This window comes from Phytoactinopolyspora halophila (assembly GCF_003287285.1).
Taxonomy (GTDB): Bacteria; Actinomycetota; Actinomycetes; order Jiangellales; family Jiangellaceae; genus Phytoactinopolyspora_A; species Phytoactinopolyspora_A halophila.
Map to the genome: position 1 here is coordinate 57,672 of NZ_QMIG01000019.1, position 49,509 is coordinate 107,180.

45 protein-coding genes (1 of these 45 cut by a window edge) are annotated in these 49,509 nt (G+C 66.2%); 29 read left to right on the top strand and 16 right to left on the bottom strand.

Annotated features, from left to right (window positions below):
• On the bottom strand, positions 1-142 hold the start of the coding sequence (locus DPM12_RS16200; protein WP_112259379.1) for a glutamate--cysteine ligase. It extends 1,070 nt beyond the left edge of the window; the window shows 142 of its 1,212 coding nt (coding positions 1-142); it begins with the start codon at positions 140-142; its stop codon lies off the left edge, out of view.
• Positions 143-256: 114 nt separating this feature from the next.
• Positions 257-1,501: a class I SAM-dependent methyltransferase gene (locus DPM12_RS16205; protein ID WP_170313709.1), complete on the bottom strand. Its 1,245-nt coding sequence runs from the start codon at positions 1,499-1,501 to the stop codon at positions 257-259.
• Between the two features lie 152 nt (positions 1,502-1,653).
• Here DPM12_RS16205 and DPM12_RS16210 point away from each other — a divergent pair, with 152 nt between their 5' ends.
• The gene (locus DPM12_RS16210) at positions 1,654-2,619 is read left to right on the top strand and encodes an aldo/keto reductase (RefSeq protein WP_112259380.1); all 966 of its coding nucleotides are present in this window, start codon (positions 1,654-1,656) and stop codon (positions 2,617-2,619) included.
• 86 nt (positions 2,620-2,705) lie between these two features.
• Here the strand turns inward: DPM12_RS16210 and DPM12_RS16215 are convergent, their stop codons facing one another.
• Positions 2,706-4,412 carry a serine/threonine-protein kinase gene (locus tag DPM12_RS16215; protein ID WP_112259381.1) on the bottom strand — a complete coding sequence of 569 codons (1,707 nt, stop codon included), beginning with the start codon at positions 4,410-4,412 and terminating at the stop codon, positions 2,706-2,708.
• A 304-nt stretch (positions 4,413-4,716) separates the two neighbouring features.
• Between DPM12_RS16215 and groES the strand changes: the two genes are divergently transcribed.
• Positions 4,717-5,016, top strand: a complete 300-nt coding sequence (gene groES, locus DPM12_RS16220) for a co-chaperone GroES (protein WP_112259382.1) — start codon at positions 4,717-4,719, stop codon at positions 5,014-5,016.
• A gap of 127 nt (positions 5,017-5,143) precedes the next feature.
• Positions 5,144-6,760 carry a chaperonin GroEL gene (groL, locus tag DPM12_RS16225; protein ID WP_112259383.1) on the top strand — a complete coding sequence of 539 codons (1,617 nt, stop codon included), beginning with the start codon at positions 5,144-5,146 and terminating at the stop codon, positions 6,758-6,760.
• Between the two features lie 85 nt (positions 6,761-6,845).
• Here groL and rocD read toward each other — a convergent pair whose 3' ends face one another.
• Together rocD and ddaH are read right to left on the bottom strand one after the other, a co-directional pair.
• The gene (rocD, locus tag DPM12_RS23650) at positions 6,846-8,057 is read right to left on the bottom strand and encodes an ornithine--oxo-acid transaminase (RefSeq protein WP_112259384.1); all 1,212 of its coding nucleotides are present in this window, start codon (positions 8,055-8,057) and stop codon (positions 6,846-6,848) included.
• A 9-nt stretch (positions 8,058-8,066) separates the two neighbouring features.
• The gene (gene ddaH, locus DPM12_RS23655) at positions 8,067-8,951 is read right to left on the bottom strand and encodes a dimethylargininase (protein WP_112259385.1); all 885 of its coding nucleotides are present in this window, start codon (positions 8,949-8,951) and stop codon (positions 8,067-8,069) included.
• Between the two features lie 135 nt (positions 8,952-9,086).
• Between ddaH and DPM12_RS16240 the strand changes: the two genes are divergently transcribed.
• Both DPM12_RS16240 and DPM12_RS16245 read left to right on the top strand, forming a co-directional pair.
• Positions 9,087-9,536, top strand: coding sequence for an Lrp/AsnC family transcriptional regulator (locus tag DPM12_RS16240; RefSeq protein WP_112259386.1), 450 nt, complete (start codon positions 9,087-9,089; stop codon positions 9,534-9,536).
• Between the two features lie 303 nt (positions 9,537-9,839).
• On the top strand, positions 9,840-11,240 hold the full coding sequence (locus DPM12_RS16245; RefSeq protein WP_112259387.1) for a C40 family peptidase: 1,401 nt from the start codon (positions 9,840-9,842) through the stop codon (positions 11,238-11,240).
• 56 nt (positions 11,241-11,296) lie between these two features.
• Here DPM12_RS16245 and DPM12_RS16250 read toward each other — a convergent pair whose 3' ends face one another.
• Complete coding sequence (locus DPM12_RS16250; RefSeq protein WP_112259388.1) at positions 11,297-12,175, bottom strand: helix-turn-helix transcriptional regulator; 879 nt, start codon at positions 12,173-12,175, stop codon at positions 11,297-11,299.
• Positions 12,176-12,225: 50 nt separating this feature from the next.
• Between DPM12_RS16250 and DPM12_RS16255 the strand changes: the two genes are divergently transcribed.
• Positions 12,226-12,648, top strand: coding sequence for a DUF2000 family protein (locus DPM12_RS16255; protein ID WP_211659052.1), 423 nt, complete (start codon positions 12,226-12,228; stop codon positions 12,646-12,648).
• A gap of 93 nt (positions 12,649-12,741) precedes the next feature.
• Here DPM12_RS16255 and DPM12_RS16260 read toward each other — a convergent pair whose 3' ends face one another.
• Entirely contained in the window at positions 12,742-13,236 is a 495-nt protein-coding gene (locus DPM12_RS16260) for an inorganic diphosphatase (protein WP_112259389.1), read from the bottom strand.
• A gap of 137 nt (positions 13,237-13,373) precedes the next feature.
• Between DPM12_RS16260 and dacB the strand changes: the two genes are divergently transcribed.
• From dacB to folE, 6 genes are all read left to right on the top strand, one after another.
• A complete protein-coding gene (gene dacB, locus DPM12_RS16265) occupies positions 13,374-14,768 on the top strand; it encodes a D-alanyl-D-alanine carboxypeptidase/D-alanyl-D-alanine endopeptidase (protein ID WP_112259390.1) in 1,395 nt (464 codons plus the stop codon).
• Positions 14,769-14,794: 26 nt separating this feature from the next.
• Complete coding sequence (locus tag DPM12_RS16270; RefSeq protein WP_112259391.1) at positions 14,795-15,928, top strand: zinc-dependent metalloprotease; 1,134 nt, start codon at positions 14,795-14,797, stop codon at positions 15,926-15,928.
• A gap of 82 nt (positions 15,929-16,010) precedes the next feature.
• The gene (tilS, locus tag DPM12_RS16275; RefSeq protein ID WP_112259392.1) at positions 16,011-17,060 is read left to right on the top strand and encodes a tRNA lysidine(34) synthetase TilS; all 1,050 of its coding nucleotides are present in this window, start codon (positions 16,011-16,013) and stop codon (positions 17,058-17,060) included.
• Between the two features lie 30 nt (positions 17,061-17,090).
• The gene (gene hpt / locus DPM12_RS16280; RefSeq protein ID WP_112259393.1) at positions 17,091-17,642 is read left to right on the top strand and encodes a hypoxanthine phosphoribosyltransferase; all 552 of its coding nucleotides are present in this window, start codon (positions 17,091-17,093) and stop codon (positions 17,640-17,642) included.
• A 255-nt stretch (positions 17,643-17,897) separates the two neighbouring features.
• Positions 17,898-19,916: an ATP-dependent zinc metalloprotease FtsH gene (gene ftsH, locus DPM12_RS16285; protein ID WP_112259394.1), complete on the top strand. Its 2,019-nt coding sequence runs from the start codon at positions 17,898-17,900 to the stop codon at positions 19,914-19,916.
• 5 nt (positions 19,917-19,921) lie between these two features.
• Positions 19,922-20,524, top strand: coding sequence for a GTP cyclohydrolase I FolE (gene folE / locus DPM12_RS16290; protein WP_112259395.1), 603 nt, complete (start codon positions 19,922-19,924; stop codon positions 20,522-20,524).
• A 61-nt stretch (positions 20,525-20,585) separates the two neighbouring features.
• Here the strand turns inward: folE and purB are convergent, their stop codons facing one another.
• Positions 20,586-22,019, bottom strand: a complete 1,434-nt coding sequence (gene purB / locus DPM12_RS16295) for an adenylosuccinate lyase (protein WP_112259426.1) — start codon at positions 22,017-22,019, stop codon at positions 20,586-20,588.
• A 159-nt stretch (positions 22,020-22,178) separates the two neighbouring features.
• Here purB and DPM12_RS16300 point away from each other — a divergent pair, with 159 nt between their 5' ends.
• The 13 genes from DPM12_RS16300 (at position 22,179) to purM (ending at position 37,314) form a co-directional block, all read left to right on the top strand.
• Entirely contained in the window at positions 22,179-22,973 is a 795-nt protein-coding gene (locus tag DPM12_RS16300; protein ID WP_211659053.1) for an LLM class F420-dependent oxidoreductase, read from the top strand.
• Positions 22,970-23,857, top strand: coding sequence for a phosphoribosylaminoimidazolesuccinocarboxamide synthase (locus DPM12_RS16305; RefSeq protein WP_112259427.1), 888 nt, complete (start codon positions 22,970-22,972; stop codon positions 23,855-23,857). The genes DPM12_RS16300 and DPM12_RS16305 overlap by 4 nt, the downstream gene beginning before the upstream one ends.
• 35 nt (positions 23,858-23,892) lie before the next feature.
• Positions 23,893-24,144, top strand: a complete 252-nt coding sequence (purS, locus tag DPM12_RS16310) for a phosphoribosylformylglycinamidine synthase subunit PurS (RefSeq protein ID WP_170313712.1) — start codon at positions 23,893-23,895, stop codon at positions 24,142-24,144.
• Positions 24,141-24,818 carry a phosphoribosylformylglycinamidine synthase subunit PurQ gene (gene purQ / locus DPM12_RS16315; RefSeq protein WP_112259397.1) on the top strand — a complete coding sequence of 226 codons (678 nt, stop codon included), beginning with the start codon at positions 24,141-24,143 and terminating at the stop codon, positions 24,816-24,818. Before purS ends, purQ begins: the two co-directional genes overlap by 4 nt.
• Before the next feature lie 29 nt (positions 24,819-24,847).
• Entirely contained in the window at positions 24,848-27,121 is a 2,274-nt protein-coding gene (purL, locus tag DPM12_RS16320; protein ID WP_112259398.1) for a phosphoribosylformylglycinamidine synthase subunit PurL, read from the top strand.
• A gap of 42 nt (positions 27,122-27,163) precedes the next feature.
• Positions 27,164-27,955, top strand: a complete 792-nt coding sequence (locus tag DPM12_RS16325) for a maleylpyruvate isomerase family mycothiol-dependent enzyme (protein ID WP_158542923.1) — start codon at positions 27,164-27,166, stop codon at positions 27,953-27,955.
• Between the two features lie 78 nt (positions 27,956-28,033).
• The gene (locus tag DPM12_RS16330) at positions 28,034-29,083 is read left to right on the top strand and encodes an Rv2578c family radical SAM protein (RefSeq protein ID WP_112259400.1); all 1,050 of its coding nucleotides are present in this window, start codon (positions 28,034-28,036) and stop codon (positions 29,081-29,083) included.
• A gap of 127 nt (positions 29,084-29,210) precedes the next feature.
• Positions 29,211-29,420 carry an LPXTG cell wall anchor domain-containing protein gene (locus DPM12_RS16335; RefSeq protein ID WP_112259401.1) on the top strand — a complete coding sequence of 70 codons (210 nt, stop codon included), beginning with the start codon at positions 29,211-29,213 and terminating at the stop codon, positions 29,418-29,420.
• A gap of 66 nt (positions 29,421-29,486) precedes the next feature.
• Positions 29,487-30,827 carry a dipeptidase gene (locus tag DPM12_RS16340; RefSeq protein WP_211659055.1) on the top strand — a complete coding sequence of 447 codons (1,341 nt, stop codon included), beginning with the start codon at positions 29,487-29,489 and terminating at the stop codon, positions 30,825-30,827.
• 245 nt (positions 30,828-31,072) lie between these two features.
• The gene (locus tag DPM12_RS16345) at positions 31,073-32,557 is read left to right on the top strand and encodes a DEAD/DEAH box helicase (RefSeq protein ID WP_158542924.1); all 1,485 of its coding nucleotides are present in this window, start codon (positions 31,073-31,075) and stop codon (positions 32,555-32,557) included.
• Between the two features lie 216 nt (positions 32,558-32,773).
• Positions 32,774-34,609, top strand: a complete 1,836-nt coding sequence (locus DPM12_RS16350) for a SpoIVB peptidase S55 domain-containing protein (RefSeq protein ID WP_112259404.1) — start codon at positions 32,774-32,776, stop codon at positions 34,607-34,609.
• Between the two features lie 94 nt (positions 34,610-34,703).
• The gene (purF, locus tag DPM12_RS16355) at positions 34,704-36,233 is read left to right on the top strand and encodes an amidophosphoribosyltransferase (RefSeq protein ID WP_112259405.1); all 1,530 of its coding nucleotides are present in this window, start codon (positions 34,704-34,706) and stop codon (positions 36,231-36,233) included.
• 22 nt (positions 36,234-36,255) lie between these two features.
• Complete coding sequence (purM, locus tag DPM12_RS16360) at positions 36,256-37,314, top strand: phosphoribosylformylglycinamidine cyclo-ligase (protein WP_112259406.1); 1,059 nt, start codon at positions 36,256-36,258, stop codon at positions 37,312-37,314.
• 161 nt (positions 37,315-37,475) lie between these two features.
• Here the strand turns inward: purM and DPM12_RS16365 are convergent, their stop codons facing one another.
• Positions 37,476-37,676, bottom strand: coding sequence for a DUF3073 domain-containing protein (locus tag DPM12_RS16365; protein WP_112259429.1), 201 nt, complete (start codon positions 37,674-37,676; stop codon positions 37,476-37,478).
• 170 nt (positions 37,677-37,846) lie between these two features.
• On the bottom strand, positions 37,847-38,959 hold the full coding sequence (locus tag DPM12_RS16370) for a Glu/Leu/Phe/Val dehydrogenase dimerization domain-containing protein (protein WP_112259407.1): 1,113 nt from the start codon (positions 38,957-38,959) through the stop codon (positions 37,847-37,849).
• A gap of 371 nt (positions 38,960-39,330) precedes the next feature.
• Here DPM12_RS16370 and DPM12_RS16375 point away from each other — a divergent pair, with 371 nt between their 5' ends.
• Positions 39,331-39,558: a BldC family transcriptional regulator gene (locus tag DPM12_RS16375; RefSeq protein WP_112259430.1), complete on the top strand. Its 228-nt coding sequence runs from the start codon at positions 39,331-39,333 to the stop codon at positions 39,556-39,558.
• Between the two features lie 253 nt (positions 39,559-39,811).
• On the opposite strand, the gene DPM12_RS16380 is transcribed toward DPM12_RS16375, so the two are convergent.
• Positions 39,812-41,836 carry an MSCRAMM family protein gene (locus DPM12_RS16380; protein WP_112259408.1) on the bottom strand — a complete coding sequence of 675 codons (2,025 nt, stop codon included), beginning with the start codon at positions 41,834-41,836 and terminating at the stop codon, positions 39,812-39,814.
• Between the two features lie 591 nt (positions 41,837-42,427).
• Here DPM12_RS16380 and DPM12_RS16385 point away from each other — a divergent pair.
• The 3 genes from DPM12_RS16385 to DPM12_RS16395 are packed head-to-tail and all read left to right on the top strand — an operon-like array spanning position 42,428 to position 45,280.
• On the top strand, positions 42,428-43,684 hold the full coding sequence (locus tag DPM12_RS16385; RefSeq protein WP_112259409.1) for an MFS transporter: 1,257 nt from the start codon (positions 42,428-42,430) through the stop codon (positions 43,682-43,684).
• Positions 43,665-44,174, top strand: coding sequence for an RNA polymerase sigma factor (locus DPM12_RS16390; protein ID WP_112259410.1), 510 nt, complete (start codon positions 43,665-43,667; stop codon positions 44,172-44,174). Before DPM12_RS16385 ends, DPM12_RS16390 begins: the two co-directional genes overlap by 20 nt.
• On the top strand, positions 44,171-45,280 hold the full coding sequence (locus tag DPM12_RS16395) for a hypothetical protein (protein ID WP_112259411.1): 1,110 nt from the start codon (positions 44,171-44,173) through the stop codon (positions 45,278-45,280). The genes DPM12_RS16390 and DPM12_RS16395 overlap by 4 nt, the downstream gene beginning before the upstream one ends.
• 68 nt (positions 45,281-45,348) lie before the next feature.
• Here DPM12_RS16395 and DPM12_RS16400 read toward each other — a convergent pair whose 3' ends face one another.
• The 5 genes from DPM12_RS16400 to DPM12_RS16420 all read right to left on the bottom strand — a co-directional run bounded on the left by DPM12_RS16400 (position 45,349) and on the right by DPM12_RS16420 (position 48,918).
• The gene (locus tag DPM12_RS16400; protein WP_112259412.1) at positions 45,349-46,494 is read right to left on the bottom strand and encodes an RNA polymerase sigma factor; all 1,146 of its coding nucleotides are present in this window, start codon (positions 46,492-46,494) and stop codon (positions 45,349-45,351) included.
• Between the two features lie 6 nt (positions 46,495-46,500).
• Entirely contained in the window at positions 46,501-46,908 is a 408-nt protein-coding gene (locus DPM12_RS16405; protein ID WP_112259431.1) for a YciI family protein, read from the bottom strand.
• Between the two features lie 215 nt (positions 46,909-47,123).
• Complete coding sequence (locus DPM12_RS16410) at positions 47,124-47,357, bottom strand: PIN domain-containing protein (protein WP_112259413.1); 234 nt, start codon at positions 47,355-47,357, stop codon at positions 47,124-47,126.
• Positions 47,357-47,593 (bottom strand): FitA-like ribbon-helix-helix domain-containing protein, encoded by a 237-nt coding sequence (locus DPM12_RS16415; RefSeq protein WP_211659056.1) that lies wholly within the window; start codon positions 47,591-47,593, stop codon positions 47,357-47,359. The genes DPM12_RS16410 and DPM12_RS16415 overlap by 1 nt, the downstream gene beginning before the upstream one ends.
• Before the next feature lie 599 nt (positions 47,594-48,192).
• Entirely contained in the window at positions 48,193-48,918 is a 726-nt protein-coding gene (locus DPM12_RS16420; RefSeq protein WP_112259414.1) for an NYN domain-containing protein, read from the bottom strand.
• Positions 48,919-49,509 lie beyond the last annotated feature (591 nt).

Below are 49,509 nucleotides of genomic sequence, written 5' to 3' on the forward strand. Positions count from 1 at the left end.
GCTCGTCGGAGCCGTCGGGGCGGATCTCTCCGAGAATCTCGACGGCGCCCGACGTCAGCTCGCGGGTGTGGAGGTCGATCAGCTGGAGTTCCCATTCGATGCCCAGACTCGCCCTATCTGACGGGGTGAACGGGATCTCCATCTTTGGAGTGTGACACGGAGTTAGCGATCACGAAATCCCCCTCCCATGATCATGAACAGTTAGGGGTGCGTGGAGGACGCATAGTGTTCATGATCAGCGGAGGGGTGGGTGGGATTATGAGAGTGGCGTGGCGGCGATGACGGTGGCGCGTCCGGCGACCCGAGTGACGACGAGCGTGGCCGACGCGGTACCGTCCGGGCGCAGCGTCCGGCGGAGCTGATCCGGCTCCACATCGACACCGCGTTTCTTGATCGTCAATGTCCCGATGCCGCGTTCACGCACGTATCGACGCAGCTTCTTCACGTCGTAGGGAAGAACGTCGGTGATTTCGAAGCCACGGGCGAACGGGGTCGGCGCGAGAGTGTCGCTGCTGATATAAGCGATCGACGGGTCGAGCAACCAGCCACCCGTCAGCGCCGCCACGGCCGTCACCAGACCGGATCGGATGACGGCGCCGTCGGGCTCGTAGAGAAAGCGACCGGGTGGCCCGATCTCGGCGGTTCCCGGGTCGTCGGCGTCGGTGAGCGCGTTCACGCTCCGTGAGCTCGGGCCGGGGCAGAAGGCCGGGTCGGCTTCCCGCTTGCACGGGTCGGCTTCACGGTTCGACACGAGGATCGTCGCCCGGCACCGCACCCCGGGCTCGGCGAGCACGCCCGACCAGAGCGCGGCCTCCTTGACGTCGCCGTCGTCCGAGATCCACTCGGCCTCCACGCCGGCCGGGATCCGATCACGGGGAATGCCGGGCGCGACCTTGACGCAGGAATCCTCCGCGAGCAGGTCCAGAACGAACGGCCACGAGGGTTGGTAGGCGTCTACGTCGAAGCTGCGCCCGCGCGCCGTGCGTCGTGACGGATCACAGGTCACGACGGTGAACGGTGTACGGTCCACGGCCGTGGCATCAGCCGTGAGGACGCGGGCACGTGCGCCGAGGCCGAGAGCCTCGATGTTCAGGCGTGCGATGTCCGCTGTGAGCTCATCCGCTTCGATCCCGGTGACATCGAGACCGGCACGGGCAAGCGAGATGAGATCGCCACCGATCCCACAGCACAGGTCGAGGGCGGGACCGGTCGCGCTGGCGATCCGTGCTGCCCGGTGAGTGGCGACGCTGGCCCGGGTGGCCTGTTCGTAGCCGTCCACGGTGAAGAACATCCGGGCGGCGTCGTCGGGCGCGAATTTCGCGACCGCGCGGCTGCGCAGCCGCGCCTGGGTCAGCGCGGCGGCGACCAGCTCGCCGTCATGGTGTCGCCGAAGGCGCGTGCCCAGCGCGAATTCGTTCTCGATCGCGTACGAGCGGGTCGCTTCCTCGAGTAACGCCCGACCGTCCGGCGACGTCAACCTCCGCAGTGTCTCGACGTTCACCGTCTCACCCTGGCAGACGGCGGGGTCCGGGCCGCACGGGCGGCCAGTGGCACTCGTCGACCGGAGCCATCAGAGTCTTGACGTGGAGTGCACTCCAGCCACGAAACTTGGCGACGGCGACACGTTGGGTTGCGACAGAGGAGAGGGCTGCCATGCAGACACGTACGTTCGGCCGGCTCGGCCACGTCAGCGCGTTGACGCTGGGAGGGGGCGGGCTCGGCCAGGTCTGGGGGCCAACGAGCAGGGATGAAGCGGTCTCTACAGTGCGGGCGGCCGTTGACGCCGGCATCGATTTCGTCGACGTCGCGCCCGGCTACGGCGACGGCGAGGCCGAGCGCGTGGTGGGTGAGGCGTTCGCCGGAGTGATACCCGACGGCGTTCGGGTCTCGACCAAGTCCCACGTGGGGCGCGTCGATCCGGAGAATGTACGTGCCGTTCTCGAGAACTCGCTCGACGACAGCCTGGCACGGATGCGGGTGCAGCACGTTGACCTGTTCATCCTGCACGGACACATCGTCGAGCGCGATGATCAAGGGAACGAGGGGCGCACTCCAGCCGGTCTGTTCCGGGAGGCGGTGCGGCCGGCGTTTGACGATCTGGTGCGCCGGGGCCGCATCGGGGCATGGGGGATCACCGCAGTGGACATACCCGAGACCGTCATCCGCGTGCTCGACGAGGAACCGGTGCCCGCGGCTGCCCAGTGCGTGACCAATCCGTTGGATTCCCCGGGTGATCTCATGTGGTCCGAGGAGGACCCGCGGCCGCGGGACATCATCGCCACAGCACGCCGCCGCGATATCGGTGTCATGGGCATACGTGCCGTTCAGGCCGGGGCATTGACGGACGGACCGGATAGGGAATTGCCAGCCCAGCACCCGACGCAGCGCGACTTCCGGCGCGCCGAGCCGTTACGCGAACTCGCTCGCGAAGCCGGCGTCTCGATCGCTGCCCTGGCGCACCGCTATGCCCTGTCGATGGACGGCGTGGACACGGTTGTCCTGGGGGTGAAGAACCGTGCCGAGCTGCGAGAGTGCCTCGAAGCGGAGGCCGCTGGCCCGCTAGATTCCGATCTCGTCGAGGCGATCGAAACGCGGTTGCCCCGGCGCGCAGCCACGTGATCGTCGTCGACGGTGCACATGTCCATGTAGGTGATCGTTGACGATCAGGAGGGTCTGGTCAATCGAGAGGCATGGCCAATCGGGGATCAATCTTCTAGCGGCCGGAGAACGGAGAGCGCCCGTTCACCGCGACGGCGATCGATCTCGCCGTCCTCGATCCACTCCTCGATCTCCTCGACCAGGTCCTCGGCCTCATCCGCCTGCTTCTCCGAGTTCTTCGCTTTCAGTATCTCGCGCAGATCGGACAGCAGGTCGTCCGCGTCGTCACCCCAGTCCCTGGTGGTTACGGCGATCTCGCCGTACAGGTCGAGGGCTTCGTCTAGTGCCGGATCGGAGGGCCGGCTGACCTCTGTGAGCACGGCGACGACGGTTTGCCCGGTGCGGGCATCGAGTTCGTCGTCGGCCATCCACGTGGCCACCTTCTCGACGAGTTTCTGGGCCTGTTCCGCGCGCTTGCGCCCGTCGCGTTGCTCGTAGAGCTTCTCGACCTGGTTGACCAGGTCCTCGGCCTTGTCGCCGTGTGCCTGGGGGTTGCTGGCCAGCATCGTCATCAGCTCGTCGAGGGTCGCCGGCACGGCCGGGCTGTCGTCGGGCTGGGGAGAGCCCGTCTCGTCGCCGCCATCCCCATCCGGTTCCTCCGACGCGGCATCGGTGACCGGTTCCGTATCGTCCTCCCCGCCTTGCCCGGGTTCCGGTCCGGAACCATCGGCGGCGGCATCCTGCGCCGAGGCGCCGGGCTCCCCACCGGAGCCGTCATCACCGAGCAGGAAGATCCCGGTGACCAGCGCGGCGATGCCGGCTGCCGACGCCACGGCGAGCCATATCCGCTGGGCACGTGGCCGGACGCGGCTCGAGATCTGCTGGCTCGACGCCTGCTGGTTCGGGTGGGCTGCCGGTGACGCTGCTGCAGAGATGCTGAGCACCCGCGTGGACTCGTTGCGTTCCGCGGGTTCCGATGGAGGCGGCGGTGGCGGTGCCGTCGCGACCGGATTGTCCAGGGCCCGGCGCATGGCCTCGGCGTCGTCGAAACGGTCGGCCGGATCCTTGGCCAGAGCCCGCTCTACCACGGTGGCGAGCCATGCCGGTGTTTCAGGTGCTGCCGTGGTGAGCGACGGCACCGGATCGTTCTGATGGGCGAGCGCTTCGGCGAGCGGAGTGTCGGCGGTGAACGGCGCGTCCCCGGCGAGACATTGATAAATGACCACACCTAGGGAATAGATGTCGCTGGCCGGTGTGGCGGGCTGACCCAGTGCCTGCTCTGGTGCCAGGTACCGTGGAGTGCCCAGGAGCTGGCCAGTACCGGTGAGACCGGTGGTGGTCTCGGCCAGTGCCTTGGCGACGCCGAAGTCGACGAGTTTCGCCTCGCCGGTCTCCGGAAGCAGGATGTTAGAGGGTTTGACGTCACGATGAACGAGACCGTGTTGATGAGCGGCGTGCAGTCCGGCGAGCACGGCGTCAGCGATGGTGATGGTTTCGTCGCGCGGAATCCGCTGCTCGGCCTGCAGCCGATCGGCCAGGCTGCGACCCTGTACGAGCTCCATGACGATGAACGGTTTGCCCTCGGATTCGCCAGCGTCGAACACGGTCACGGTGTTCGGGTGGTGCATGCCCGCGGCTGTCCGGGCCTCGCGCAGCAGCCGCTCGCGGCTGGTGGGATCGGAGGCGAGCGTGTCGTGGATCAGTTTGACCGCTACCCGCCGTCCGAGCATGTGGTCATATGCGGCGACGACTTGAGCCATGCCGCCCGTGCCCAGCGTTTCGCCGAGCTCGTACCGGTCAGCTAGTACAGCCATCGAACGTACCTACATTCGCGAGTCTCGTCGGATCCGTCATCAGGTCTGCGTCGGCGTTTGCCATCGCCGCGTACGCTACTGGTCGCTGCCGTGTACCTTGGCTTGGACGAGTCTAGCGGTCGATTTCCGGGGCGCGACTAGCACTCACCTTGACCGAGTGCTAATCGTTCGATTAAGTTCAGCATTGGCACACTCGTATGGAGAGTGCCAACGGTCGATCCCGCTGGTTCCCGCGACGGCAGCGGCACGCGGCCGGACCACCTGAAGCTATCCGCGACATCCCGCGAAAGGGGAGGTCAGACTAGTGTCGGTCTCCATCAAACCACTCGACGATCGTATTGTCGTCAAGCCGCTCGAGGCGGAGCAGACTACTGCCTCCGGGCTCGTCATCCCGGACACGGCCAAGGAGAAGCCCCAGGAGGGCGAGGTCCTCGCCGTCGGTGAGGGCCGTTGGGACGACGCCGGTTCCAAGCGCATCCCGCTCGACGTCAAGGTTGGCGACGTCGTGCTCTACTCCAAGTACGGCGGCACCGAGGTGAAGTACAACACCGAGGAGCTGCTGATCCTGTCCAGCCGTGACGTGCTCGCCGTCGTCCAGAAGTGACGGGTTGAGCTGAGGACGTACGTCCGGCGCCCCGGTTGGCAGCGGGTCTGAACGAGTCCCTGCCGGTTCGTTCGAGCCGGTGCCGTACCGGGGCGTCGGCATTCGACGCGGAAGGACGTGTAAGACCATGCCCAAGATTCTCGAGTTCGACGAGAACGCTCGTCGTAAGCTCGAAAGCGGCGTCGATGCCCTGGCGAACACCGTGAAGGTGACGCTGGGTCCCAAGGGCCGCAACGTTGTCATAGAGAAGAAGTACGGCGCCCCCACCATCACCAACGATGGCGTGACCATCGCTCGTGAGGTGGAGCTCGAGGACCCGTACGAAGACCTGGGTGCACAGCTCGCCAAGGAAGTCGCCACCAAGACCAACGACATCGCCGGTGACGGGACCACGACGGCTACCGTCCTCGCGCAGGCGATGGTGCACCGTGGTTTGCGGGCGGTGGCTGCCGGCGCCGGCCCCATGTCGATCAAGAAGGGTATCGACGCCGCCGTCGACGCGGTGTCGGATCAGCTGCTGAGCCAGGCCAAACCGGTGACGGACAAGGAGTCCATTGCGTCGGTGGCCGCGATCTCCGCCCAGGACGAGACGATCGGCGAGATCATCGCCGAGGCCTTCGACAAGGTCGGCAAGGACGGTGTGATCACCGTCGACGAGTCGCAGACCTTCGGCACGGAGCTCGAGTTCACCGAAGGTATGCAGTTCGACAAGGGCTTCTTGAGCCCGCATTTCGTCACCGACGCCGAGCGGCAGGAGACGGTCCTGGAGGATGCCTACATCCTCATCAACCAGGGCAAGATCTCGGCGGTGGCCGACATCGTGCCGCTGCTGGAGAAGGTCATCGAGCAGGGCAAGCCGCTGCTCGTGATCGCGGAAGACGTCGAGGGCGAGGCCCTCGCGATGCTCGTCGTCAACAAGATCCGCGGCACGCTCAGCTCGGTTGCGGTCAAGGCACCTGGCTTCGGTGACCGCCGCAAGGCCATGCTGCAGGACCTGGCGGTGCTGACCGGCGGCCAGGTCGTCTCCGAAGAGGTCGGTCTCAAGCTCGACCAGGTGGGTACCGAGGTTCTCGGTACCGCTCGCCGCGTCGTCGTCACCAAGGACGAGACCACGGTGGTCGACGGTGCCGGTTCGCAGGCCGACATCGATGGCCGGATCGCTCAGATCCGTGCGGAGATCGAGAACTCCGATTCCGACTGGGATCGGGAGAAGCTGCAGGAGCGTCTCGCGAAGCTGGCCGGTGGCGTCGGCGTCATCCGCGTGGGTGCGGCGACGGAGGTCGAGCTCAAGGAGCGCAAGCACCGCATCGAGGACGCGGTGTCCGCGACCCGTGCCGCCATCGAGGAGGGCATCGTGCCCGGTGGTGGTGCCTCGCTGCTGCACGCGCGGTCGGTCCTCGATAACGGCCTGGGCCTGACTGGCGACGAGCGTGTCGGTGTGGAAATTGTCAGGGACGCGCTGTCCGAGCCGCTGCGCTGGATCGCCGACAACGCTGGCGAGAACGGCTACGTGGTCGCGTCCAAGGTTGCCGAGGGCACCCCTGGACACGGTTACAACGCACTCACCGGCGTCTACGGTGACCTGCTGGGTGACGGCGTGCTCGACCCGGTGAAGGTGACTCGCTCTGCGGTCGCCAACGCGGCGTCCATCACGGCCATGCTGCTCACGACGGAGGTTCTCGTCGTCGACAAACCGGAGGAAGAAGAGGAGACGGCCGGCCACGGCCACGGCCACGGCCACTGATTATCCTTCTCGGCTTCATCTCTTCGATCGGGGTCTGCGTCGCCCGTGCCACACGGGTGGGGCAGACCCCGATGTCGTCGGACCGTCAGCGGAGCACGCGCGCGAGCGCGTCGACGGCCATGTCGATCTCCTCGGGGGTGATGACGAGCGGCGGCGCGAGCCTGATGGTGGAGCCGTGCGTGTCCTTGGCGAGGATCCCTTCGGCGAGCAGGGCCTCGCATGCTTCCCGCCCAGTCATGAGTGCCGGGTCGATGTCGACGCCGGCCCACAGCCCCCGGCCGCGGACATCGTGCACCCCGCGCCCCACGAGCGGCTGCAACCGATCCATCAGATGTGCGCCCAGTTCGGCAGCCCGCGCCTGCCATTCGCCGGTGTGCAACATCTCGACGACGGCCTGCCCCGCGGCGCAGGCCAACGGGTTTCCACCAAATGTGCTGCCGTGCTCACCCGGGTGAATCACGCCGAGCACGTCCGCGTCGCCGACGACAGCGGAGACGGGAACGATGCCGCCGCCGAGTGCCTTGCCCAGCAGGTACAGGTCCGGTACGACGTTCTCATATTCGCACGCGAACGTCGTACCGGTGCGGCCGAGGCCGGACTGGATCTCGTCGGCGATGAACAGCAGCCCGCGAGCGTCGCAGAGCTGGCGAACCCGGGAGAGGTAGCCATCCGGTGGCACGACGACTCCCGCCTCGCCCTGGATCGGCTCGATCAGCACGGCCACGGTCGTGTCGTCGATCGCGTCTGCCAGCGCGGGCGCGTCGCCATACGGTACGACATGGAATCCGGGCGTGTACGGGCCGAAGTGCGTGCGTGCCGCATCGTCGGTGGAGAAACTGACGATGCTGATGGTGCGCCCGTGGAAGTTGCCGTCAGCGACGATGATGGTCGCTGAATCCTCGGGCACGCCCTTGACCTCGTATCCCCACTTTCGCGCGACCTTGATGCCCGTCTCCACGGCCTCGGCGCCGGTGTTCATCGGCAAGACGAGATTCTTGCCTGTCAGGGCGGCGAGCTGCCCCGTGAACGGGCCCAGCAGATCGTGATGGAACGCGCGGCTGGTCAAGGTGATGCGTTCGAGTTGTGCCCGGACAGCATCGACGATGACCGGATTGCGGTGCCCGAAATTGATCGCGGAATAGGCCGCCAGGCAGTCCAGGTACTGGCGTCCCTCGACGTCGGTCACCCAGGCACCCGTGCCCTCGGTGATCACCACGGGTAGTGGATGGTAGTTGTGTGCCGTGCTCTGCTCGGTCAGGGAGATGAGCTCGTCGGTGCGGTTGGCGTGAATGGTCATCGAGGGCTCCTATCGAGAGCGGGACGCTGCGGCGTCGTGGGGGGTCGTACCCTCGTCGGTTCGTGCGTATCGCCGGGTCGGATGGTTCGTGACCGGGGGATGTAGTTCAAGGGTGGCGCACTTGACCCCGCCTCCCGCCTTGAGAAGCTCGGACACGTCCACGGAGATGGGCATGAACCCGGCGTCGGAGATCCGTGCCGCCAGGCTGTCAGCTTGGGCAGCCATGACGACGTGCCGCCCGTCACTGGTGCCGTTGAGACCGAGAACCATCGCGTCATGCTCGGTGGCGTGCACGGCATCTGGATAGTACGTTGCCAGGGTGCGCTGGCTCTCCTCGGAGAATGCCGCCGGATAGTAGGCGATGGTCTGCTCGTCGAGTACCAGAAGTGCCGTGTCGAGGTGGTAGAAGCGCGGATCGACGAGCTCCAGGCTGACGACCGGCAGGTCGAACAGCTCGGCGAGCTCGTCGTGCGATCGCGAGCTGGTACGGAATCCGGACCCGGCCAAGACGTGCCGCCCGGTCCAGGCGAAATCGCCTTCACCCTCGTTGACCTCGTGCGGGACGTGGACGTGGATGCCGTGATCGCGCAGCCACCGGCGATGTGCCGGTGCTTCCGCCTCGCGCACGGGTTCGCGGAAGCGGGCGCCCAGGGCCTGGTCGCCAATCACGAGTGCTCCATTCGCGGTGAAGACCATGTCCGGCAGCTCGGGCTGCGGTTCCAGCACGTCGACTCGATGCCCGAGACGCTCGTAGGTCTCACGCAACGCCGTCCATTGAGCTATGGCGCGGTCCCGGTCGACCGGCCGGGTCGGATCCATCCAGGGATTGATGGCATATGTCACGTCGAACCACGTGGGCGGGCACATGAGATAGTGCCGAGCTGCGTGTGTCATCACACCTTGAACCTATGGAGCCGATCAGAGCAATGCCAGACCCGAATATTGTTCATTAGCAAAACATCATTGCGTTGATTCGCCACGCGATTGTCAAATGTTGCGCCGGGCAGCGTCGTCGATGACCATGACACGATGCAGCTCGACGAGGTCGATCGCCGTATCCTCCAGGTGCTCTCCGAGGATGGCCGGGCCAGCTATGGTGCGATTGGTGCCGAGGTCAATCTCTCCGCGCCTGCCGTGAAGCGACGTGTTGACCGCCTGCGCGAACGCGGCGTGATCACCGGGTTCACGATCGGTGTCGATGCTGCTGCGAGTGGCTGGACCACAGAGGCCTATGTCGAGCTCTTCTGTAACCGCCGCACGGCCGGAGCGGAGATTCTGCGCCGGGCCGAGACCTATCCGGAAGTCGTCGAGGCGTTCACCGTGACCGGCGACGCCGATGCCCTGCTGCATGTCTTCGCGGCCGACATGCAGCACTTTGAGCGGGTGCTGAGTGAGATTTCGGCCGAGCCGTTCGTGGCCCGCACCCGGAGCGTTCTGGTGCTCTCACCGCTGCTTCGCCGGAACAATCTCATCATGTGAGATGCCCTGAAGCGGTGCGATGTGCCGGGAGCTGATCGCGCTCTGGCGCACTCACCTGGCGTTTCGAAAATGACATATATGTGATTAGTCAAGACGACACGCCGTGTTATGGGTGATATTTGTGTGGTTCGTGTTTCCGTCTGTGGCAAAAGTGGTTACTCTCGTCGAGATGTGACGTCTGGCGACGGGGAGGTCAGCCACATGCAAGTCGGACCACCAGCTCGCACGAGAGCTCGATCTCTCGTCACAGGTGTCCTGGCGGGCTTTGCCGCCGGGAGCCTCGTCGTTGCTCTCGTCGCTCCCATGGCATCAGCCGAGCCGACCTATCCGTCCGAGGAGGAGATCGAAGACGCCCGCGAGGCAGAACGGGCTGCTAGCGCGGCAGTAGCAGATGTCGAGGCCGAGCTTGCCGCTATCGAGGCCGAGCTCGCTCGCCTGCACGTGGATGTCGCCAAGGCGGTCGAGGCACACAACGGTGCGTGGATCGCCCTCACCGAGGCGCAAGAGGCCGAGGAGGAAGCGCAGAAGCGCGCGGACGAGGCCGCAGCGCGGGCGGACGAGTCTCGAACGAACCTGAGCCAGGTGGTTGCGGCCGCCCATCGGCATGGTGGCGAGCTGGCCAACGTCGGCATGCTCCTCCAGGCCTCGGACGGCGAGGCGCGCGACGGTGCCCTCTTCGACCGCATGGTTGCCTTCCGATCGGCCACCTCGTCCCAAGCCGGTGCATTCGAGCAGGCCGCCGAGGCTACGGCTGCCGCTGACGCCGCAGCCGCCGAGGCCCGCGAGGCAGTGGCGCGGCGAGAGCGGGCCGCGGAGCGCGCTGAAGAGGCGGCGGCCGAGGCGGCCCGGCGCGTCCGAGAGCACGAACAGGCAGCTGCCGCAGTCGAGGCGCAGCGCGAGCTGATGCTCGAAGAGCTGGCCTCGGCACGCGGGACGACGGCCGCTCTCGAAGAGGAGCGGCGGCAAGCGATTGCCGACGAAGAAGCGGCCGAACGCGAACGAGATGCTCGTGAGGACGGTTCTGGCGACGATGCGGATGGCGGTGGAGAACACGGCGATCCGACCCCCGAGGCCACCGATGACCCGGAACGCGACGAGTCCGATGATTCGGAAGACTCCGACGAGTCCGATGACGAGCGTGAGGACGACGACCAGCGCGAGGACGACGACCAGCGCGAGGATCCCGAGCCCACGATGTCGCCGACTCCGACGTCGAGCCCCACCCCCACGCCGACTCCGACGCCCACACCAACTCCGACGCCCACTTCTAGCCCGACCCCTACTCCGTCGCCCACGGAGACCGACCCGCCGGACCCACCGGACCCGCCCGATCCGCCGCGCGGCGCCGAGGACGCCGTGGCCTATGCGCACGACCAGATCGGCAAACCATACGAGTGGGGTGGTGCCGGGCCGCACGCGTTCGACTGCTCGGGGTTGACGATGCGTGCCTGGGAGGCGGGAGGCAAGAGCTTGCCACACTGGAGCGTGGCCCAGGCCGAACTCGTGGACCGGATCTCTTACAACCAGATGCGTCCAGGTGACCTGATCTTCTGGTCGGACAACGGTGAGGCATCTGGCGTCTACCACGTCGGCCTCTACATCGGCGACGGTCAGATGATCCACGCACCACGGCCGGGTAAAGACATCGAAGTGCAGAACGTCTTCTACTGGCACGATCCCGCGTTCTACGGCCGCGTGCCCTGAGCCGCCGGGCCGGTGGGTCGTCGTGACCACTGTGCGCCCGTCGCCCGGAGCGCTGCTCAACCGCCGCGTGAGTGGCGGGCGTACCGGCCCGGCGTGATGCCGAGAAAGCGGGTGAAGTGCCGATTCAGGTGGGACTGATCGTAGAAACCCACCGCGAGGGCGACGTCAGCCGATACGTGCCCGGCGAGGAGCAGGCGTCTGGCCAGGTCGACGCGGCGGCCGGTGGCATACGTGTGAGGAGGCAGCCCGAACGTTCTCGTGAAAGAGCGCACCAGGTGGGCAGGATGCGCGTGGAGGAGCTGGGATGCTTCCTCCAGAGTGACCCCGTGGATCGTGTGAGCGTCCAGGAGATCACGAAACTGATCGGCGAGGCGTCGGCGCTCGGCGGCGCGCTGATTGCTCGCGAGCGTGCTGCCCGCTACGAGCGTGCTGCCCGTCGCGGATTCCCGTGCCTGCCACCCGAGACGGCGGTACAGCCGATCCCGGATCAACGCCAGCCGCCCCTCGGCCTCGAAGGCATCTCCCGGGTTTTCGAGGGTGAGATGGAGCTGGTCGATCCGGTGTCGAAGCCGGGCGTCGGCGATACCGGGGTGGTCGACCGCGGCACCGATCAGCTCGGCAGAGAGCACGGTTTCGTCGATGTATAGAACGCGTTTGCGAAATCCCCGGTGGCTCGCGGCCCGGCCGTCATGCGTCACGTGTGGAGGCAAGAGCGTGACCGTGGACGTCACGGCTCCGTGATGGTGCCGGTCGAGGTCGTAGCGGATGGCGCCGTCGTCGACGATGAGCAGTGTCCACGCATCATGCGCGTGCGGTGGGTAGGCGTGCTCGACGAAGTGCGCGTGAAACACCTCGGTGATACCTGGAACTGCCGGGCGCCAGGCCCGGATCGCGGCGGTTGCGCCACGGTGCCGGCGTCCTTCGCGAGTGGCCACGTTAAGAACGTACAAGACCCGGCTGCTCCGAACCGAGCAGGCTGGAGGCCGTGAACGAGCAGATTCGATTCGACACGAAGATCGCTGTGTTGCTCCGCGACGACCTGGAGCTTTGGCAACGCCTGAACGCGACGGCCTTTCTGGCCAGCGGCGTATGCAGCGCGACCCCGGAGCTCGTCGGGGATCCGTACGAGGACGCCGACGGTACGGCGTACTTGCCCATGTTCGGCCAGCCCGTGCTCGTGTTCGTGGGTGACGGGCGGACCCTGAGTTCCGCGCACGGTCGCGCACTGCGTCGTGGCCTGCGTATGGCCGTTTTCACCAGTGACCTGTTCAGTACGGGCAACGATCGCGACAACCGGGCTGCCGTGAAGGCGGTGTCGCGAGATCGACTCGATCTCGTTGGCCTGGCACTTCATGGTCCGAAGAACGGTGTCGACAAGATCCTCAAAGGCGCCACACTCCACCCCTAACCGCCGCCTCTGAATGATCATGTTTGGTACGTTTCCTCGGGCCGTAACACGACTGCAGACGTGTTACGGCCCGAGGAAACGTACCAAACATGATCATTCGGACGGTGGCGGATCGGTGGCGCGGGTGAACGACGCGTGGATCTCCTTCTCGGCGTTGGCGCGGTCGACCCACGCTGCGCCTTCCACCGACTTGCCGGGTTCGAGGTCCTTGTACACCTCGAAGAAGTGCTGGATCTCGAGCCGGTCGAATTCGGCGACGTCGCCGATGTCGTGGTACTGATCCTTCCTGGGATCGTCCGAGGGCACACACAGCACCTTGTCGTCGCCGCCGGCCTCGTCAGTCATGCGGAACATGCCGATGGCGCGGCACCGGATGAGGCACCCGGGAAAGGTCGGTTCTTCGATGAACACGAGCGCATCGAGCGGGTCGCCGTCCTGTCCCAGCGTGTTCTCGATGAATCCGTAGTCGTGCGGGTACCGGGTGGACGTGAACAGCCTGCGGTCGAGGCGGATGCGGCCCGTTTCGTGGTCCATCTCGTACTTGTTCCGGCTTCCCGCCGGAATCTCGATGGTGACGTCGAACTCCACCAGTGTGCCTCTCTGCGTCTCGAGTGCGGGTGCCCTGACGGCGTCTTACCAGTGTCCCGTACCGTGATGAACAACGCGCCGTGGCCGCGTGTTGAGTATGTCACCGCAGGACGAGCCATCACGACGAGAGGAGCCGAATGTCCGGGCGGAAGATCGCCGTCATCGGTGGGTCGGTGCTCGTCGCCGGTTGCCTGACCGCTGTTGGGCTTTACGCCACGGACACGCTTCCGACTGAATCGCGCGAGGCCAAGGCTGGGGCCTCGGTGCCGAAGGGGCCGATCCACCCGAACTGGGACACGGCTGGTGCCGTGCTGGAGACCTCTGCTGTCGAGGAGGCTTCGGCATCCAGCACGGGCGATCTCGGCGATGCGCTGGAAGACCTCCTCGACGAGCCGGCTCTAGGCGAGAGCGTGGGTGTCTCGGTTGTCCCGCTCGGAGGCGGCGACGCGGTGTACCGGACCGATGCGGACGGCGCGCACACGCCGGCGAGCACCCTGAAGATTCTCACCGGAACGGCCGTGCTCGACGTGCTTGCCCCGGATCATCGATTCGTCACCCGCGTAGTCCTCGCTGATCAGGCCGACGGCGAGGAGGTCGAGATCACGCTCGTGGGCGGCGGTGACCCCCTGCTTGCCTCCACCGAGGATGAGACGTCGCTTCCCGGGGCCGCCAGCCTCGATGAGCTGGCAACGGCCACGGCCGCGGCGCTCGACGATGCCGGGGCGTCGGCGGCCCGGGTGACGTTCGACGACGGGCTCTTCTCCGGGCCGGCTGTCGATCCGGACTGGCGTTCCACGTACGTGCCGGGCGGCGTCGTGGGTCCGGTGAACGCGTTGTCCGTCGACGGAGCGCGTGCGACTCCCGGGATGCGTGAGCGAGTGGACGACCCCGCGCGCACGGCGGCCGAACGGTTCTCCGACATGCTCGATGCCAGCGGCATCGACGTTCGCGGTGACGATCCCGAACGGGTCACCGCCGATCCGCAGGCGCCCGATCTCGCGTCGGTGTCCTCGCCCCGGCTCTCCACGATCGTCGAGTACATGATGTCGACGAGCAACAACGACGTCGCCGAAGCCCTGTTTCGGCATGTGGCTGTGGGGCGCGGGCAGCCCGGGACCTCGGAGGATGCCTCCGGTGCCGTTACCGATGTGATCGCAGGCCTCGGCGTGGACATGGACGGAGTACGCATTCTCGACGGCAGCGGGCTGGCACGAGGCAACACGGTCACTGCCTCGTCGCTGGTGACGGTGCTGGGTATCGCTGCGGACGCGGAGCGGCCGGACCTGCGCCCGGTCCTCACCGGCCTGCCGGTTTCGGGTTTCAACGGCACGCTGGCCGATCGGGCGGTCGACAACGGCGCCGGCTATGTCCGGGCAAAGACGGGAACGCTCACCGGGGTACACAGCCTGGCCGGCCTCGCGGTCACGGCGCAGGGAACGGTCTATGTGTTCGCTCTCCTGGCCGACGACGCAGACCACGGCGTGGAGGCGCGCGCGGCGCTCGACGAATTCGCGGCTGCGCTCGTGTCGTGAAGCCGCGCTGACGTAGCGTGAATGCCATGACGATGAGTGACGCCGAGCCTGAGCTCGTGGATTGGGATCTGGCGGATCGAACCGCCAAGCGTTTGATGAGTTCAGGACCATCGGTCACGGAATCCGAAGCTCGTCGGGTCGTCTCCGAGTTGCGCGGCTTCGCGGCCGACGCCGAAGGTCACGTTCGCGAGGTCACGGGTCTCGACGGTTCGGTGGGTACCGCGCCAGTGGTGATCGTCGATCGTGGCGGCTGGGTTGCTGCGAACACGCAGAGCCTGCGCAGCGTTATCGCGCCGCTGAGCCGCAAGATTCACCAGAACCGCCAAGAACGAGGGGGATGGCCGTTCGACCAGGTCGGTCCGAAGGCGACCGGTATGGAGACCGGAGCGTTCCTCGCTTTTGTCGCGAGCCGGGTATTGGGCCAGTTCGACCCCTTCTGGGTAGCGTCCGGTGACGATGCCGGTACGTCCGCCGGCGAGCATCGGGGACGGCTGCTCTTGGTGGCCCCCAACGTCGTTCAGGTCGAGCAGGAGCTGGCCGTCGTCCCGCGGGATTTCCGCCTGTGGGTGTGCCTGCACGAGGAGACTCACCGCGTGCAGTTCACGGCGGTGCCGTGGCTGCGTGAACATCTCGCGAGTGAGATCGAGCAGTTCGTGGATGCCACGCAGCTCGACAGTGGGATCTTGGCCGCGAACGTGCGAGACATCGTGCGTGCGCTCATCGAGGCGGCGCGCGGCGAGCGGAACGGGGTGAACATCCTCGATGTCATTCAGTCGCCGGAGCAGCGTGCGATCGTGAAGCGGGTCACAGCGCTCATGTCATTGCTTGAGGGCCATGCCGATGTGGTGATGGACCAGGTGGGTCCCCAGATCATTCCTACGGTCGAGACCATCCGGCGTCGTTTCCAGCGTCGCCGTCGCGGATCGAGCGGGTTCGATCGGGCAGCGCGGAAGGTGCTGGGTCTGGAGGCCAAGATGCGTCAGTACCGTGACGGCGCCAAGTTCGTCGACGAGGTGGTGCAGCAGGTGGGCATGGCCGGCTTCAATCGCGTGTGGGAGTCTCCCGAGACGTTGCCGACTCCGGACGAGATCGGTGACTCTGCCGCGTGGGTACGGCGTGTACACGGAGGACGGTCGCGGGGTGCTGGCGAGCCGCAGTAGTGCGGGGTACCGGTTCCCGGTCTCGTGCCCGTTCATGTCCCGCTCTCTCATGCCTTTCGAGGCCGGGCGGGTGAGGTGAGGGATGGCCGAGCCCCGGCTGGACGTGCGCCGTGCGGTGCGCAACGAGTTGCACCGGATCGTGCGAGACGGCGCGCAGGATCGGGAAGGGGACGGGCGTGACGAGAGCGGGCGTGACGAGGACGGTCTGGCGTCGATGCCCCTCGTGCTCGTTGCCTGCTCCGGTGGCCCGGACTCGCTGGCGTTGGCGGCGGCGCTGGCACATCAAGCCTCGCGCGCGGGCGTTCGGGCAGGTGGCGTGAGTGTCGATCATGGCCTCCAAGAGGGCTCGGCGGATCGGGCACGGGCGGTGGGCGCGGTGCTGGTGGGCTTCGGCCTGGAGCCGGTCGAAACCATCCACGTGCGGGTGCCTGCCGGTGTCGGTGGTCCGGAAGGACGCGCGAGACGGGCCCGGTATGCGGCGTTGGAGAGCGCGGCGGCGCGGCATGGGGCATCGGCTGTCTTGCTCGGGCACACGCTGGATGATCAGGCGGAGACCGTGCTCCTGGGGCTGGCGCGAGGCTCGGGTCCACGGTCCCTGGCTGGCATGGCCGAGCGGACTGGGATCTATCATCGTCCGCTGCTGCGGCTCACCCGTGATGCCGTCCGCGCGGCCGTGCCCGGTGACGTGAAGCCGTGGGAGGATCCGCACAACACCGACAGTGCTTACGCGCGCGTGCGCGTGCGTAAGCGGGTGTTACCGGTGCTGGAGGAGGAGCTAGGGCCGGGTATCTCCGCGGCGCTCGCACGAACAGCGGACCTGTTGCGTGCCGACGCGGACGCGCTCGACTCGTCGGCAGGTTCGGCTCGGGCGGCGGCCGCGACGACGGCGGCCGGTGGTGCCCCCGCCTATGACGTGGGAACGCTCGTGGGGCTGTCGAAGGCCGTCCGGTGGCGCGTGTTGCGTGCGGCCGCCATTGATGCCGGCTGCCCCCCGACCGATCTCACGGCCGCACACATCGAGGCGATCGATATGTTGATCACCGGCTGGCGGGGCCAAAAGGGTGTCGATTTACCGGGAGCGATCCGGGCGCGACGACGCGGTGGTTTGCTGAGGTTCGACGCGCTGAACTGATCGACGCGGCGGTATGGCAGGCTGCACAGCGTGGAACCGCAGCATGTTGAGGGCGACATCGAGAAGGTTCTCCTCACCGAGGACGACATCCAGAACCGCGTGTCCGAGATGGCCGCCGAGATCGAGCGCGACTACGAGGGCAAGGACGTCCTCTTCGTCGGCGTGCTCAAGGGTGCGATCATGATCATGGCCGATCTCTCCCGGCGCCTCACGCGGCACGTGGAGATCGACTGGATGGACATCTCGTCGTACGGTTCGGGAACTCGTTCCAGTGGAGTCGTCCGGATTATCAAGGACCTCGACATGGACATCACCGGGCGGAATGTGCTGGTGGTGGAGGACATCGTCGACACCGGGTTGACCCTGTCGTGGTTGGTCTCGAACCTGCGCTCCCGTGGGCCGGCTTCGGTTGAGATCTGCGCGCTGCTCCGCAAACCCGAAGCTGCCAAGACCGCCGTGGACGTCCGTTACGTCGGGTTCGACATCCCGAATTCGTTCGTCGTCGGCTACGGTCTGGACTTCGCCGAGAAGTATCGCAACTTGCGCGTCATCGCCACGCTTGCGCCGCACATGTACTCTTAGAGGTGTCGAGCATGCGGGTTGTACGAGCGTCCGGGGCCAAGGTCGGGTCTCTGGTGTGGGAGACGAGCGGACACGGCCGTTTCCGCGCGGTGCGAGACAATCCCGTAAGATCATTGCCGAATGGTCGGACAATGCTCGTCCAAGGTATCGTCGTAACGGTCCGAACTCCAACGGTCGGGCGGGACGTCCCGTGTGTCGCCTCGGACCGGAGTGCACCGACTCAGCAGGAGGAACGGGGATCGAAAACCCCGCATCATGAACGCTAAGCGATTTGTTCGACCGGCGATCTGGCTCCTCATGTTCGTCCTTGTGGCGATCATGGTGAACAATTTCCTGACCGGTGGTGACGACCCCCAGGAGATCGACACCGTTCAGGCGAGGGGGGAGATCGAAGCCGGAAACGTCGAGTCCGCCCTGGTAACTGGCGGTGAGGTTCAGCGCATCGAGCTGACCTTGCAGGACGGCGAGGAAGTCTGGGCCTACTACGTCGATGGCCAGGGCATCGAGCTCGTCGATCAGCTGCACGAGATGCACGAGTCCGGCGATCTCCCCGGTGGATACAACGTCGACATTCCGCAGAGCAACCCGTGGGTTGCAGTGCTCGGCACGGTCTTGCCGCTATTGCTCCTGGTCGCGCTGATCATCTTCTTCATCAGCAGGATGCAAGGCGCCGGTGGCCGGATGATGCAGTTCGGCAAGAACAAGGCGAAGCTTGCGTCCAAGGATGCGCCGAAGACGACGTTCGCCGACGTCGCCGGCGCCGACGAAGCGGTCCAGGACCTTCACGAGATCAAGGACTTCCTCCAGGATCCGGCGAAGTTCCAGGCGGTCGGGGCGAAGATCCCCAAGGGTGTATTGCTGTTCGGCCCGCCTGGTACCGGTAAGACGTTGCTGGCGCGTGCGGTCGCCGGAGAGGCAGGAGTGCCGTTCTACTCGATCTCCGGTTCCGACTTCGTGGAGATGTTCGTCGGTGTTGGTGCCTCGCGGGTGCGCGACCTGTTCAAAGAGGCCAAGGAGAACTCTCCGGCCATCGTCTTCGTTGACGAGATCGACGCCGTCGGCCGGCATCGCGGTGCCGGTATGGGTGGTGGCCACGACGAGCGGGAGCAGACGTTGAACCAGCTCCTGGTCGAGATGGATGGCTTCGACGTCAAGACCAACGTCATCTTGATCGCGGCGACCAACCGGCCCGACATTCTCGACCCGGCCCTGCTGCGTCCCGGTCGCTTCGACCGGCAGATCACGGTGTCGGCTCCGGATCTTGAGGGGCGGCATCGGATCCTCGAAGTACACGCCCGGGGAAAGCCACTGGCTCCCGACGTCGACCTGCGGACGGTGGCCCGGCGCACGCCCGGATTCAGCGGTGCCGACCTCTCCAACGTGCTCAACGAGGCCGCGCTGCTCAGCGCCCGCAACGACTCGAAGGTCATTACCGCGAAGTTCTTGGACGAAGCGATCGATCGTGTCGTCGCGGGTCCGCAGAAGAGCTCGCGTTTGATGAAGGACGAGGAGAAGCGCATCACGGCCTATCACGAGGGCGGTCACGCGCTGGTGGCGGCGGCGTTGCACCACACGGACCCGGTGCACAAGGTGACGATCCTGCCGCGTGGCGGTGCGCTGGGGTACACGATGGTGCTTCCCGACGAGGACAAGTACTCCACGACCCGCAACGAGATGCTCGATCAGCTGGCCTACATGATGGGTGGCCGGGCCGCCGAGGAGCTCGTGTTCCACGACCCGACAACGGGCGCGGCCAACGACATCGACAAGGCGACGACGCTGGCGCGGCGCATGGTCACGCAGTACGGCATGACCGAGCGCCTGGGGGCGATCAAGTTCGGTTCGGACAGCTCGGAGCCGTTCCTCGGCAAGGAGATGGGCCACCAGCGCGACTACTCGGAGGAGGTCGCCGGACAGGTCGATGAGGAGGTGCGCAACCTCATCGAGAACGCCCATCAGGAGGCATACGACATCCTCGTGAGGAATCGCGACATCCTCGACACGCTCGTACTCGGGCTTCTCGAACACGAGACGCTGAACAAGGAAGAGGTCGCGGAGATCTTCGCGGGAGTCCGCATGCTCGACGATCGTCCACCGTGGACCGGATCGCCACGCCGCAAGCCTTCGGATTTCGGGCCGGTGGAGATCCCCATGAAGATCTCTCCGAACGGTTCCGAGGCGTCGGACGAGCATGAGGGAGACGACGCAGGTACGTCCGAGGAGCAGCCGCCCGTCGATGGGAGCACTCCGGCGGACGAGACGACCGGGAGCTGACATCCGTGACGAAGCCTGCGCGGCCGGCCAACTCGACGGCTGGTGCCTTCGATCACGAGCGGGTCGAAGCGGCGGTCCGTGAGCTGCTCGTGGCCATCGGTGAGGACCCCGAGCGAGAAGGGCTCGCCGAAACGCCGCAGCGAGTAGCCCGTGCCTACGCCGAGATGTTCAGTGGGCTGCGAGAGGATCCGGCGCAGGCACTGACGACGACCTTCGAGTTGGGCCATGACGAGATGATCCTCGTCAAGGACATCGAGATCACCTCGACGTGCGAGCACCACCTCGTACCGTTCTACGGTCACGCCCACATCGGTTATGTGCCGGGGAACGACGGCCGCATAGCCGGGCTGTCGAAACTCGCCCGCCTGGTCGATGTCTTCGCCAAGCGGCCGCAGGTACAGGAGCGGCTGACAACGCAGGTCGCAGACTCGCTCGTCGATTTGATGAAGCCGACGGGCGTCATCGTCGTCATCGAGGCGGAACACCTGTGCATGACCATGCGAGGCGTGCGCAAGCCCGGCTCGAAGACGGTGACCAGCGCGGTACGGGGGCAGCTGCGTGACCCGGCGACGCGTTCGGAGGCGATGAGCCTGATCATCGGCCGCTAGGTTCGTGGCACGCGGCATATCCCGCTTGTCCCGCTCGCCTCGAGCGCGCCTGCTCGACGGATCACAGGATCGGCGAGGGCGTGTAGGCCGTGGCATCGGGATGGGCGGCCGCGATCTCCTCGACCCGCCGGATCACCTCAGCCACCTGTGTGGTTGCTGCTCCCGTGAACCGCATCGGCTCGCGCACCAGCGCGTCGACGTCGGCCCGCGTCAGCCCCAGGCGGGAATCGGCGGCGATCCGGTCGAGCAGGTCATTGTGTTCGACACCGCGCTCGCGGAGGTCGAGGGCGACGTCGACGGCGTGCTCCTTGATGATTTCGTGGGCCCGTTCCCTCCCGGTGCCGGCCTTGACGGCTGCCATGAGAATCGACGTGGTGGCCAGGAACGGCAGGTAGCGGTCGAGTTCGCGGCCGACCACCGCGGGGTAGGCGCCGAACTCGTCCAGGATGGTCAGGAACGTCTCCAGCAGGCCGTCGATGGCGAAGAATCCATCGGGCAGCGCGACTCGCCGGACAACCGAGCAGGACACGTCCCCCTCGTTCCATTGTGCCCCGGCCAGCTCGCCCGCCATCGACACGTAGCCGCGCACGACGACGGTGAGCCCGTTGACTCGTTCACACGAGCGGGTGTTCATCTTGTGTGGCATCGCGCTCGACCCGGTCTGCCCTTGCCGGAACCCTTCGGTGACGAGATCGTGGCCGGCCATGAGGCGGATCGTCGTCGCCAGGCTCGACGGGCCGGAGGCGCAGTGCAGGAGCGCGGACATGACGTCGTGATCCAGGGAACGTGGGTAGACTTGCCCGACGCTGTCCAGCACGCGGCCGAAGCCGAGATGGGTGGCGATGCGGCGTTCGAGTTCGGTGAGCTTGGCGGCGTCGCCGCCAAGAAGGTCCAGCATGTCTTGTGCGGTGCCGACCGGTCCCTTGATCCCGCGAAGCGGGTAGCGGTCGATCAGCTCGCTCAGCCGCTCGTAGGCGGCCAGTAGCTCCTCCGCGGCCGAGGCAAACCGCTTTCCCAATGTCGTGGCCTGGGCAGGCACGTTGTGACTGCGCCCCGCAAGCACCAGGTCGGAGTACTCGCCTGCGCGCGCGGCCAGGCGAACGGCGACGGCGACGAGCCGATCGCGGACGAGCCGCAGCGCGTCCCGGATCTGGAGTTGTTCGACGTTCTCGGTGAGGTCACGGCTGGTCATCCCCATGTGGATGTGCTCGTGTCCGGCCAGCGCGTTGAATTCTTCGATCCGAGCCTTGACGTCGTGTCGCGTGATTCGTTCCCGGGCCGCGATGCTGTCGAGATCGATGTCGTGGACGACGGCTTCGTAGGCATCGATGATCTCGTCGGATACGTCGACCCCGAGATCGCGCTGGGTACGCAGCACGGTCAGCCAGAACTGGCGTTCCAGCACGATCTTGTGGTGCGCGGACCACAGTTCTGCCATCTCTGGTGACGCGTACCGGCTGGCGAGGACGTTGGGTATGGAGGGATTCTCGGACACGGGTTCCATTCTGTCGTACCGTTCCCGGTATAGCTGGCAGCGGACCGACCTCACGAGGGCAATCTCGTTGTGGGTAAGGTCGCACTCGTCAGCGTCAGGCTGGGCCGTGCGATGAGCCCGGCGACCCAAGCGGTATATCGCGACGAAGGGATTGAGCACGTGAGCCGTCCGATTCGCATTGGTGTCCAGATTCAACCCCAGCACGCGGACTACGAACAGATCCGCCGGGCGGTCGCCGAGGCCGAAGAGGCCGGCGTCGACATCGTCTTCAATTGGGATCATTTCTTCCCGCTCAGCGGGGATGCCGACGGCAAGCACTTCGAGTGCTGGACGATGCTCGGGGCGTGGGCCGAGGCGACGTCGCGGGTGGAGATCGGCGCCCTGGTCTCCTGTAACAGCTATCGCAACCCGGACTTGCTCGCGGACATGGCCCGCACGGTCGATCACATCAGCAACGGTCGCTTGATCCTGGGTATCGGCGCCGGCTGGTTCCAGCGGGATTACGACGAGTACGGCTACGAGTTCGGAACCCCGGGCTCCCGGCTGGCCGATCTCGCTCAGGCGTTGCCCCGGATCCGCGAGCGGTGGACGAAACTGAATCCGCGTCCGCAACGAGACATCCCCATCTTGATCGGGGGCGGAGGTGAGAAGAAGACGCTGCGGATGGTGGCCGAGCACGCGTCCACGTGGCACAGCTTCTCCGACGCGCAGACCCTCGAACGCAAGAGCCATATCCTGGCGGATCACTGTGCCGATGTGGGACGAGATCCGGCCGAGATCGAGCGTTCGACGGGCGTTCCCGCCCTGTCCACCAGCTCTCCCGAGGACATGGCGGCGGGGCTGCTCGCGGCTGGCGCCACGCTGTTCACGATCGGGGTGTCCGGGCCCAACTACGATCTCGGCGCGGTCCGGGAGTGGGTGGCCTGGCGCGACCAGCGCAACGCCCCGGCATGAGCGCGCCACCACTGCCGGGATACCGGCACATCTACTCGGGCAAGATCCGCGATCTGTACCGGCCGGAAGGAAGCGACGATCGCCTGCTGGTCGTGGCCAGCGATCGGATCTCCGCATATGACCACGTGCTGGACACGCCGATCCCGGACAAGGGCCGCATCCTGACGGCGATGTCGTTGTGGTGGTTCGAGCAGCTGGCCGATCTCATGCCGAACCACGTCGTGTCGACGGACGTGCCTGCCGCGGTCACGGGCCGTGCGGTGCTGGTGGAGCGTCTGGAGATGGTGCCGGTCGAATGCATCGCCCGGGGCTATCTGACCGGCTCCGGGCTCGCGGAGTACCGGGAGCGCGGCTCGGTGTGCGGCATCCCGTTACCCGATGGGCTGCAGGATGGATCCCGGCTGCCCGAACCGTTGTTCACCCCGACGACGAAGGCTGCCATGGGGGAACACGACGAGAGCGTGGATTTCGCGTACGTGGTGGACGTCGTTGGTGCCGAGCTCGCCGAGCGGGTGCGGACCTTGACGCTAGAGGCGTATGCGCGGGGCGAGGCGATCGCGCGCGAGCGGGGCATCATCCTCGCCGACACCAAATTCGAGTTCGGGGTACGGCCCGACGGCTCGGTGGTCCTGGCCGACGAGGTGTTGACGCCGGACTCGTCGCGGTTCTGGCCACGAGATCAGTGGCAGCCCGGACGTGCCCAGCCATCGTTTGACAAGCAGTTCGTCCGGGATTGGCTGGCCTCGCCGGAGTCCGGGTGGGATCGTTCCAGTGACGAGCCGCCGCCCCCGCTGCCCGATGGGATCGTCGAACGGACTCGCCGACGATACGTCGAGGCGTACGAGAGGTTGACCGGCGACACGTTCGCGCAGCAGGTATCCTAGGCGTGCCCGCATCGTCATCGAACCGTGCAAGGAGTCTGCCGGTGCCCCGCGTCGTCGTCGACGTCATGCTCAAGCCCGAGATCCTCGATCCACAAGGCAAGGCCGTCCACGGCGCGCTGGAACGGTTGGGTTTCGACGGCATCTCCGCCGTCCGGCAAGGTAAGCGCTTCGAGATCGAGCTCGACGGCAAGGAGGCATCAGACGCCGTCGCCGAGATTGAAGAGGCCGCTTCCACGTTGCTGGCCAACCCCGTCATCGAGGATTTCGACGTGCGGGTGGAGCCGTGACGATGAGAATTGGTGTCGTCACCTTTCCCGGTTCGCTGGACGATGGCGACGCGCTGCGTGCGGTACGGCTCTCCGCCGGTGAGGCGGTGCCGCTGTGGCACGGTGAGCCGGATGTGCGCGACGTCGATGCCGTCGTCTTGCCCGGCGGGTTCGCCTACGGTGACTACCTGCGTTGCGGAGCGATCGCCCGGTTCGCGCCGATCATGGAATCGGTGATCGACGCAGCACGTGGCGGTATGCCCGTACTGGGTATCTGCAATGGCTTCCAGGTGCTGTGCGAGGCCCATCTCCTCCCCGGGGCCCTCGTCCGTAACGATCGCCGCAAGTTCGTCTGCCGTGATCAGCGGTTGCGAATCGAGAATGCGAGGACGCTGTGGACGTCCTCCTACACGGCGGGCCAGGAGATCGTCGTTCCGGTGAAAAACGGCGAGGGCGGCTACGTCGCCGACGAGCCGACGCTGGATCGGCTGGAGGCCGAGCGGCGCGTGGTGGCCCGCTATGCCGGGGAGAACCCCAACGGTTCGTATCGCGACATCGCCGGGGTGGTGAACGAGCGTGGCAACGTCGTCGGTCTCATGCCCCATCCCGAGCATGCCGTCGACGAGCTCACCGGCCCCAGTACCGACGGGCTCGGTTTCTTCACGTCGGTGCTGGAGAGTGTGGTGGGGGCGTGACGAGCGAGGGACGAGTGAGGAGCCCGAGCGTGACCGTGGACACCATCGAGAACGCCGCGAAAACGCCGGACGATCCGCAGCCGTGGGCGGAGCTCGGCTTGAAGGACGACGAGTATGCGCGTATCCGCGACATTCTCGGCCGTCGGCCGACGAGTTCGGAGCTCGCGATGTACAGCGTGATGTGGTCCGAGCACTGTTCGTACAAGTCGAGCAAGGTGCATCTGCGCCGGTTCGGCGAGCTTCAGCAGGAGACGTCGGTCGGCAAGCTGCTGGCCGGTATCGGCGAGAACGCCGGTGTGGTGGACGTCGGGAATGGTTACGCCGTCACCTTCAAGATCGAGTCGCACAATCATCCGTCGTATGTGGAGCCGTACCAGGGAGCGGCGACGGGCGTCGGCGGAATCGTCCGGGACATCCTGGCGATGGGTGCGCGGCCGGTGGGTGTCATGGACTCGTTGCGTTTCGGCCCGCTGGATGCCCCGGACACGCAGCGGGTGCTGCCCGGTGTGGTCGCAGGCGTCGGGGGATACGGCAACTGCCTGGGCCTGCCCAACGTCGGCGGGGAAGTCGTGTTCGACCCCACGTATGCCAGGAACCCGCTGGTCAACGCCTTGTGTGTGGGTGTGATGCGGCACGAGCAGCTGCATCTGGCCAAGGCGTCGGGCGTGGGTAACCAGGTGATCCTCTACGGCGCCCGTACGGGTGGCGACGGCATCGGCGGGGTATCCGTGCTGGCCTCGGAGACATTCGAGGATTCGGACGGATCCGCGGGATCGTCGCGCCGGCCAAGCGTGCAGGTCGGCGATCCGTTCATGGAGAAACTCCTCATCGAGTGCACTCTCCAGCTGTTCTCGGAGGGGCTGATCGCCGGAATCCAGGATCTTGGCGGTGCGGGCTTGTCGTGCGCGACGTCCGAGCTGGCCAGCGCGGGCGATGGTGGCATGCACGTCGTGCTGGATCGGGTGCCGCTGCGGGATTCCACGCTCGCTCCGGAAGAGATCTTGATGAGCGAGTCGCAGGAACGGATGATGGCCGTCGTCGAGCCAGCGAGCGTCGAGCGGTTCATGGAGATCTGCCGCACGTGGGACGTGCGTGCCGACGTCATTGGCGAGGTCACCCCGGCTGGCCGGCTGACCGTCGAGTGGCGAGGTGAGACCGTCGTGGACGTTCCGCCGCGAACGGTCGCGCATGAGGGGCCGGTCTACCAGCGGCCGTACGAGCGGCCAGCGTGGCAGGACGACCTGGAGGCTGCGTCGCCGTCGTCGTTGGCCCGTCCGTCCGGTGGTGACGCGTTACGCGAGACGCTGATCCGGATGGCCGCCTCCGCCAACCTGTGCTCGCGGTCGTGGGTCACCGACCAGTACGACCGCTACGTGTTGGGGAACACGGTGCTGGCGCAGCCCGACGACGCCGGTGTCATCCGGATCGACGAGGAGTCCGGCCTGGGCATCGCGATGGCGACGGACGGCAACGGGCGATACACCAAGCTCGACCCGTACAGCGGCGCGCAGCTGGCGCTTGCCGAGGCCTACCGCAACGTGGCCGTGACGGGCGCGCGGCCGCTGGCGGTCACCGACTGTCTCAACTTCGGCTCCCCCGAGGATCCCGGCGTGATGTGGCAGTTCGCCGAGGCGGTGCGCGGGCTGGCGGACGGCTGCCAGCAGCTCGGAATGCCGGTGACCGGAGGCAACGTCTCCCTGTACAACCAGACCGGCGACACTCCCATCTTGCCCACCCCGATCGTTGGCGTGCTGGGTGTCGTCGACGACGTTCGCAGCCGTATTCCGTACGGGTTCCGGGAACCGGGCCAGATCATCTACCTGCTCGGCGCGACCCGTGACGAGTTCGGCGGGTCGGAGTGGGCACACGTGGTGCACGGTCATCTGGGCGGCGCGCCACCCGCGGTGGATCTTGACGTCGAGCGTGAGCTCGCTGACCTGCTGTATCACGCGTGCCGCGACGGTCTCGTCACGAGCGCGCACGACCTCTCCGACGGCGGGTTGGGCCAGGCATTGACCGAGTCGGTGTTGCGGCACGGCATGGGCGCGCGGGTGTGGGTTCCGGATGATCTCGATCCGTTCGTCTTCCTGTTCTCGGAGTCGAGCGCCCGGGCGGTGGTCTCCGTGCCTCACGGCGAGGAGGTGCGGTTCACCAGCTTGTGCGAGGGCCGCCGGTTCCCGCACGCGCGGATCGGCGTCGTCGACGACGCGGGAGTGCTCGAGGTGCAGGGCCAGTTCAGCATCCCCCTGGACGAGCTGCGCCGGGCCCACGAGAGCCGGTTAGCTCAGACGTTCGGGGACTGAACGGCGTCAATCCACCATGTGTCGACACGGTACCGTGTGGACGTGGCGAAACGTTCCGATCCCGGTACGGCATGGTCGGCATATCGTGAGGCCCACGAGGAGCTTCGCACCTGGCTCGACGGTCTCCCGGACACCGCGTGGCCCCGGCAGAGTTGCCTGCCCGGATGGACCGTCGCCGAACTCGCAGCACACATCGCTTCCGTCGCCGATTCCGTCGTCGCCGTGAAAGCGGCGTCCCGGGAGAGCACGGCGAAGAGCATCGGGGAGTACCTTGCGGCGTACGCCCCTGCTGCCGATGTCATCGCAGGCCGGGCGCGGGAGGCCGCGGAGAGCGCGGCTCACGAGCCGTCGGCGCTCCTGCAGACCATCGACGAGCGGTTCGCCAGCGCTGCCGAACACGTCGAGGAGCTCGGCCTGCGCGACCGGGTCGTCGAGGGCCGGCGTGGGCCGATCCGGCTGGGCGATTTCCTGCTGACGAGGGTGATCGAGATCGTCGTGCACGGAGACGACTTCGCGCGTTCCCTCCCGGAGAGCGGTGCACCCCGGCTGCCGCGTGCGGCGAGCCGGATGGCCGTCCGTGCGCTGCTGGAGGCGCTGGCCGAGCGCGCACCGGGCCGCAGCGTCGAGGTTCGGGTCCCACCCCACGCGGCGGTCCAGTGTGTCGAAGGACCCCAGCACACGCGGGGAACGCCGGCGAGTGTCGTGGAGACCGATGCGGCGACCTGGATCCGCCTTGCGTCGGGACGGGTCAGCTGGCAGGAGGCCGTGGCAGAGGGCCACGTATCGGCGAGTGGGGAGCGCGCCGACCTGTCCGCGTACGTCCCCCTCCTGTGACGGGTACACGCTTTCGTATCAGGGTGCCGCGGCGCGGGACGTTGGCAGAGCGCGGGAACGTGTGTTCGAATATGACGTATGCGGTGGGCTCATCAGACGATCGATGCTCTCGATGCCAAGACCGACGAGGCGCTTCCCGGTCTGCCGCGCATTCCGGGTCTGGTGCGTAGCGTGCGTACCCCGGAGTTCGCCGGGGTGACCTTTCACGAGGTCGCGGCGCGCAGCGTGCTCAACAAGGTGACCCCCAGTTCACAGGTGCCGTTCGGGTGGACAATCAATCCTTATCGAGGCTGCACACACGCTTGCAGGTTCTGCTTTGCGCGAGGTAGCCACGAGTGGCTCGAACTGGACGCCGGGCAGGAGTTCGACACGGAGATCGTGGTCAAGGTGAACGCCCCGGACGTTCTCGCGCGCGAGGTCGCTCGGCCGTCGTGGTCCCGTGATCATGTGGCGCTCGGCACCAACACGGACCCCTACCAGCGCGCCGAGGGGCGCTACCGGCTCATGCCCGGCATCATCCGCGCCCTCGCCGGTTCGGGGACACCGTTTTCCATCCTCACCAAAGGCCCGCTGCTCAAGCGTGACCTGCCGCTACTGATGGAGGCGTCGGCATCGGTCGACGTCAGCGTGGCTGTTTCGATCGCCATGCTCGATCGGCGGCTACACGAGAGCATCGAGCCGGGAACGCCGTCCCCGCGGGCCAGGCTCGATCTCGTCCGGGCCATCCGTGCGGAGGGATTCGAGTGCCGGGTGATGCTCGCACCGGTGATGCCGTGGCTCAACGATTCCGCCGAACAGCTGGAGGAGATCGTCACGCACCTGGCCGATGCCGGTGCCAGCGCGGTCACGACGATTCCCCTGCACCTGCGTCCGGCTACCCGCACGTGGTTCATGCGCTGGCTGGAGGCAGAGCATCCCGAGCTGGTCCCGCGTTACCAGGAGTTATATCGGCGGGGAGCGTATCTGTCCGAGGAATACCGAGCTGCACTGCGTGCGCGGGTACAGCCGATCTTGCGACGTCACGGTCTCGCCGCCCGGAACGATGAGCAGCGTTCGAGCTGGAGGCGGAGCGAGACCGGGCGGCGTCGTCCGGTTCCCGAGCCGGACGGGCAACTCCGGCTGATCTAGGCCGGAGGGCGGGAGTTATGCTCCATACGGAAAAGACGATCTACGTCACCCCGGAACGCACATCATTGTCCGGGGAGGGTAGCGTGTTCCCAACTGCCGGATCTGTCTCTCATCGTGGAGGTTGCCGATGCGTCTGGTCAGGCGTATGCACCGCATTGTCGTACCCGCTGTGCTGGGTACTGTCGGTACCGCGCTCGCTGTCGCTCCGGCGGCTGCGGTCGGTGCCGGTGGCCCGTTGCCGGACACGGGATCGTCCGTCCTGTGGTGGGTCGTTGGAGCCGTTGTCGTGCTGGCGGCCGGGGGTGGCCTGTACGCGCTGTCCCGGCGGGGCAAGTAGGAGAGCGCCCAGACGGGCGATGATCTCCTGGCGCGAGATGGCTGGTTGAGGATGGAACGTCATTCGGTGAGCGACATACGGGCCGCGATCGAGGCCGGTTTTCCGGCCGTGCGTCACGAGCTCGAGCAGCTCGTACGGTATCCCAGCGTCAGTGCCGACCCGGCGGCGGCGAGCGCGGTTGACGAGAGCGCGGAAGCCGTCGCCGAGCTGGCGCGTGGTGCCGGTGCGGCCGATGTTCAGGTGCTCTCGGTTCCCGGTGGCAAGCCGGCTGTCGTGGCTCACTGGCCGGCTCCCGAAGGCGCCCCGACGGTGTTGCTCTACGCCCATCATGACGTCCAGCCACCCGGTCCGGCCGAAGAATGGGCCAGCGAACCGTTCGAGCCGGCCGAGCGTGACGGCCGGCTGTACGGTCGCGGCGCGGCTGACGACAAGGCAGGTGTCCTGGCGCACATCGCGGCGTTGCGTGCCTTCGACGGGCGTCCGCCGGTCGGGGTCACCCTCTTCGTCGAAGGCGAAGAGGAGATCGGTTCACCGACGTTCTCCACGTTTCTCCAGACCTATCGCGACGCGCTGCGCGCCGACGTGATCGTCGTCGCGGATTCGGTGAACTGGAGCACCCAGACGCCGGCGTTCACCACGAGCCTGCGCGGTCTCGTCGATTGTGTGGTCGAGGTGCGCGTGCTTGAGCACGCCGTGCACTCGGGAATGTACGGAGGACCCGTTGTCGACGCGCTCACGTCCCTGTGCCGGCTGCTGGGGAGCCTGCACGATGCCGACGGTGACGTCGCCGTGCCGGGGCTGCGCGTCGGCACGGTTGCCGATGTCGACTACCCGGTCGAGCGATATCGTGCCGAGGCGAGCGTGCTCGACGGTGTGCAGCTGTCGGGGACCGGAACGCTGGCCGAGCGGCTGTGGGTCAAGCCCGCCATCTCCGTGGTCGGCATCGACGCTCCGACGGTGGCCGGGTCGGCCAACGTGCTCGTCCACGAGGCCCGCGCCAAGATCAGCATGCGGCTCGCGCCCGGTCAGGATCCGCGGGTTGCGCTCGATGCGCTGCGGGAGCACCTGCAGCACCATGCCGAGTTCGGTGCCCAGGTCACGGTCGTCGACGGCGCCGTGGCCAGCCCGTCCGTGATGGACACCACATCGGCGGCCTTCGCGGCGGCAACGGACGCATTCACCGAGGCGTTCGGCGAGGATCCGGTACGCATGGGTATGGGTGGTTCCATCCCGTTCATCGCCGAACTCGAGCGTGCCTTTCCACAGGCGACTGTACTGGTCACGGGTGTCGAGGATCCGGACTCTCGGGCACATGGCGTGAACGAGAACCTGCACCTTGGCCAGTTTGCCACGGTGTGCCTGGCCGAAGCGCTGCTCCTGCAACGGCTGGCGGGCATCACCGAATGATCGCGACGCGGCGGCGTCGACACGACATCCGATCAGGTATGCTGGTATGAGCCAGCGGCCGGGTCCAGATGGATTCCGGCCGTTTCAGTGCCCGGTTTGCGAACGCGTCGAGGTCGGTCCTCGAACGCTTCGCAGGACGTTGCGAACGTCTCGACAAGTCGGGTACTTCGCATCCTTCGGCGTATCATGCACCGCGCCCGCGGTCGCGTGCGGATGCGGTCCCGACCCGTAACCGGAGCATATCCATGACTCTCAACCAGTCCACGCTGTCCCCGAAACGCCCGGCGCGGCGCAACGGCGCGGCGTCTCAACGCAACGAACGGCGCGGCGAACAGCGCTTTTCCGGCAATCGCAAGCGTCGCGGCGGGCCCACGCGGGATCGCCAGGGCGCTGATCCCGCCCGCCAGGCAGCCATCGACGAGTTCGACGTCACGACGTCCGCGTTCACCACGCTGGGAGCGCCGGAGCGGATCGTGAAGATCCTCGGGGTGGACGGCGTCGTCGAGCCGACCGCCGTCCAGGCCGCGGTGATTCCCGATGCCCTGCAGGGTCGCGATGTGCTCGGCCGGGCGCGGACCGGATCGGGTAAGACGCTGGCATTCGGTTTGCCGATCTTGATGAGGCTGGCCGGAAACAAGAGCCGCCCGAACCATCCGCGAGCCTTCGTCATCGTCCCGACCCGTGAACTCGCCAAACAGGTCACAGGTGCGCTGGAGCCGCTGGCGGAAGCGCTGCGGCTGCGGATGGCAACCATCTACGGCGGAGCTCCATACGATCGCCAGATCCGCCGGCTCGATCGTGCCGCGGATATCGTCGTGGCTACCCCCGGGCGGTTGAACGATCTGGTCGAGCGCGGAGCGTGCCATCTCGACGAAGCCGAGATCGTGACACTCGACGAGGCGGATCACCTGTGTGACCTCGGCTTCTTCCCTGTGGTCGACGAGCTGCTCGGGCAGACGCCCGCCGGCGGGCAGCGCATGCTGCTGTCGGCAACGCTCGACGGCGACGTCGATCGGCTGGTGAAGCGCCACCTCAGCGATCCGGCGCGGCACGAGATCGACCCCGATGCGGGTTCGATCGAGACGATGGACCATCACGTGCTCGTCGTGGGGTCGCACAACAAACTGAGGACGACGGCGGCATTGCTGCATGCCAACCCGCGCAGCATCGTCTTTACGCGAACCAAGAGTGGTGCCACCCAGCTTGCCGAGGAGCTCGAAGGGGCCGGCGTCACCGCGGTCGACCTGCACGGTGACCTGTCCCAGCGGGTGCGCGAGCGTAATCTGGATCGCTTCCGCCGTCGCCAGGTGACGACGGTCGTCGCGACCGACGTCGCGGCGCGCGGCATCCACGTGGACGGGATCGATCTGGTGGTCCATTTCGATCCGGCCGGGGAAGCGAAGTCGTACTTGCACCGGTCGGGACGTACCGCCCGCGCGGGAGCGTCCGGTGCGGTCGTGACCATGGCGACGGCCGGCCAGGCGCGCGGGCTGGGTGATCTTTTCCGGCGAGCCGGCGTGGAGGCACGGCACGTCGACGCGCGCTCGGTGACGGGCGGCCCGATGACCGTCGAGTCGCTGGCAGACGCACCCGAAATGGCGGATAAGGCACCCAGCCAGCGTGGTGACCGGAATGGGAATGGCGCCGGGCGGCCGCGTCGGTCGTCGGGCCGGTCCCAGGGGCGCGGTCGGCCGGGTCCTCGTCGCTCGGGTCCGCGCGTTCGGAGCTGATCTCCTGCGCACACGCATCGGTCCGACGTAAGACGTCGGGCCGCGTCCGCGACGCGCCCTTCTGAGCATCGGACCGGATCGCACGAGTGCCCGACACGCCCGGGCGGACAACGATCATGACCATGTGGATGACATATCGTCATGTCTTGTCATTGGCCGCCCCGGGCGTCGTCGTGGCGCTCTGGACCGGTCAGCAGCTCGACGTGAAGGAGCACGATGCGTACTCACCGTCATGCGGGTCGGCGCCGGCATGCCCTGGGGGCGATGGCCGTGTGCGCGGCACTGATCACTACTGGTGCCGTTTCGAGCACGTCGGCGACCGGGAGTTCCTTCGACCCCTGCCCGGAGCCCTTCCCAGCCACGGAGCTCGCTGAAGGCATGCAAGCGACGGGCTACACCGTGGAGAAAGGGACCGAGCCGGAGCCGTTCACGGCGACGGTTGTGGGCGTCGTCGAGGACGGCATCGGACCGGATGCCGACATGATCGTCGTCGAGACCGATTCACCGGCCATCGAACGAGCCGGCGGCATCTGGTCGGGGATGTCCGGTTCTCCGGTCTATGCCAGCGACGGGCGCCTGATCGGGGCCGTGGCGTACGGGTTCTCGTCCGCTCCGTCCAAGATTGCCGGGTTGACTCCCGCGGCCGACATGGTGGACATGCTCGATCTGCCCGGATCGAGCATGTCCACCACACGTCCTGGCGAGCCGACAGTTGCGCTGCCGGGCCCCGTCCAGGAGCGCCTGGTGTCCTCGGGTTCCGTGACGGCGGATCAGGTGACGTCGGGCATGCGGCGCCTCCCGTTGCCCCTGGCGGTCTCCGGGCTGCACAACGAGCGCCTGACGGCCTTCGACGAACGGATGGAGGCAGCGTTCCCGGGTGTTCACGCCTATCCGGCTGGTGCGGCGGATCCGGGCGAATCCAGTGAGCCGACCGAGATCGTTCCGGGTGGCAACGTCGCAGCAGGCGTCGCCTATGGCGATGTCACCTCGGCCGCGGTGGGAACGACGACAGCGGTTTGCCAGACAGATCGCGTGCTCGCGTTCGGCCATCCGTCGCTGTGGTCCGGCGCCACGACGATGAGCATGCATCCCGCCGAAGCGGTGTTCGTGCAGCGGGACGACACGTTTGGTTCGTTCAAGGTCGCCAATCCACGAGGCGTCGTCGGCACGTTCGACCAAGATCGGCTCGCCGGAGTGCGGGGACAGCTCGATGGCGGTCCGGCGGTCGTGCCCATCACCTCGACGGTGCGCTCAGCCGAGCACGGTACCTCCCGGGACGGGACGACGTCGGTCACGGTGGCCGACGCGCTGCCGGACATGGCGTCGTTCCACGTGCTGGCCAACATCGACGCGGTGTTCGACCGGATCGGGGCAGGCACGGCCGAGATCGGCTGGACCATCGAGGGCACGCGGTCTTCGGGTGCGCCGTTCGAATTGGATGTCACCAACATGTACGCGAGTACGAGAGACATTGCTTTCGAATCGGTAGGCGATTCGGTGGAGCACGTGAGAGCGATCCAGGAAAACGAAGTCGAGGACGTCACGGTCACCGGGGTGACATACGACGTGAACCTGAGTGCCGAGTTCACCCGGTACTCCGTCGACACGCTGCTCGTGGGAATGCCGGACGGTACGACGCGGACCTCGTCGCAGTCGTCGCCGCTGCCGGTGGCACCCGGCGATGAGCTGGACCTCCGCGTCGAACTGGCGCCGTATCAGGGCATCGGCGGTCAGGAGACGGTCGAGCTGACCTTGCAGGTTCCGTCCGATGCGCCGGAAGGTGTCGGGCAGATCGAGGTCATCGGTGGTGCCGAGTCCGACGATCAGGAGTTCGGCGACAATCCCGACGGCAATCTCGCCGCCAAGGACTTCGACGAGCTGCTCGCCACGCTGGAAGATCTTGAGCCCAACAACTCGGTGACCGGCACACTGAACGTTACAGGTGCGGACGGGGCGCGGGTGCGGGAGCTGTCGTCCGAGCGAGTGACCGTGGACCAGATCGTCGTCGGGATGGAGACGTTCCCGATCGAGGTCGTGGTTTCTGACGACTAGCCAGCCGGAGTGCTTGGGAGGCGTCTCGGGGGACCCGGGAGGCCTCTCGGGGGAATCGTGTGGGTCACGGACAGCTGGCACGTACACTGAAGGCGTGGCGCACGGGGAGGCACAGCTCAGCGAGGAAAGCGACCATCTCGAGGACGGCCCCCAGGACGCATGCGGCGTCTTTGGCGTCTGGGCTCCGGGGGAAGAGGTCGCCAAGCTGGCGTATTTCGGTCTGTACGCGTTGCAGCACCGCGGTCAGGAGTCCGCCGGGATCGCTGTCGGCAACGGCGACAACCTGCTCGTCTACAAGGACATGGGGCTGGTGAGCCAGGTCTTTGACGAGTCGGCGCTGAACACGCTGCGCGGACACGTCGCCGTCGGGCATACCCGCTACTCCACCACCGGCGCCAGCGAATGGCAGAACGCGCAACCCACGCTCGGCGCCACGCCGGCCGGAACGGTGGCGCTCGGCCACAACGGCAACCTCACCAACACCGCCGAGCTCCTGGAGCTCGTGCGGGAGCGGGTCGGCTCGCACGTAGGCGAGCTGCGGTATGGCAATACCACGGACACCGCACTCGTCGCGGCGCTGTTCGGCTCGTATGCCGGCCGAACACTCCAGGACAGCGCGGCCGCCGCACTGGCCCACGTGCGCGGGGCCTTCTCCTTCGTCTTCTGTGACGAGTCGACCCTGTACGCGGCGCGAGATCCGCAGGGGGTGCGCCCCCTCGTGCTGGGCAGCCTCGAACACGGCTGGGTCGTGGCGAGCGAAACCGCCGCGCTCGACATCGTCGGCGCTTCGGTCATCCGCGAGGTGGAGCCAGGCGAGCTGATCGCCGTCGACGCCGACGGGCTACGGTCGCGGCGGTTCGCTGAGCCCGACCCCAAGGGGTGTCTCTTCGAGTTCGTCTACCTGGCCCGGCCCGACACGAACATCTCCGGACGATCGGTGCACGAGACCCGGGTCGAGATCGGCCGACGGCTCGCGCGCGAACATCCGATCGACGCTGACCTGGTGATTCCGGTTCCCGAGTCCGGGACCCCGGCGGCTGTGGGTTATGCCGAGGAGTCCGGGATTCCCTACGGTGTGGGCCTGGTCAAGAACTCATATGTGGGCCGGACGTTCATCCAACCGTCCCAGACACTCCGGCAGCTGGGTATCCGCCTCAAGCTCAACCCGCTGCGCGAGATGGTTGCAGGTAAGCGGTTGATCGTCGTGGACGATTCGGTCGTGCGTGGCAACACGCAACGGGCGCTGGTGGGGATGCTGCGCGAGGCGGGTGCTACCGAGGTCCACGTCCGTATCTCCAGCCCACCGGTGAAGTGGCCGTGCTTCTACGGCCTCGACTTCGCCTCGCGTACCGAGCTGATCGCGAACGGGCTGTCCGTCGACGAGATCCGCCACTCGATCGGTGCGGACTCGCTGGGATACGTTGCCCTCGACACGTTGATCGAGACCACGACGGTCGCGAAGAAGGATCTCTGCCGCGCCTGCTTCGACGGTGTCTATCCGATCGAGGTGCCGAGGGCACAGCATGCTGGCGTGCTCGACGACCCGCAGCTTTCGGAGCTTCCAGTAGATACGCCTGGCGGGCCCGAGATCACGTCCCGTGAGGCGTACGTCGGAACGATCTGATCGGTGGCGGTAGGAGCTGGCTATGACCCACGGCGAGGGCGTCACATACAGCAGCGCGGGCGTGGACATCGCGGCCGGGGACCGAGCGGTCGACCTCATGAAGGCATGGGTGAGCAAGACCCGCCGGGCCGAGACCTACGGTGACCTCGGCGGCTTCGCTGGCTTGTTCGATGCGAGCGCGTTGAAGTCGTACCGCCGCCCGCTGCTGGCCACCAGCACTGACGGCGTTGGCACCAAGGTGGCGATCGCCCAGCGCATGGACGTGCACGACACGATCGGTTTCGACCTGGTCGGCATGGTCGTCGACGATCTCGTCGTCTGTGGCGCGGAGCCGCTGTTCATGACTGACTACATCGCGTGTGGCCAAGTGGTGCCGGAACGAATCGCCGCGCTCGTCAAGGGTGTCGCACAAGCGTGCGTGACGGCGGGCTGCACGCTGAGCGGGGGAGAGACGGCCGAACATCCAGGCCTGTTGAAGCCCGACGAATACGACATCGCTGGTGCGGCCACCGGGGTGGTGGAGGCCGATCAGATGCTGGGTCCCGAGCACGTGCAGCCGGGGGATGTCGTCGTCGCCATGGCCTCGACGGGCCTGCATTCCAACGGCTATTCACTGGTCCGTCACGTCATGTTCGAGATCGCCGGCTGGACCCTGGAGCGGTACGTGCCGGTGCTGGGTCGCACACTCGGGGAGGAGCTGCTGGAGCCCACGCGGGTGTATGCGCGAGACTGCCTCGAACTGGCGCGGGCTGCGAAGGTCCACGCCATGGCGCACGTCACCGGTGGTGGATTGGCGGCCAATCTGGCCCGGGTGCTGCCGGACCACACGTCGGCACGGATCGACCGCTCGACCTGGACCCCGCAGCCGGTCTTCGAGCTGGTGGGCGAACTCGGCGCGATCTCACAAACCGAGCTGGAGCGGACGCTGAACATGGGCATCGGCATGATCGCCGTGGTGCCGTCCGACGCGGTGGACACGGCACTCGCGATCCTCACCGATCGGGGTACTCCCGCGTGGGTGGTGGGCGAGATCGTGTCAGGTGACGGAACCGTCCACCTTCATGGCGCATACGCCAGCTAATTTCGCCAGCTCATCGGGTAGCCCGCCACGACACGCGTCGTCGCTCGTACACGTGCCCGCCGACTCGCAGACTCGATCCCGAGGGTGCGAGATACCGCTGGCCTGCCGGATCTAGCATCGCCGATCCGGCAGCGCCAGCAACTCTCGTTAAGAAGGGTGCCTTAGCCTACGCGCCGACTCGGCTCGTCGCCTTCGTCGTCATCGTAGTCCGCGTAGTAGTCAGCCTCATAGTCGTCGGACTGCCCGTGAGGATCCTCGCCGCGCAACTCACGCTGCAAGGCCTCGAAGTCGGTCTCGAACGTCTGGTACTTAAGCCGACGGGCGACCTTCGTCTGCTTGGCCTTGGCCCGGCCGCGCCCCATAGGGTCGACCCCCTCGCACAAAACCGGGGCGACCAGATTATGCCGGACGCCCTCGTTTCCTTCGGATGACATCTGCTCGTAGACACAACGGTACAGGGTTGCCCCCTATTCCGTCTCATCCGGTGTGGACCTAATTCTGGCGCGCCGCCCAACCGTGATCTTCGCTGTCGTCATTTTCCCAGGTAGATGCCGTACAGCTGGCTGATCTCCGTGATGCGCCGTTCCGCGATTCGGTCAGCGGCGACGGCGGGCGGGATACCTTCGTCGCCCGCCAGCGCGAAGATCCTCCGGGTGACGTCGAAGATCTGCATCGCTTTGCCCTTGGCGCGCTCGAACGAGAAGCCGTGAAGCTCGTCGGAGACCTGGATGACGCCGCCGGAGTTCACCACGTAGTCCGGGGCGTAGAGGATGCCGGAATCCTCCAGAAGCTTCTCTACACCTGGATGTTGGAGCTGGTTGTTGGCGCCTCCACAGATGGCGCGCACGCCAGCTGTGGCCAGTGTTGCGGTCGTGTCGTCGGTGAGGGCGCCGCCGAGAGCGCATGGCGAGTAGATGTCCACTCCCGCCTTCAGGAGGGCTTCGATGTCGTCAGCTACGTTGACCTCGGGATGGGCTGACCGGACATGGTCGACGGCGGTTCCGGAGATGTCGGTGACGGTCACCCTCGCGCCGTCTTCAGCGAGGAGGTCGACGAGCTTGGAACCGACCTTGCCGACTCCGGCGATGCCGATCTGGCGGCCGGACAGCGTCGGTTCGCCCCAGAGGCGCTCGGCACAGGCACGCATGCCCTGGTAGACGCCGAAGGCGGTCAGCACGCTCGAATCGCCTGCGCCGCCTGCGGCCGGCGAGCGTCCCGTGACCCACTGGCCTTCCCGGGCGATGACGTCCATGTCCTGAACGTAGGTGCCGACATCGCAGGCCGTGATGTACCGGCCGCCCAGCGATGCGACGAATCGCCCGTAGGCGCGCAAGAGTGCCTCGGTCTTGTCCTTCTCGGGATCTCCGATGATGACAGCCTTCCCGCCGCCGTGGTCGAGTCCGGCGAGAGCGTTCTTGTACGTCATGCCCCGGGAGAGATCGAGGACGTCGTCCAGGGCGGCCTCCTCGGAGTGGTACGGGTAAAACCTGGTTCCTCCGAGAGCGGGTCCCAGCGCGGTGGAGTGGATGGCGATGATCGCCCGGAGTCCGGTGAAGCGATCGTGACAGAAGACCACCTGCTCGTGGCCGGATAGCTGATCGTGGCCGTGGGTGCGGCCGAATACGAGAGGCGACGGTTCGGTCATGGTGGTGACCTTTCTCGTTCGTGCCTGCGAGGTGGGCAGGCGTCGACGGGTGCCACTCCTCACTCTATCGGCCATTGTTTTCCGCCGATTTGGCGAAAAAGCCCACGCGTGAGCACGTTGCGAGCTATGTTGATCTCGGATGGTGTCGGAGCAGGGCGGAGCTCCCCTTGGGGATGCTTTGTCCGGTTTGCGGCATTCGTGCGATCTGCATAGTCTTACGTTCGTCGCACCCGGCATCATCCGAATGGTCAGAAATTCATCCAAAAGGTCGGTTCGGGTCGAGCCATAAGGCTCTCCCGTGGATGATGGTCAGCAGGATGAAATAACGATGAGTGACGGGACAGCCCCGTCACGTGAGGAAGGAAGTGACGATGGCGACCAAGACACAGGAAGCCGAGGCCCTCCTCACTCCTGCCGAGGTGGCGGCTATGTTCCGGGTTGATCCGAAGACGGTCACGCGGTGGGCGAAGGCGGGCAAGCTCGAGTCGATTCGCACGCTCGGTGGACACCGCCGGTACCGCGAGTCGGAGGTTCGTAACCTGCTGTCCGGCCAGGTGCCGGGTCAGCGGATCGAGGCGGACATCAACCTCCAGGGGTGAACATTCTAACTTTGCCAGCGACATGGCCCTGACCAGCGTAGATACTGGCGGGGCCGTTCGTTTTCGAGTATCGGTCGAGTAGGCAACCACTCGTTCGTCGTGTCGAGCGTGAGCCGGCATCGTCGAGGTCAGCACCTCGACGATGCCGGCTTCTTGCGGGGTGGGGTGATTGATGTGCGGCCGGAACCACCAGCCCGATGGCCGGCGGCTCCGGCCGCGCGGTGATCACTCGCGGACGAGGCCGGGTACGGTGTCAGCTCGTCGAGCGGGAAAGGGCCGTTCGACGCACGGTGTATGCGCCCGCAGCCAGCATTAGCATTCCTGCAGCCGCGGCCATGCCGAGACCGCCCGCGCCGGTGTCCGGCAGTTCATCTGTATCGCCCGGATGAACGGTGGTGATCTCGTTCTCGTCGCCACAGTCGCCAGAAGCGATCACGGTCCCGTCCGGCGCGATGAGATGTTCGACCCAATAGTACGTACCCGCCTCGCTCGGCGTGTACGAATCCGTCATCGGATACTCGCCCGCTTCCGGAACATCGACCTGCTCTGAAGTGAAGATCGGGTCTTCGCAGGTGGGTTCATCCGAGGGGCCATACAGCTCGAACTCGACAGCCGTGCCCTCGATGACGTCGCCGGACACGATCGCGGTGTCCGTGATCGGCTCGCCGACGAGCTGGTCGGGGACGGCCTGGGTCGAGACGTCGGGAACGTCGTAAACGTCGGTGACCTCACCGTCGGCGCCGCATTCGCCACGGCTGAGCACCTGGCCATCGGCGCTCGTCAGTTCCTCGATCCAGTAGTAGGTACCCGGTTCTGTGGGCGTGTAGTGGTCACTCATCTGATACTCGCCGGATTCGGAGAGGGTGATCTCTTCGGATGAGAAGATCGGATCCTCGCAGGCGGGCTCGTCCGACGGCCCGTACAGCTCGAAAGTCAATACGCTGTCGTCTGGGACGTGGCCGGTGACGTCGGCGGTGTCGTGGATCGGTAGCCCGACGTATTGTTCGGCGGTGGCCTGAGTCGTGACATCGGGGCCTTTCAGGTTCTCCACGACGACGCGCTCGGTCTGCCCGGCTTCGGTCAGGCTGAACGGCACCGGGGTCTGATCCTGGATGTAGCCGTCGGGGGCGTCCACCTCGACAGCGGTGTAGTCGCCGAGGGGGAGATCATTGACGGCAACGGGCTCGTCCTCGGTGGTGACCGTCTCGACGACCTCGTCTTCTGCGTCGCGGATCTCGACGGTGGCCCCGGCTATGGGCTCTTCCGGGTCGTCAGCCTCAGGGTCCACCTTGACGACCTCAGCCGTGCCCGTGGCCTGCTGGGCCTCGACCGTCGTCGAGCCGCTCGTCCGGTTGTCGTCGACCTTCACCATGTTCTGGGGCCAGGAGCCCTCGTGCTGGCTAGTCGGCACCTGCATGTCGACCGTCTCGGCCGGAGCGAGCCGCGAGGCGGTGACCTCGGCGGTCTCGTCGGTGACCGTGGCCGTGAAGGTGGCGATACCGGATGCGTCCGTTGTCACCTGAGCCGGAGCATCGGCCAGGCCAGTGGTGTCGATCTCGACATCCCGATCGGGGACGGGTTCACCGCTTCCTGCGATGATCTCGACCGTGAACTCGACCTCATCACCGACGACGAGATCGTCGGTGCCGTCGGCGGTCACCGTCGTTTCCCACGGCCCGTACAGCGTCTGGGCGTCGGTTCGCAACTTCTCGATGATCTCCGGGACATCCTCGGTGACCTGGCCGTTGCCCTCTGGATCGGTGTTGTTCTCGAAGAAGTTGATGACGACGTCTTCGGGATATTGATCGTCTTCCGTCGTGTCGTTGTGCATGATCACGGCGACTGCGGCGCTGTAGTCGTCGACGATCTTGCCTTCCTCGTTGAGGACGACATCACTTCCGGCCGAGATGATGTAGGCGAGTTCACGAAGCTTCTCGGGCTCCATGGGATCGCCGTTGCGATAGGTGAGCTCTCCGCCGTCGACGTAGTCGTCGGCGTAGATGGGTTGCCACGCTAGCCAGGAGGCGCACCATCCCATGGTCTCGCCGTCCGGGTAGCGGTAGGTCCCTTCCCAGTTGTTGCCACGTTCCGGATCAGCTCCCGGCCAGTGATAGCCCTCGACCTCTCCGTTGGGGCCGTCCTCGGCCCATGCCGGCAAGGATGGAAGGGCTACCAACCCCGCTCCGGCCAATGCCGTTGCGGCAGCGGCGGTGAGGCCCGCCTTCCCGGCCGCTCGGGCGCGCACCCACGTGCTGGCGGGTGACTTCCGTGCTTTCATTCGCCAACTCCTTCTTCATCAGGATCTGACTGATCGCCGTCTGCGTCATATCTGAGCTTTCCTCTGAGCGGCAGACTCACGTGAAAGTAGCACGGGAAATACATGATCGCATCTACCAGTGAAGATATTAGTCATGGCGGCCGTCATGATTCTTATGATCAAGGTCGCATTCTCAGATCATCCCGTTGATCTCATGGATCACGTAGCTTGCCGTGCCCGATCGTGTGCGCCGGTGACCTCCTGGGACGCCCCCTCAGTTCCGAATTGTTTCGCACGGTCAGAAAAACTGATTCGAGCACTTTCCGCATGGCAAGTGGCGGACTGAGAAAGGGTTATTAGTTGTATCTTTGCGAGTCGACAATGGAGGCATAACGACGGCCGGAGATCATGCCGAGCGCATTCTGTAGATCGAAATTCTCGATTGATCTCACGGCTTGAGAATGATCTACCACATTCCGGTTCCGTTGTCGCCGCGCCAGTAGCGACTGAATTCTCGACCGACGCTCGCGATGCACATCCATGACCCGGTGTCGCGAAAGATCGTGACGCACGGTTGCTCTTGGTGACAGAACCAGCGACACTCGCTGCACCATGTCCGATTCGCCAGCTTCGTATCGCGATGTATTTGCGGTGCCCGACTTCCGTCACCTGTGGGCCGCGCATGTCCTCTCCGTCATGGGTGATCAGCTCGCCCGGGTTGCGATCACGATCTTGGTCTACGAGCGGACAAGGTCGGCCGGTCTCACCGCATTGACGTATGCGTTGACGTACCTGCCGGATTTCATCGGCGGTGCGGCGCTGGCGGGGCTGGCTGACCGTTTTCCGAGGCGCGCCGTCATGGTCGCGACCCATCTCGTGTCAGCCGGGTTGGCCGCGCTCATGGCGATACCAGGGACACCACTCGCCGTGCCGGCCGGCCTGCTCTTCCTCTTGCAGCTCTTCTCGGCGCCGTTCTCGTCCGCGCGGCAGGCGACACTGGCGGACATGCTCACGGGCGATCGTCTGACGCTCGGGCTCGGTGCCATATCGATCACCTACCAGATGGGCCTCGTGTTCGGTCTCGGCGCCGGGGCCGCCCTCGTGGCAAAGGTTGGCGTCTCGACCGCGTTACTCATCGACGCCGGGACCTTCCTCGTATCTGCTGCGATCATCCGGTGGGGTATCGGGCCCTACCGGCCGGCGCCGCGGATGAGCGAAGGGCGGCCATCGGGGCAATGGGAGACGGTCAGAGCAGGCTGGGCCATCGTGGCTCGCGATGCGAGGCTGCGTACACTGCTCGCGATCGCCTGCTGCTCGGGTTTCTACGTGGTTCCAGAAGGTTTGGCCGTGCCGTATGCCGACCAGCTAGGCACCGGTACGGCGGCCGTGGGGTGGTTGCTGGCCGCGAATCCGGTGGGCACGGTCATCGGTATGGTCGTCCTGCGTGGGCTTCGTCCCGGTCGGCGGCTTGCTTTGCTCGGTCCGATGGCAGTGGGCAGCAGCGCCGTGCTGGTACCCACCGGCTGGACGCCGGGACTGGCCGCGACCGTGGCGCTGTGGACGCTGAGCGGTGTGCTTTCCGCACACGACATCGTCACGCAGGCGACATACGTGCGGATCGTTCCCGCGGATCGGCGTGGTCAGGCGATCGGCGTGGCCATCGCCGCACTTCGTGCGGCACAGGGTTTCGGCATCGTAGTTGCGGGTCTGGCAGCGCAGCTCCTGGCCCCGGCGTCAGTCATCGCCGTTGCGGCCGTCGTCGGCGCTTTGGTCACCTCCATCGCGGCGATCAGGTGGGCGCAGGCGGCTTCCTCAACATTCGGGGCGCCTGAAGCGTCGTGGCCACGTGATGACACAGAACCAGGATGACGACTTCGCCGGCTGGTATGCGGCGTTGCAGCCGCGGGTTTTGCGTGCGGTCACCATCGCGGCCGGTGATCGTGACCTGGCCGAGGAAGCGACGGCTGAAGCGTTCGCGCGAGCATTCGCCCGGTGGCCAGCCCCGGCCTCCATGGATTCGCCGACTGCCTGGCTGCACACGGTGGCGATGAATCTGGTCCGTTCGCGATGGCGCCGCTTCCGCGTGGAGCGGCGGATGCGGCACCGGGTAGCGGCCGATCCGCAGCGCTACGTCGACGAATCAGGGCAGGATGATTCGGTCTGGTCTGCCGTGGCCGAGCTGCCAGAGCGGGCTCGACGGATGGTGGCGATGCGCTACATCTTGGACCTCTCCGAGGCCGAGATAGCCGATTCCATGGGTGTGACCCGGGGCACCGTGGCATCCACGTTGAGCAGAGCCCGCCAGCAGCTACACGTCGTACTGTCCCGGTCGACCCCTGTCCGCGAGGAGAGATCATGACAACTCACGATGATGACTCGTTGGCCCGCGCGCTGCACGAGGTGCCCGTCGCGCAGCAGCGCCCGCGCGAATTGATCGAGCGTCGGGGCCGCACGCTTCGCCGGCGCCACCAGGCCAGCGTCGCCGGTGTTGCCGTGCTTGTGGCCGGTGCGTTGGCCGTGCCTTCGATGGAGCTGTTCGGAGACGGGCCGACGTCGGATGCGCCGACGTCGACGACCGAGCAGTGCCCCGATACGCACGAGGACGCGGAACGGCAGATCAATGAGGTCTTGGGTCAACCGGCAGATACCTTCGTGCCTGACCCTGCCGGCGTTCCCGACAAGTTGCGTTTGCTCTGGTCCGAGCGTTCGAATGCACCGGCGCCCGAAACGGCGAACGCGCATGACCACACCGACGCCAGCAGCGAACTCGCCTCGCACTACGCGTCCTGTCCGGTTTTCGCTGGCCAGCGTGTCGTCCTCGTCGCTGTGGAGGACGGGGTGGTGAGCCGCGCGGTGTCCGTCTACTACACCGAAATCGCCTACGAACCCGACCAGGATCTGACCGAACGCGTGCTCGACGCCGGTTCTACCCAGGTATCGATCCGTCATGGCGAGCCGGGTAAGGACCGCGTCAGCGCGGATTGGGGTGGCGACAATGAGTCGTGGTCCGTTGTGGGGTATCCGCTGTCGGATGAGGAGATCAGCACCCTTGCTGCGTCTGTTGAGGTGACGGATGGTGAGGTCGATGTCAGCGACTGGTCCGTCAGTGCGGAGGCGGACCACGTCGCCCGGTTGCCCGCGCTCAACTCGGCTGTGGGCGGCATGATGTACGAGGTCTTCGGTGGCGATGATCGCTCGTTGGGATTGAGAGTCGACACCTATACCAACACGCTGTGGTCCCGAGCCAGCGTCGGCGACAGAGTCGTCGAGATTGCAGGAGATCCGGCGTTGCTCGATGCCGACGACGGGACGCTGCACTGGCAACCCGATGAAGGTGTCACAGCCACCCTGTCCGGCGAGTTGGACGGCGAGCAGTTGATGCAGATTGCCGAGACCGTCCGACCTGTCTCGGGTGATGACGCGCGATTGGTTCGTTCTTGGAAGACGCCGGGCGAAGAACGATAGCCGTTCCCTTCCGACTGGAGCGCTTGGGGCGCAGGTTCGGGACAGCGCTGGACCGTGGACTGTTCGGCTCAACCGCGCTGCTGCGCGTTGAGCCGTGCGGCCTGGCGCATCAAGTGGTCGCGTTCGGGGAGGTTGGGCGCTGAGCGGGCAGCTTCGGCGTAGAGCCGTGCTGCGGTGACCGGGTCACCGTCACGCTCGTGTAGATATGCCGCGGCGGCCGTGTAGCGGGGAAGTGCCGGGTCGAGCTCTGCCAGGGCGGCCAGACCGGCCCGCGGGCCGTCGGCCTCGCCGAGTGCGACGGCCCGGTTGAGGCGAACCACCGGACTGCCGGTAAGGCGTACCAGTTCGTCGTACCACTCGACAATCTGCACCCAGTCGGTCTCTTCGGCCGTGCGGGCGTCGGCATGGAGCGCGGCGATGGCGGCTTGGGCCTGGTACTCACCCAGGCGATCCCGGGCGAGGGCTGTCTGGAGCACGTCGACGCCCTCGGCGATCAGGCGGGTGTTCCACAGGCTGCGGTCCTGCTCCGCAAGGGGTACGAGCCTGCCGTCCGGGCCGGTCCGTGCCGGGCGGCGTGCATCGTGGAGCAGCATGAGCGCGAGCAGGCCCGCGACCTCTTCGTCGTCGGTTTTGGTCGCCAGCTGGCGAGCGAGCCGGATCGCCTCGCTGGCGAGGTCGACGTCGCCGGAGTAGCCCTCGTTGAAGATCAGGTAGAGCACGCGCAGCACGGTGGCGACATCACCGGGCTGGTTGAACCGGACGCCCGAGACGGTCCGCTTGGCCCTGCTGATGCGCTGGGCCATGGTCGCCTCCGGCACGAGGTAGGCCTGCGCGATCTGACGCGTGGTCAGGCCGCCGACCGCGCGCAGCGTGAGCGCGACGGCAGAGGTCGAGGACAGGGACGGGTGCGCGCACAGGAAGTACAGCCAGAGCGTGTCGTCCTCCGCCTCGCCCTGGCCGGGCGGGGGCTCGCTCTCGACGCGTACCTCGCGGTGCCGTCGAGAGGTCTCGGCACGGGCGGCGTCGAGGAACTTGCGCCAGGCCGCCGTGGCCAGCCAGCCCGTGGGGTCCCGCGGCGGGTCGTCCGGCCACACGCGCACGGCCTCGACCAGGGCATCTTGCACGGCATCCTCGGCCGCCGCGAAGTCGGCGCCGCGGCGGACGAGGATGCCGATCACGGTAGGGGTGAGGGTCCGCAGCAGGGCCTCATCCACCGTGCGTCACTCCGTGATAGTTGGAGGGGCGGTCATGAACGGGCGTACCTCGAGCCACTCGTGGATCGGCTTCCCGCCCGCACCCGGCGCCGCGGACAGCTCACCGGCTAGCTCGAGCGCCCGCTCGTAGGTCTCGACATCGATCACCATCCACCCGGCGATCAGGTCCTTGGTCTCCGGGAACGGGCCGTCGGTGATCGGTGGCCGACCCTCGCCGTCGTAGCGGACGAAGGTGCCCTCCTGCGAGAGCGCCTGGCCGTCGACGAACTCGCCCGTCTCTTCGAGCCGAGCGGCGAAGTCTTGCATGTACTGCACGTGGGCCGAAAGCTCTTCTGGCGTCCACTGGTCCATCGGCACGTCGTTGACCGGCGCCGGCGCGCCCCGGTAGTGCTTCAGTAGCAGGTACTTGGCCATCATGTTCTCCTTAGTGCGGTACAGCCCATTGTGGCCGTGTTCACTCCGGGGGACGGAGCCCCGCTCGGATTTTCGACATCCCACCGCGACTTTTTCTTCGCGGATTTCGATGACACCAGGCACCCTGAGGTGCCGCGTGACCGGAATACAGCGATCCGAGAGGACTGAACCCATCTATTGGCGTGGCGATCTGATCTGACCGACCGAGCAGCTACCTACGGCGTATCGATGCTCAATGAGCCTGGGGCGTGCCGAAGCACTGCAGCGCCATGATCAGCTGTCATGGTTCCGCGCACGACATGGCGACGCAGCACGTTTCCAAGCCCGGCGCCGACGAGGTGTGTCGCGTGGACGGTCTCATCGCGCAGCCGGTAACGCAACCGGGCAGCGGCGTCCTCGTTGGCGATGTTTGCGTACACCAGCGCCGAGGCGTCAACGACGAACGACATCAGCGGCGGTCAGCCTGCACGTCGTCACTGATCTCCGTCGCCGTGGTGGATGCTGGACCAAAATGAGCCAGCGCCTCTTCGATTGCGGTCACGGCCTTACGCTTGGACGGGCGACGAGCCATCGAGATGACCTGATCACGCATGTACGCCTGCAGCGACTTGCCCTCCGCCCGTGCACGGGCGCGGATGGTGTCGTAGGCGTCATCGGGGATCTCCCGCACCTGGATCGTCCTCATAGCGCTATTTTGGCGCTACTTGCCGAACGGGTACCAGCATCGTGGTCGTCCGAACCGATGTCATGAAGCGGTAGGCCCTTGACGGATCTGTGTCGGTTCCTGCTTGACGTTCCGCCTAGGAAATTTGGGTAGCGGTCCGTGGTCGCTGTCCATTGATGCTGCGCACGGGTTGGTCTGTGTTGCGTCGCTCAGTGCGGGCGTCGCCGTCGGGCAACTCGAACCTGCCACTCTAAGGGTGGCTCGTAACCCAGAGCTTAGGAGTGCCTACTCGCATAGGTTGGTTCAAGAGATGCGACAACCCAACCGCGCCACCTGTCCGCGCCTTCCAGGCGGGGACGCCAGTCGATTAGGCGCAAGCAACTAAGACAATCTCTCCAGTGCCTCGCAGCGCTACCTCATTTAACGTGATTCCCCTGCGCCACCTAGCACAACTACCGACAGCACGCGACGTCAACCTGACAGCCTGTCGGCCCCGCCGGATTAGTGTCCCGCCCCGGGCGACCGCGAGGTCGTACCAAAGCAATAAAAAACCCGCCCCACGGAAGGACGGGTGGATGATGTGTTTAAGCATAGTGCCATCTGCCTAGGAAAGGCAAGAGTCACCAGCCGGCAGGTTTGGCGTACGAGTCCACCGGATCGGGGAGCTGACTGAGCTTGAAGTCTTCGCTGGTCAGCTGAGCAGACCAGTGTCCGCCTACGCCGAAGCTCGCGTTACTTCTCAGCCCACCAGCGAGGTAGCGCTTCGTAGGGTTGATCACACCCACCGGCACGCGCTTGCGAGCTTCCTTCAAGGGGAACTCCAGATCACTGTCGTTGGATACTACGACCACCGCGTCGACAGCGTCGGTCAACACGTCGATCAAGAGATGCGAGGCAACGTTGACGTCCGAGCCTTTCTCCTCGTTGTGCAGCACGCTGACGAGGAAGCATGCGTCTCTCACTTCGTTTGAGTTCGAGTCCTTCACCATGACGGGCCATGTTGACCTGGCGATCTGAGGGCGACCAGCGGTGTCTTCGGTTGCGAGAGGTGTCTTCTTGGTACGCGAAACGTAGCGACCATATTGGATCCATGTCACGTGCTGACCCAGTGCATTCAGGTAAGTGTGCTGGTCACGAGCGCCGCTTGGGTTGGTGCGAGGGTCAATCCGGGCCGTGCAGTATACGGTTCGGACGATCTGAGGGTCCGACCAACCTGATTCGCGCTGGATAATCGATTCGGCGAGTGAGCGAACGTCCAGCCATCGCCATCCTGGCGTACCCTTGCGACACCAAGCGCGGCCACCGTAGTAGAGGTTGTAGCCGTCAACATAGACACCCACCCGCATGGTCAGAACTTAGTAGATGATCATCATCTTGAACACCCCGTGCTGCAACGCGAACACCGAACGTTTCTATGGCTAATCAAGCGGGAGCAGGTCACTACATGAACTCCAAAGTGCTCCGTCCCCCGTGTCCCGAACGGCCGTGATCCGGGTCATCGCGTCCTCGGTGCGCTCGTTCGCGACTTCGATCGCTTACATGGACCCGATGGTGGGTAACGGCTGTGCAGTTGGCCCACATGGCGGTCTGACATAGGTTCGTTGCTCTGGTGAGAAGTTCGCGGACGTGCTCGAGAAGCACCGGGTTCACCGTCACGATAATCGCGTCTTCGGCCACGTCGAGCACTGAGGCGATGGCGGCGCGCTGGCTGGCAGCGGCCCTGCTCAGCATGCGAACTTTGAGCCGGATGTGACGCACACCAGACCTAGCCGGTCGGTAGAGTCGGCGCGCGGGACCGGGTTGTCGCCACTGGAGCGTCCCCGTGCGCGTGCCCCAAGGGTCGGTCAGCGAGGGGTAATGAGGGTGAATGAAGGAGGGTCTTCGGATCCTGGCGGGGTGCTGGGTTCATCGGACGATGATGGAGCCTAGTACTCGCC

Coding starts and splice junctions, on each gene's coding strand:
- DPM12_RS16385 (WP_112259409.1), top strand. CDS start 42,428: ATGTCCGATTCGCCAGCTTCGTATCGCGATGTATTTGCGGTGCCCGAC.
- rocD (WP_112259384.1), bottom strand. CDS start 8,057: ATGACCATTCACGCCAACCGCACCGACGAGCTCATCTCCCTGACCGAG.
- DPM12_RS16410 (WP_112259413.1), bottom strand. CDS start 47,357: ATGTCGTTCGTCGTTGACGCCTCGGCGCTGGTGTACGCAAACATCGCC.
- DPM12_RS16345 (WP_158542924.1), top strand. CDS start 31,073: ATGACTCTCAACCAGTCCACGCTGTCCCCGAAACGCCCGGCGCGGCGC.
- DPM12_RS16375 (WP_112259430.1), top strand. CDS start 39,331: ATGGCGACCAAGACACAGGAAGCCGAGGCCCTCCTCACTCCTGCCGAG.
- ftsH (WP_112259394.1), top strand. CDS start 17,898: ATGAACGCTAAGCGATTTGTTCGACCGGCGATCTGGCTCCTCATGTTC.
- purM (WP_112259406.1), top strand. CDS start 36,256: ATGACCCACGGCGAGGGCGTCACATACAGCAGCGCGGGCGTGGACATC.
- DPM12_RS16380 (WP_112259408.1), bottom strand. CDS start 41,836: ATGAAAGCACGGAAGTCACCCGCCAGCACGTGGGTGCGCGCCCGAGCG.
- tilS (WP_112259392.1), top strand. CDS start 16,011: ATGGCCGAGCCCCGGCTGGACGTGCGCCGTGCGGTGCGCAACGAGTTG.
- DPM12_RS16370 (WP_112259407.1), bottom strand. CDS start 38,959: ATGACCGAACCGTCGCCTCTCGTATTCGGCCGCACCCACGGCCACGAT.
- dacB (WP_112259390.1), top strand. CDS start 13,374: ATGTCCGGGCGGAAGATCGCCGTCATCGGTGGGTCGGTGCTCGTCGCC.
- DPM12_RS16305 (WP_112259427.1), top strand. CDS start 22,970: ATGAGCGCGCCACCACTGCCGGGATACCGGCACATCTACTCGGGCAAG.
- DPM12_RS16240 (WP_112259386.1), top strand. CDS start 9,087: ATGCAGCTCGACGAGGTCGATCGCCGTATCCTCCAGGTGCTCTCCGAG.
- DPM12_RS16390 (WP_112259410.1), top strand. CDS start 43,665: ATGACACAGAACCAGGATGACGACTTCGCCGGCTGGTATGCGGCGTTG.
- DPM12_RS16270 (WP_112259391.1), top strand. CDS start 14,795: ATGACGATGAGTGACGCCGAGCCTGAGCTCGTGGATTGGGATCTGGCG.
- DPM12_RS16420 (WP_112259414.1), bottom strand. CDS start 48,918: ATGCGGGTGGGTGTCTATGTTGACGGCTACAACCTCTACTACGGTGGC.
- DPM12_RS16210 (WP_112259380.1), top strand. CDS start 1,654: ATGCAGACACGTACGTTCGGCCGGCTCGGCCACGTCAGCGCGTTGACG.
- DPM12_RS16350 (WP_112259404.1), top strand. CDS start 32,774: ATGCGTACTCACCGTCATGCGGGTCGGCGCCGGCATGCCCTGGGGGCG.
- DPM12_RS16335 (WP_112259401.1), top strand. CDS start 29,211: ATGCGTCTGGTCAGGCGTATGCACCGCATTGTCGTACCCGCTGTGCTG.
- DPM12_RS16415 (WP_211659056.1), bottom strand. CDS start 47,593: ATGAGGACGATCCAGGTGCGGGAGATCCCCGATGACGCCTACGACACC.
- DPM12_RS16395 (WP_112259411.1), top strand. CDS start 44,171: ATGACAACTCACGATGATGACTCGTTGGCCCGCGCGCTGCACGAGGTG.
- ddaH (WP_112259385.1), bottom strand. CDS start 8,951: ATGACACACGCAGCTCGGCACTATCTCATGTGCCCGCCCACGTGGTTC.
- DPM12_RS16365 (WP_112259429.1), bottom strand. CDS start 37,676: ATGGGGCGCGGCCGGGCCAAGGCCAAGCAGACGAAGGTCGCCCGTCGG.
- DPM12_RS16215 (WP_112259381.1), bottom strand. CDS start 4,412: ATGGCTGTACTAGCTGACCGGTACGAGCTCGGCGAAACGCTGGGCACG.
- DPM12_RS16330 (WP_112259400.1), top strand. CDS start 28,034: ATGCGGTGGGCTCATCAGACGATCGATGCTCTCGATGCCAAGACCGAC.
- DPM12_RS16405 (WP_112259431.1), bottom strand. CDS start 46,908: ATGGCCAAGTACCTGCTACTGAAGCACTACCGGGGCGCGCCGGCGCCG.
- groL (WP_112259383.1), top strand. CDS start 5,144: ATGCCCAAGATTCTCGAGTTCGACGAGAACGCTCGTCGTAAGCTCGAA.
- DPM12_RS16245 (WP_112259387.1), top strand. CDS start 9,840: ATGGCATCAGCCGAGCCGACCTATCCGTCCGAGGAGGAGATCGAAGAC.